Origin of the sequence: Klebsiella oxytoca, assembly GCF_009707385.1 — a bacterium.
In the GTDB taxonomy this organism is placed as follows: Bacteria; Pseudomonadota; Gammaproteobacteria; order Enterobacterales; family Enterobacteriaceae; genus Klebsiella; species Klebsiella oxytoca_C.
In genome coordinates this window covers 748098-805247 of record NZ_CP046115.1, presented here as the reverse complement: position 1 = coordinate 805247, position 57150 = coordinate 748098, and the positions used below count along the sequence as shown (strand labels likewise).

53 protein-coding genes, 3 tRNA genes and 1 pseudogene (2 of these 57 running past the window's edge) are annotated in these 57150 nt (G+C 54.2%); 20 read left to right on the top strand and 37 right to left on the bottom strand.

The features are described 5' to 3' along the window. Positions 1–1798: the 5' portion of a murein transglycosylase gene (gene sltY / locus GJ746_RS03820; RefSeq protein WP_154678999.1), read on the bottom strand. Its footprint begins 140 nt before the window's first position; 1798 of the gene's 1938 nt are visible here — the first part of the coding sequence; it begins with the start codon at positions 1796–1798; its stop codon lies off the left edge, out of view. 274 nt (positions 1799–2072) lie between these two features. Between sltY and ettA the strand changes: the two genes are divergently transcribed. Further along, positions 2073–3740, top strand: coding sequence for an energy-dependent translational throttle protein EttA (gene ettA / locus GJ746_RS03815; protein WP_139539357.1), 1668 nt, complete (start codon positions 2073–2075; stop codon positions 3738–3740). Positions 3741–3912: 172 nt separating this feature from the next. On the opposite strand, the gene nadR is transcribed toward ettA, so the two are convergent. The 3 genes from nadR to serB all read right to left on the bottom strand — a co-directional run bounded on the left by nadR (position 3913) and on the right by serB (position 7673). Next, positions 3913–5160 (bottom strand): multifunctional transcriptional regulator/nicotinamide-nucleotide adenylyltransferase/ribosylnicotinamide kinase NadR, encoded by a 1248-nt coding sequence (gene nadR / locus GJ746_RS03810; RefSeq protein ID WP_154678998.1) that lies wholly within the window; start codon positions 5158–5160, stop codon positions 3913–3915. 149 nt (positions 5161–5309) lie between these two features. Further along, positions 5310–6692 carry a DNA repair protein RadA gene (radA, locus tag GJ746_RS03805; protein ID WP_004110386.1) on the bottom strand — a complete coding sequence of 461 codons (1383 nt, stop codon included), beginning with the start codon at positions 6690–6692 and terminating at the stop codon, positions 5310–5312. Positions 6693–6701: 9 nt separating this feature from the next. Beyond that, positions 6702–7673 carry a phosphoserine phosphatase gene (serB, locus tag GJ746_RS03800; protein WP_154678997.1) on the bottom strand — a complete coding sequence of 324 codons (972 nt, stop codon included), beginning with the start codon at positions 7671–7673 and terminating at the stop codon, positions 6702–6704. Between the two features lie 104 nt (positions 7674–7777). On the opposite strand from serB, the gene GJ746_RS03795 reads away from it, so the two are divergent. Next, entirely contained in the window at positions 7778–8419 is a 642-nt protein-coding gene (locus GJ746_RS03795) for a YtjB family periplasmic protein (protein ID WP_154678996.1), read from the top strand. Between the two features lie 10 nt (positions 8420–8429). Continuing rightward, positions 8430–9446 (top strand): lipoate--protein ligase LplA, encoded by a 1017-nt coding sequence (gene lplA, locus GJ746_RS03790; RefSeq protein ID WP_154682635.1) that lies wholly within the window; start codon positions 8430–8432, stop codon positions 9444–9446. 85 nt (positions 9447–9531) lie between these two features. On the opposite strand, the gene deoD is transcribed toward lplA, so the two are convergent. From deoD to GJ746_RS03725, 13 genes are all read right to left on the bottom strand, one after another. Beyond that, positions 9532–10254, bottom strand: a complete 723-nt coding sequence (deoD, locus tag GJ746_RS03785; protein WP_100777730.1) for a purine-nucleoside phosphorylase — start codon at positions 10252–10254, stop codon at positions 9532–9534. 93 nt (positions 10255–10347) lie between these two features. After that, positions 10348–11571 carry a phosphopentomutase gene (gene deoB, locus GJ746_RS03780; protein ID WP_154678995.1) on the bottom strand — a complete coding sequence of 408 codons (1224 nt, stop codon included), beginning with the start codon at positions 11569–11571 and terminating at the stop codon, positions 10348–10350. 52 nt (positions 11572–11623) lie between these two features. Continuing rightward, complete coding sequence (deoA, locus tag GJ746_RS03775; protein WP_154678994.1) at positions 11624–12946, bottom strand: thymidine phosphorylase; 1323 nt, start codon at positions 12944–12946, stop codon at positions 11624–11626. Positions 12947–13024: 78 nt separating this feature from the next. Next, a complete protein-coding gene (gene deoC, locus GJ746_RS03770) occupies positions 13025–13804 on the bottom strand; it encodes a deoxyribose-phosphate aldolase (protein ID WP_154678993.1) in 780 nt (259 codons plus the stop codon). A gap of 416 nt (positions 13805–14220) precedes the next feature. After that, positions 14221–15498 carry a NupC/NupG family nucleoside CNT transporter gene (locus tag GJ746_RS03765; protein ID WP_154678992.1) on the bottom strand — a complete coding sequence of 426 codons (1278 nt, stop codon included), beginning with the start codon at positions 15496–15498 and terminating at the stop codon, positions 14221–14223. 147 nt (positions 15499–15645) lie between these two features. Beyond that, positions 15646–16425: a metal-dependent hydrolase gene (locus tag GJ746_RS03760; RefSeq protein ID WP_154678991.1), complete on the bottom strand. Its 780-nt coding sequence runs from the start codon at positions 16423–16425 to the stop codon at positions 15646–15648. Beyond that, positions 16422–17495, bottom strand: coding sequence for a patatin family protein (locus tag GJ746_RS03755; RefSeq protein WP_154678990.1), 1074 nt, complete (start codon positions 17493–17495; stop codon positions 16422–16424). Before GJ746_RS03755 ends, GJ746_RS03760 begins: the two co-directional genes overlap by 4 nt. A gap of 120 nt (positions 17496–17615) precedes the next feature. Then, on the bottom strand, positions 17616–17777 hold the full coding sequence (locus GJ746_RS03750; RefSeq protein WP_003856556.1) for a DUF1328 domain-containing protein: 162 nt from the start codon (positions 17775–17777) through the stop codon (positions 17616–17618). A gap of 124 nt (positions 17778–17901) precedes the next feature. Then, positions 17902–18513, bottom strand: coding sequence for a molecular chaperone OsmY (osmY, locus tag GJ746_RS03745; RefSeq protein ID WP_154678989.1), 612 nt, complete (start codon positions 18511–18513; stop codon positions 17902–17904). Positions 18514–18730: 217 nt separating this feature from the next. After that, positions 18731–20320, bottom strand: coding sequence for a peptide chain release factor 3 (gene prfC, locus GJ746_RS03740; RefSeq protein ID WP_154678988.1), 1590 nt, complete (start codon positions 20318–20320; stop codon positions 18731–18733). A gap of 91 nt (positions 20321–20411) precedes the next feature. Further along, a complete protein-coding gene (gene yjjG / locus GJ746_RS03735; RefSeq protein WP_154678987.1) occupies positions 20412–21089 on the bottom strand; it encodes a pyrimidine 5'-nucleotidase in 678 nt (225 codons plus the stop codon). 14 nt (positions 21090–21103) lie between these two features. Further along, positions 21104–21550 carry a ribosomal protein S18-alanine N-acetyltransferase gene (rimI, locus tag GJ746_RS03730; protein ID WP_154678986.1) on the bottom strand — a complete coding sequence of 149 codons (447 nt, stop codon included), beginning with the start codon at positions 21548–21550 and terminating at the stop codon, positions 21104–21106. Then, positions 21519–21932, bottom strand: coding sequence for a DNA polymerase III subunit psi (locus tag GJ746_RS03725; protein WP_154678985.1), 414 nt, complete (start codon positions 21930–21932; stop codon positions 21519–21521). The genes rimI and GJ746_RS03725 overlap by 32 nt, the downstream gene beginning before the upstream one ends. A 153-nt stretch (positions 21933–22085) precedes the next feature. Between GJ746_RS03725 and rsmC the strand changes: the two genes are divergently transcribed. The 4 genes from rsmC (at position 22086) to GJ746_RS03705 (ending at position 23602) form a co-directional block, all read left to right on the top strand. Continuing rightward, positions 22086–23114, top strand: coding sequence for a 16S rRNA (guanine(1207)-N(2))-methyltransferase RsmC (rsmC, locus tag GJ746_RS03720; protein ID WP_154678984.1), 1029 nt, complete (start codon positions 22086–22088; stop codon positions 23112–23114). 168 nt (positions 23115–23282) lie between these two features. After that, positions 23283–23369 (top strand) — tRNA-Leu (locus GJ746_RS03715). A 28-nt stretch (positions 23370–23397) separates the two neighbouring features. Beyond that, positions 23398–23484, top strand: a tRNA-Leu gene (locus GJ746_RS03710). Positions 23485–23515: 31 nt separating this feature from the next. Next, positions 23516–23602 (top strand) — tRNA-Leu (locus GJ746_RS03705). Between the two features lie 19 nt (positions 23603–23621). Here GJ746_RS03705 and GJ746_RS03700 read toward each other — a convergent pair. Continuing rightward, complete coding sequence (locus tag GJ746_RS03700; protein ID WP_154678983.1) at positions 23622–23861, bottom strand: DUF1435 domain-containing protein; 240 nt, start codon at positions 23859–23861, stop codon at positions 23622–23624. 262 nt (positions 23862–24123) lie between these two features. Between GJ746_RS03700 and GJ746_RS03695 the strand changes: the two genes are divergently transcribed. After that, complete coding sequence (locus GJ746_RS03695) at positions 24124–25170, top strand: GGDEF domain-containing protein (RefSeq protein WP_154678982.1); 1047 nt, start codon at positions 24124–24126, stop codon at positions 25168–25170. A gap of 109 nt (positions 25171–25279) precedes the next feature. Continuing rightward, positions 25280–26068 carry a siderophore-iron reductase FhuF gene (gene fhuF / locus GJ746_RS03690; protein WP_154678981.1) on the top strand — a complete coding sequence of 263 codons (789 nt, stop codon included), beginning with the start codon at positions 25280–25282 and terminating at the stop codon, positions 26066–26068. 46 nt (positions 26069–26114) lie between these two features. Here the strand turns inward: fhuF and GJ746_RS03685 are convergent, their stop codons facing one another. After that, positions 26115–27458 (bottom strand): PTS sugar transporter subunit IIC, encoded by a 1344-nt coding sequence (locus GJ746_RS03685; RefSeq protein ID WP_154678980.1) that lies wholly within the window; start codon positions 27456–27458, stop codon positions 26115–26117. A 341-nt stretch (positions 27459–27799) separates the two neighbouring features. Here GJ746_RS03685 and GJ746_RS03680 point away from each other — a divergent pair, with 341 nt between their 5' ends. After that, positions 27800–28258 carry a YbaK/EbsC family protein gene (locus GJ746_RS03680; RefSeq protein ID WP_154678979.1) on the top strand — a complete coding sequence of 153 codons (459 nt, stop codon included), beginning with the start codon at positions 27800–27802 and terminating at the stop codon, positions 28256–28258. 11 nt (positions 28259–28269) lie between these two features. Here GJ746_RS03680 and bglJ read toward each other — a convergent pair whose 3' ends face one another. From bglJ to pobA, 4 genes are all read right to left on the bottom strand, one after another. Next, positions 28270–28950: a DNA-binding transcriptional activator BglJ gene (gene bglJ, locus GJ746_RS03675; protein ID WP_195908793.1), complete on the bottom strand. Its 681-nt coding sequence runs from the start codon at positions 28948–28950 to the stop codon at positions 28270–28272. After that, complete coding sequence (locus GJ746_RS03670) at positions 28911–29633, bottom strand: helix-turn-helix transcriptional regulator (protein ID WP_154678977.1); 723 nt, start codon at positions 29631–29633, stop codon at positions 28911–28913. The genes bglJ and GJ746_RS03670 overlap by 40 nt, the downstream gene beginning before the upstream one ends. A 277-nt stretch (positions 29634–29910) precedes the next feature. Next, positions 29911–30780, bottom strand: a complete 870-nt coding sequence (locus GJ746_RS03665) for a helix-turn-helix domain-containing protein (RefSeq protein ID WP_154678976.1) — start codon at positions 30778–30780, stop codon at positions 29911–29913. Between the two features lie 23 nt (positions 30781–30803). Beyond that, positions 30804–31988: a 4-hydroxybenzoate 3-monooxygenase gene (pobA, locus tag GJ746_RS03660; RefSeq protein WP_154678975.1), complete on the bottom strand. Its 1185-nt coding sequence runs from the start codon at positions 31986–31988 to the stop codon at positions 30804–30806. A gap of 283 nt (positions 31989–32271) precedes the next feature. Here pobA and GJ746_RS03655 point away from each other — a divergent pair, with 283 nt between their 5' ends. The 6 genes from GJ746_RS03655 (at position 32272) to opgB (ending at position 38103) form a co-directional block, all read left to right on the top strand. After that, entirely contained in the window at positions 32272–33048 is a 777-nt protein-coding gene (locus GJ746_RS03655) for a threonine/serine ThrE exporter family protein (RefSeq protein WP_154678974.1), read from the top strand. After that, entirely contained in the window at positions 33039–33512 is a 474-nt protein-coding gene (locus GJ746_RS03650) for a threonine/serine exporter (RefSeq protein WP_154678973.1), read from the top strand. The genes GJ746_RS03655 and GJ746_RS03650 overlap by 10 nt, the downstream gene beginning before the upstream one ends. 201 nt (positions 33513–33713) lie before the next feature. Then, a complete protein-coding gene (gene dnaT, locus GJ746_RS03645; protein ID WP_154678972.1) occupies positions 33714–34253 on the top strand; it encodes a primosomal protein DnaT in 540 nt (179 codons plus the stop codon). A 2-nt stretch (positions 34254–34255) separates the two neighbouring features. Next, positions 34256–34993, top strand: a complete 738-nt coding sequence (gene dnaC, locus GJ746_RS03640) for a DNA replication protein DnaC (protein WP_024273697.1) — start codon at positions 34256–34258, stop codon at positions 34991–34993. Positions 34994–35058: 65 nt separating this feature from the next. After that, a complete protein-coding gene (locus tag GJ746_RS03635; protein ID WP_154678971.1) occupies positions 35059–35553 on the top strand; it encodes a DUF2501 domain-containing protein in 495 nt (164 codons plus the stop codon). A gap of 258 nt (positions 35554–35811) precedes the next feature. Next, positions 35812–38103 (top strand): phosphatidylglycerol--membrane-oligosaccharide glycerophosphotransferase, encoded by a 2292-nt coding sequence (gene opgB, locus GJ746_RS03630; protein ID WP_154678970.1) that lies wholly within the window; start codon positions 35812–35814, stop codon positions 38101–38103. A gap of 54 nt (positions 38104–38157) precedes the next feature. On the opposite strand, the pseudogene GJ746_RS03625 reads toward opgB, so the two are convergent. The 10 genes and pseudogenes from GJ746_RS03625 to GJ746_RS03580 all read right to left on the bottom strand — a co-directional run bounded on the left by GJ746_RS03625 (position 38158) and on the right by GJ746_RS03580 (position 49582). After that, positions 38158–39120: pseudogene (locus GJ746_RS03625) on the bottom strand (Rpn family recombination-promoting nuclease/putative transposase). 138 nt (positions 39121–39258) lie between these two features. After that, a complete protein-coding gene (locus GJ746_RS03620) occupies positions 39259–40269 on the bottom strand; it encodes an SIS domain-containing protein (protein ID WP_195908792.1) in 1011 nt (336 codons plus the stop codon). Between the two features lie 17 nt (positions 40270–40286). Further along, complete coding sequence (locus GJ746_RS03615) at positions 40287–41348, bottom strand: SIS domain-containing protein (RefSeq protein ID WP_154678968.1); 1062 nt, start codon at positions 41346–41348, stop codon at positions 40287–40289. Positions 41349–41360: 12 nt separating this feature from the next. Continuing rightward, positions 41361–42212: a PTS system mannose/fructose/sorbose family transporter subunit IID gene (locus tag GJ746_RS03610; RefSeq protein ID WP_195908791.1), complete on the bottom strand. Its 852-nt coding sequence runs from the start codon at positions 42210–42212 to the stop codon at positions 41361–41363. After that, complete coding sequence (locus GJ746_RS03605) at positions 42190–42969, bottom strand: PTS mannose/fructose/sorbose/N-acetylgalactosamine transporter subunit IIC (RefSeq protein WP_023291868.1); 780 nt, start codon at positions 42967–42969, stop codon at positions 42190–42192. The genes GJ746_RS03610 and GJ746_RS03605 overlap by 23 nt, the downstream gene beginning before the upstream one ends. Before the next feature lie 16 nt (positions 42970–42985). Further along, a complete protein-coding gene (locus GJ746_RS03600; protein WP_154678967.1) occupies positions 42986–43456 on the bottom strand; it encodes a PTS sugar transporter subunit IIB in 471 nt (156 codons plus the stop codon). Between the two features lie 15 nt (positions 43457–43471). Then, positions 43472–43894, bottom strand: coding sequence for a PTS sugar transporter subunit IIA (locus GJ746_RS03595; RefSeq protein WP_154678966.1), 423 nt, complete (start codon positions 43892–43894; stop codon positions 43472–43474). 99 nt (positions 43895–43993) lie between these two features. Further along, positions 43994–46759 (bottom strand): sigma 54-interacting transcriptional regulator, encoded by a 2766-nt coding sequence (locus tag GJ746_RS03590; protein WP_154678965.1) that lies wholly within the window; start codon positions 46757–46759, stop codon positions 43994–43996. 343 nt (positions 46760–47102) lie between these two features. Further along, positions 47103–48548 carry a tagaturonate reductase gene (locus GJ746_RS03585; protein WP_154678964.1) on the bottom strand — a complete coding sequence of 482 codons (1446 nt, stop codon included), beginning with the start codon at positions 48546–48548 and terminating at the stop codon, positions 47103–47105. 11 nt (positions 48549–48559) lie between these two features. Beyond that, positions 48560–49582, bottom strand: coding sequence for a zinc-binding alcohol dehydrogenase family protein (locus GJ746_RS03580; protein ID WP_154678963.1), 1023 nt, complete (start codon positions 49580–49582; stop codon positions 48560–48562). Between the two features lie 140 nt (positions 49583–49722). Here GJ746_RS03580 and GJ746_RS03575 point away from each other — a divergent pair, with 140 nt between their 5' ends. Together GJ746_RS03575 and GJ746_RS03570 are read left to right on the top strand one after the other, a co-directional pair. Beyond that, entirely contained in the window at positions 49723–50637 is a 915-nt protein-coding gene (locus tag GJ746_RS03575; RefSeq protein WP_154678962.1) for a GntR family transcriptional regulator, read from the top strand. A gap of 179 nt (positions 50638–50816) precedes the next feature. Further along, positions 50817–52178: an MFS transporter gene (locus GJ746_RS03570; protein ID WP_154678961.1), complete on the top strand. Its 1362-nt coding sequence runs from the start codon at positions 50817–50819 to the stop codon at positions 52176–52178. 3 nt (positions 52179–52181) lie between these two features. On the opposite strand, the gene GJ746_RS03565 is transcribed toward GJ746_RS03570, so the two are convergent. Next, complete coding sequence (locus tag GJ746_RS03565) at positions 52182–53018, bottom strand: GNAT family N-acetyltransferase (RefSeq protein ID WP_154678960.1); 837 nt, start codon at positions 53016–53018, stop codon at positions 52182–52184. A 32-nt stretch (positions 53019–53050) separates the two neighbouring features. On the opposite strand from GJ746_RS03565, the gene GJ746_RS03560 reads away from it, so the two are divergent. Beyond that, positions 53051–53584: a GNAT family N-acetyltransferase gene (locus GJ746_RS03560; protein ID WP_154682633.1), complete on the top strand. Its 534-nt coding sequence runs from the start codon at positions 53051–53053 to the stop codon at positions 53582–53584. 69 nt (positions 53585–53653) lie between these two features. Next, positions 53654–54517: a MurR/RpiR family transcriptional regulator gene (locus tag GJ746_RS03555; protein ID WP_154678959.1), complete on the top strand. Its 864-nt coding sequence runs from the start codon at positions 53654–53656 to the stop codon at positions 54515–54517. Here the strand turns inward: GJ746_RS03555 and GJ746_RS03550 are convergent. The 3 genes in view from GJ746_RS03550 to GJ746_RS03540 are tightly spaced (each overlapping or abutting the next) and all read right to left on the bottom strand, a layout consistent with a single transcriptional unit that may run on beyond the window. Continuing rightward, positions 54514–55116, bottom strand: coding sequence for a 2-dehydro-3-deoxy-6-phosphogalactonate aldolase (locus tag GJ746_RS03550; RefSeq protein WP_154678958.1), 603 nt, complete (start codon positions 55114–55116; stop codon positions 54514–54516). The two genes, GJ746_RS03555 and GJ746_RS03550, sit on opposite strands and share 4 nt — an antisense overlap. Next, positions 55103–55975: a 2-dehydro-3-deoxygalactonokinase gene (locus GJ746_RS03545; RefSeq protein ID WP_154678957.1), complete on the bottom strand. Its 873-nt coding sequence runs from the start codon at positions 55973–55975 to the stop codon at positions 55103–55105. Before GJ746_RS03545 ends, GJ746_RS03550 begins: the two co-directional genes overlap by 14 nt. Beyond that, a protein-coding gene (locus GJ746_RS03540; protein WP_154678956.1) for a sodium:solute symporter family protein crosses the window boundary here: on the bottom strand, positions 55972–57150 show its 3' portion. 309 nt of this gene lie beyond the right edge of the window; only the last 1179 of its 1488 coding nucleotides appear in the window; its start codon lies beyond the right edge, outside the window — the gene reads right to left on this strand; its stop codon occupies positions 55972–55974. Before GJ746_RS03540 ends, GJ746_RS03545 begins: the two co-directional genes overlap by 4 nt.

The window sequence follows — 57150 nt, the reverse complement described above, 5'->3', positions numbered from 1 at the left end:
CCGCGTCAATACGGCCGCCGCTGTTACCCCGCCAGGTACGCACTCGTCCGGGACCGGCGTTGTAGGCCGCTGAAGCGAAGATACGATTATTGCCGAACTGCTGGTAAACATATTGCAGATAGCTGGTACCAATATTGATGTTCATTTCCGGGTCCAGCAGCTGCGACGGGCCGCTATAGCCGGGGATACTGAACATGCTCACCGTATGCGTGGCGGTACCCGGCATAATTTGCATCAGGCCGCGGGCGCCTACCGGCGAACCGGCTTTCGGGTTCCAGGCGCTCTCTTGGCGTGCAATAGCCATCGCATAGCTTTGCGGAATATCTTTCCCGCTGATGTAGCGGGTAAAGAGGTCGTTATAGGCCAGCGGGAAGCGCTCTTCCAGCTGATCCCACAGCTTCCCGGCGATGGTGGCCTGAACGCTAAGATCCCACCAGTTCTGATTAAACGCGTAACGCGCCAGCTGCGCCTGCTGAGCTTTAGTCTTGCTGGTCACCAGGTTAGCCCACTCGCTGCGGGCGGTATTATCCATATTCCAGTACATCAGTTCGCGGACCCGCGCCATTTCTGGTCCGGAGGTCAGCGCCGGATCGAGATTAGCGGGCGCTTTATCAATGCGGAAAGTGTACTCCTCGCCCAGGCGCTGGGCTGCGACCATCGGGTAGAAACCGCGCTGCTGCATCAGCGAGCGCAGAATATCTTTCGCTTCATCATCACGCCCGCGCTCCAGCAGCAAATCGGCCTGCCAGTAGCGCCATTCATCCTTCTCTTTTGCTTCCATCGGCAAACGCGCCAGCCAGGTATTCAGGCCTCGACGATCTCCAAGCCCAAGCGCCATACGTACCCGACGCTCGACCAGTGGGGTGGATTGCGAACGCATAATGGCATCATCGCGCCAGATAGCCTGCTCTTCGGTAACGTCGCTGCCCATCAGGCGCCAGGCGACGATGTCCCGCAGCTCCTGGGTCTGATCTTCATTTAGCTGCTGCGCCTGCACTAACGAGGGGATCATCAGGCGCGCGTTTTCTACATCCTGGCGCGCAACGCTGGCAAAAGCGACCGCCGCCATCTGGCGAGTGAAATCCGTCGCGCCGGTTGTACGGGCGAAAGACATCACGCTATTGGGATCGTTAGCCAGCGCGATTACCGCCGTGGCAATGGTTTGATAATCAGACGGCATCTGCTGGGCGAGAACCCGCACCAGGCTGGTATTCCCCGCTTTCATCGCCAGACGGATCCGCTCGAGATAGGCCAGAGGATCCTGCTGTCCGGAGGCGCGCCAGGCGCTAAACAGGCGATCGCAGGCGTTTGGCTGGCTTTTGCCACTCAGCCACAGCTCTTTCGCTCCTTCCCAGGCCTCCTGAGTCTGGCCAACATTCCATTTTGCATAGTAGTAATTACACTGCGCTTCCGTACTGGTCGGTTTATCCGGGCTAAACGCCAGCAGACCGCGCCAGTCATCACGACGCGCCAGTTCGTTGACGAACCGTGACTTCAGCGAACGCGCAGGAGGCAGCGTAGGGTTGGCGGCGATAAAATTAGTCACCACCAGCGATGGCTGGTTCATCAGGTCGTCGCTTATCTGCCGGTACTGAAGATAAGGATAGAGCGGATAGGTCGTTAGCGTGGGCATCAGCTGATTGACGACATCCATTTGTCGGCTATCCCAGGCTTGTTTAATTTGAGCATAGCGGCTGCGCTGTTCATCCAGTGAATCCGCATGCGCCAGTTGGCTTAACGTCAGCAGACTCACGCCGGCAGCCAGAAGACGCCACGTCACAGTTTTGGCTTTTTCCACAAGCTCTTCCTCTCTATCAAGTGCATCACGGCAGCATCATGCCGCCCGCAAAAATTTTAGTTATTACGTAGATATGCTAATCAGACAACGCGATTCGCGCCATGTCGCGGACATTTTTTTACTCTTTTGTTAATCCCATCGCCTCGCTGGGATTAAGGCGCGAAAAAGGCTACACTTCGCCTTTGAAAACTATTCACTACCCTACTCAAAATCATTCTGGCTGCATCAAGCTAGCCTGAGGGATAAAGAGTATATAAAAGAGGCGAAGTCCAACGTGGCTCAATTCGTTTATACCATGCATCGTGTCGGCAAAGTGGTCCCGCCGAAACGTCATATTCTGAAAAATATCTCCCTGAGCTTCTTCCCTGGCGCAAAAATCGGTGTTCTCGGTCTGAACGGCGCCGGTAAGTCTACCCTTCTACGCATCATGGCCGGCATCGATACCGATATCGAAGGCGAAGCTCGTCCGCAGCCGGGCCTGAAAATCGGCTATCTGCCGCAGGAACCGCAGCTCAATCCTGAGCAGACCGTACGTGAGTCGGTTGAAGAGGCAGTGGCCGAAGTCGTTAACGCGCTGAAAGGTCTGGATGAAGTGTATGCCAAATACGCTGAGCCGGATGCCGATTTTGACAAGCTCGCCGCTCAGCAGGGCAAGTTTGAAGAAATCATTCAGGCGCACGATGGCCACAACCTGAACGTGCAGCTTGAGCGCGCGGCTGATGCCCTGCGCCTGCCGGACTGGGACGCGAAAATCGCCAATCTCTCCGGTGGTGAACGTCGCCGCGTCGCGCTATGCCGCCTGCTGCTGGAAAAACCAGACATGCTGCTGCTCGACGAACCGACCAACCACCTGGACGCCGAGTCCGTGGCATGGCTGGAACGCTTCCTGCACGACTTCGAAGGCACCGTGGTGGCGATCACCCACGACCGTTACTTCCTTGATAACGTAGCCGGATGGATCCTTGAGCTTGACCGCGGCGAAGGTATTCCGTGGGAAGGCAACTACTCCTCCTGGCTGGAGCAGAAAGATCAGCGTCTGGCGCAGGAAGCTTCTCAGGAAGCGGCTCGTCGTAAGTCGATCGAGAAAGAGCTGGAGTGGGTTCGTCAGGGTGCGAAAGGCCGTCAGTCCAAGGGTAAAGCCCGTCTGGCGCGCTTTGAAGAACTTAACAACGTCGAATACCAGAAACGCAACGAGACTAACGAACTGTTTATTCCGCCGGGAGCGCGTCTGGGGGATAAAGTGGTCGAAGTCAGCAATCTGCGTAAATCCTACGGCGACCGTCTGCTGATTGACGACCTGAGCTTCTCGGTACCGAAAGGCGCTATCGTCGGTATCATTGGTCCTAACGGCGCGGGTAAATCGACCCTGTTCCGCATGATGTCCGGCCAGGAACAGCCTGACGCGGGTTCTATTACCCTGGGCGAAACCGTTAAGCTGGCCTCCGTCGATCAGTTCCGCGACGCGATGGATAACAGCAAAACCGTGTGGGAAGAAGTTTCCGGCGGGCTGGATATCATGAAGATCGGCAATACCGAGATGCCGAGCCGCGCCTACGTTGGCCGCTTTAACTTTAAAGGCGTTGACCAGGGCAAGCGCGTAGGCGAGCTGTCCGGCGGTGAACGCGGTCGTCTGCATCTGGCGAAGCTGCTGCAGGTTGGCGGTAACGTCCTGCTGCTCGATGAACCGACCAACGACCTGGATATCGAAACCCTGCGCGCGCTGGAAAACGCCCTGCTGGAGTTCCCGGGCTGCGCGATGGTTATCTCGCACGACCGCTGGTTCCTTGACCGTATCGCGACCCACATTCTGGATTACCAGGATGAAGGAAAAGTGGAGTTCTTCGAAGGTAACTTTACCGAATACGAAGAGTACAAGAAACGCACTCTCGGCGCTGATGCGCTGGAGCCAAAGCGTATCAAGTACAAGCGCATTTCGAAATAAAAGCACAAGGGCAACGCAAGTTGCCCTTTTTAGTGTCTGCCCCTCTCCCGCCAGGAGAGTTTTGTAGCCTGGCTAAGGCGTTCACGCCGCCAGCCGGGAAACCAACCACATACCGCTTCAGCCGTTTCCCCGGCTCGCCCTGCACTTAGCCGGGCTACGGATTCGTGCGGCATCAGGGCACAGAAGACCCACCCTGCTCGCCCATCATTTCTTTCACCAGCTCAACGCAGCGCAGGAAACGAGCCTCATAATCGGCTTCTTGCACATGCACAAAGTCGATCTCGTTTTCGTTAAGTAGCGAAACCAGCAGCGACTGGAACTCTTTGCGATCCACCGAGCTGCCGAGACTACGCAGACCGTCGGCCACCCATGGAGTATTGTTCTCCAGCAGAATCACCAGGTCGAAGCGATACTCATCGATCAGCGCCTGAACAAAAGGATGTTCCCTCCCTTCATACTTCAGGCAAAAGGCCTGCGTGCTGACAAAATCGGTATCAATAAACGCGACCTTATTGGCGTACTTCACGGCGAAATCAATGTACTGCGCGTGCCCAAGCGCTATCTTGTCGTAGTCAGAATATTGCAGAGCAATTTCATCGCCACCGAGATGCGAAAAAACATAGTCACGGCCATATTCCCAGGCGCTGGTGGTATTAAAGATATTGGATAGTTTATTCACCAGCGTCGACTTACCGCTCGACTCGCCGCCGAGGATTGCCACCGTGCGCACGAAAAACGGCTTTACTTCGGTAGGAATATATTCCCAATAGCGGAACGGATTTTCACGAATCTGCCCGCCGCTGATGTTCATAAAGGTGCGTTTAGGGTCGATAAGTACGGTTTCAATCCCCAGATGCTCGAGATACTGCGGCGCATCGCTCTCTTCTGAGGTGTAGATCCAGTTAGGTTCAATCCCCTTCTCGCTCATAAAGGCGCGGATCCCGCGACTCCAGACGTCCCAGCCGTGAGGATAGGGTTCCATCCCCTCTTCATTGAAGGAGTGGATGCGGATATTCTTCTGATATTTAAAAGTTTGCAGCAGCCAGCGCAGACGGTCGGGAACGGTCGGCTGCTGCGACATAGCGCTCTGTTCAAACAGTTCGCGATCGCGGGGATCGTCATAGCCCATGATGATATGCAGCTCATCGACCTGGCTACAGGCGCGCTGAATCAAGTAAATATGCCCGGTATGCAGCGGGTAAAACTTACCAAAAACCACTCCCACGGTTTTTTGCTGGCGCGGAAACGCCAGCCCCAGGAAGCGGTGCAGAGCTTCCAGCTTCTGCGCGCTGGGGCTTTTAATTTTGGCGTTAAGCAGCTGGCTCAAATAGCCTTTTGTCATCCCGCTGGCGTCAGCTACCTGCTGTAGCGTGCAGCCCTTCTGCTTAATTGCGGTTTTGATATAGTCGAATGATGACACAAGAGCCTCCTGCTTTAGCAATACTGAAAAAATATCCTGCGGATTTCCGGTAGCAGGAGGGCGGCTTCCCGATGGGCTTAGTGAACTAAGTAATTCGGGTCAGCGAACGACACCAGCAGACCTGCCGCCGGAAAGCGACGGATATTTAATTATAAGTCGTCAAAGACGCTTAGTGCGTCCGCAAGCTTCTTCACGCCAAAGATCTGCATTCCTTCCGGCACTTTTTTCGGCACATTAGCCGCCGGAACGATAGCGCGACGAAAGCCATGCTTAGCCGCTTCAGATATACGCTCCTGGCCGCTCGGCACCGGACGGATTTCGCCGGCCAGCCCCACCTCGCCAAAAACCACCAGATCCTGCGGCAGCGGACGGTCGCGCAGGCTGGAAACCATTGCCAGCAGCAGCGCCAGGTCGGCGCTGGTCTCGGTGACCTTCACCCCGCCAACAACGTTAACGAACACGTCCTGGTCAGCCATCTGCAGGCCACCGTGACGGTGTAGCACCGCCAGCAGAATCGCCAGACGGTTTTGCTCCAGCCCTACCGCCACGCGGCGCGGGTTGGACATCATCGAATGATCGACCAGCGCCTGGATCTCCACCAGCAGCGGGCGAGTACCTTCCCAGACCACCATCACCGAGCTGCCGGAAGTGACTTCATCGCCACGGCTGAGGAAGATGGCGGACGGGTTGCTGACTTCGCGCAGACCCTGCTCGGTCATGGCGAATACGCCCAGCTCATTAACGGCGCCGAAGCGGTTTTTATGGCTGCGCAAAGTACGGAAACGCGAATCGGCATCGCCGTCGAGCAGAACGGAGCAGTCGATACAGTGCTCCAGCACCTTTGGCCCGGCCAGCGAGCCGTCTTTGGTGACGTGGCCGACCATGACGATAGCCACGCCTCGGGTCTTGGCAAAGCGCGTTAAATAAGCCGCCGTTTCGCGCACCTGGGCCACGCTGCCAGGCGACGACTGCACGTCGGCCATATGCATGACCTGAATAGAGTCGATAACCATCAGCTGCGGCTTTTCTTCGTCAGCAATCTGGCAAATCTGCTCAATACTGGTTTCTGACAGCATATTGAGGTTGGCCGTCGGCAGCCCTAAACGGTGGGCGCGCATCGCCACCTGCTGAAGCGACTCTTCTCCGGTGACGTACAGCGTCTTCATGCCTTCAGACAGCTTACACAGGGTCTGCAGCAGCAGCGTCGACTTACCGGCTCCGGGGTTACCGCCGATCAGGATCGCGCTCCCCGGCACCACGCCGCCGCCGAGCACGCGGTCAAACTCTTTAAATCCGGTAGAAAAGCGCGGCAGCGCTTCCAGGCTGATATCCGAGAGCTTTTGTACTTTCGATACGCCGGCATTCCCGGCGTAGCCTGACAGACGCTCGTTTCTTGCCACCTGCGGCGAAGCGGCTATGCGCATCTCGGTGATGGTATTCCAGGCATGACAGGCGCTGCACTGCCCCTGCCAGCGCGGATAATCCGCACCGCATTCATTACAGACAAATGCGCGTTTTGGAGCTTTCGCCACGTTAACCTCTTACTTTTGATTCATGCTGCCGGAGAGAATACAGAATACTCCCATCAGGTCAGCATGACGGATTGTTACTTCCGCCAGTTCATTGACTTTCGGCTTAGCATGGTAGGCGATGCCGAGCCCTGCCGCTTTGATCATCGGCAGATCGTTCGCGCCATCGCCAATGGCGACGGTTTGCGCCGGCGGGATTTCATACTTTTCCGCCAGTTTGCGCAGCACATTGGCTTTGTATTTCGCATCGACGATATCGCCGATAACGTTGCCAGTCAGCTTACCGTCCATAATCTCCAGTTCGTTGGCAAACACCGCGTCCAGATGCAGCTTGTCGCGCAGATACTCGGCAAAGAAGGTAAAGCCGCCGGAGGCGATCGCCACTTTCCAGCCAAGCGTTTCCAGCTTCAGCACCAGCTGGGTCAGGCCCGGCATCAGCGGCAGCGTTTCGCGTACCTGCAGCAAAATATTTGCATCGGCATCTTTTAGTGTTGCCACCCGCTGACGCAGGCTGGCGGTGAAATCAAGCTCGCCGCGCATCGCGCGCTCGGTCACTTCCGAGACCAGCTCGCCGGTACCGGCCAGTTTGGCGATTTCATCAATGCACTCAATCTGGATCGCCGTCGAGTCCATATCCATGACCAGCAGGCCCGGCGTACGCAAATGGGGGATTTTACCCAGCGGCGCGACGTCAAACCCGGCCTCATGGGCCAGACGGGTCGCTCGCAGCGTTAAAGAGCCAGCCAGTCGAATCACCTGATAGTCGTCAACAGCCCAGGAGGCAACAATCACCAGAGCTGCGCCCAGTTCGCGCTGCCACTCGGTCAGACGACGCTTGTTAAGACCGCGACCATACAGCAGCCAGCCGCTGCGTCCGGCATGATAATCCAACGGCATGACCTCATCACCGCTCAGGGAAAGCGGCAATCCAGGCCACAGGGAAACATCTTCAGGCAGGTCGCACCAGGTCAAACTGTTTGGCATCACGGCTCCACATCACTTCATTCAGGCGAGGAAAATAACGCATGAGGCTACCTTGTAACCAGCGCTTCTGGCAACATTAAGCTGCAAATTTTCAAAGGTGGAATATGGTACGCGCAAAACTTAAATTCCGGCTGCACCGCGCGGTGATAGTTCTGATCTGTCTCGCGCTCCTCGTCGCCCTGATGCAGGGCGCCTCGTGGTTCAGCCAGAACAGCCAGAAGCAGCGCAATCCGCAGCTGGAAGAACTGGCCCGCACGCTTGCCCAGCAGGTCACGCTCAACCTGGCGCCGCTGCTGCGCAGCGAGACGCCTGATGAAAAGCGGATTAGCCAGCTGCTGGAACAGCTTACCCACAAAAGCCGGATCCTCGACGCTGGCGTGTACGACGAACAGGGCGATCTGGTAGCGCGCTCAGGCGAAAGCGTCGAAGTACGCGATCGGCTGGCGCTGGACGGAAAAAAAGCGGGCGGCTACTTCAATCAGCAAATCGTCGAGCCTATTCAGGGTAAAAACGGCCCGCTCGGCTATCTGCGCCTGACGCTGGATACTCATACCTTAGCTACCGAAGCTAAGCAGGTGGATAATACCACCAACATATTGCGCCTGATGCTGCTGCTATCGCTGGCCATCGGGGTGGTCCTGACGCGCACTCTGCTGCAGGGTAAACGTACCCACTGGCAGCAATCGCCTTTCCTGCTTACCGCCAATAAGCCTGTAAAGGATGAAGATAAAGATGAATCAGAATAAGGAAATCGCTATGTCCACGCTGCGCCTGCTGCTCTCCGACTCTTACGATCCGTGGTTCAACCTGGCGGTTGAGGAGTCTATTTTTCGCCAGATGCCCGCGACGCAGCGGGTACTGTTTCTGTGGCGCAATGCCGATACGGTGGTGATTGGCCGCGCGCAAAATCCCTGGAAAGAGTGTAATACCCGACGTATGGAAGAGGATAACGTTCGTCTGGCGCGGCGCAGCAGCGGCGGCGGCGCGGTATTCCACGATCTGGGCAATACCTGCTTTACCTTTATGGCCGGTAAACCGGAATACGATAAAACCGTCTCCACCAATATCGTCCTGACGGCGCTGAATTCATTAGGCGTCACGGCGGAGGCCTCGGGCCGTAACGATCTGGTGGTAAAAACCGCCGAAGGCGATCGCAAAGTCTCCGGCTCCGCCTATCGCGAAACGATGGATCGCGGCTTTCACCACGGTACGCTGCTGCTGAACGCCGATTTAAGCCGTCTGGCCAACTACCTCAATCCCGATAAGAAAAAGCTGCAGGCAAAAGGGATTACCTCCGTGCGCGGGCGGGTGGCGAATCTGGTCGACCTGCTGCCGGGTATTACCCATCAGCAGGTCTGCGAGGCGATTCAGGAGGCGTTCTTCGCCCATTACGGTGAACGCGTTGCGGCCGAAGTGATCTCTCCGGAGAGAATACCGGACCTGCCGAATTTTGCCGCGACCTTTGCCCGCCAGAGCAGCTGGGAGTGGAACTTTGGCCAGGCTCCCGCGTTTAGCCATCTGCTGGATGAGCGTTTTACCTGGGGCGGCGTAGAGCTCCATTTCGACGTTGAGAAGGGCCATATCACGCGCGCTCAGGTCTTTACCGACAGCCTCAACCCGGCTCCGCTGGAGGCGCTGGCCGCCAGGCTGCAGGGCTGCCTGTACCGCGCTGATATGCTGCAGCAGGAATGCGATGCGTTATTAGTGGATTTCCCGGAGCAAGAAAAAGAGCTGCGGGAGCTGTCGGCGTGGATTGCCGGCGCGGTACGCTAATAAAAAAGCCGGATGGCGGCAACGCCTTATCCGGCCTGGAGTTTTTACGCTGTTTTATCCCCCCGGTAAACCGGGGCTAAAGCGCTTACTCTTTATCGCCCAGCAGAACGGACTCCAGCGCGATTTTGATCATATCGTTGAAGGTCGTCTGACGTTCAGCAGCCGTGGTCTGCTCGTGGGTACGGATATGGTCAGAGACGGTGCAGATGGTCAGCGCTTTCGCACCAAACTCCGCCGCAACGCCGTAGATACCGGCCGCTTCCATTTCCACGCCCAGAATGCCGTATTTTTCCATTACGTCGAACATCTCACCGCCGTCCGGCGCATAGAACAGGTCAGCAGAGAAGATGTTGCCTACGCGAGCGTCAACGCCCAGCGCTTTTGCCGCGTCAACCGCGTTACGCACCATGCCAAAGTCGGCAATCGCCGCAAAGTCGTGGTCTTTGAAACGCATACGGTTAACTTTAGAGTCGGTGCATGCGCCCATACCGATAACCACGTCGCGCAGCTTAACGTCCATACGCACCGCGCCGCAGGAGCCAACGCGAATGATTTTTTTGACGCCGAAGTCGGTGATCAGCTCTTTAGTGTAGATGGAGCAGGACGGGATACCCATGCCGTGGCCCATAACGGAGATTTTGCGGCCCTTATAGGTACCGGTGAAGCCCAGCATACCGCGCACGTTGTTCACTTCACGCACGTCTTCAAGGAAAGTTTCTGCAATGTGCTTCGCGCGCAGCGGATCGCCAGGCATCAGCACAACGTCAGCGAAATCGCCCATTTCTGCATTAATGTGTGGAGTAGCCATCGTTAAATCCTTCTTAATGTTGTTGCCTGATGGCGGCTACGCCTGATCAGGCCTACAAAAAAGGCCCGGTGAGGTGACTCACCGGGCAAATAATCACAGCATGTTTTTGCCGTAGGCCATCGGAGAGGTACCGAAGTACGTTGCCAGGGTCTGACCGATATCGGCGAAGGTTTCGCGGTGACCCAGCGAACCCGGCTTCACTTTCGGACCATAAACCAGTACCGGAATATGCTCACGAGTATGGTCGGTACCGGTCCAGGTCGGGTCGCAGCCGTGGTCAGCGGTGAGGATCAGAATGTCATCTTCCCCTACCAGTTCCATCAGCTCCGGCAGACGGCGGTCAAACAGCTCCAGACCTGCGGCATAGCCTGCGACGTCGCGACGGTGGCCCCATGAAGAGTCGAAGTCCACGAAGTTGGTAAAGACGATGGTCTCATCACCAGCTTCTTTCATCTCTTTAATGGTGGCGTCAAACAGCGCATCCAGACCGGTCGCCTTCACTTTTTTAGTGATCCCGCAGTTGGCGTAGATATCGGCGATTTTACCCACCGAAACGACCTGGCCATTTTTCTCGTCAACCAGCTTCTGCAGCACCGTGGGTGCCGGAGGCTCAACGGCCAGGTCATGACGGTTACCGGTACGCTGGAAGTTACCGGCTTTATCGCCGATAAACGGACGCGCGATAACGCGGCCGATGTTGTAGCCGCCTTCGGTCAGCTCTTCACGCGCGATTTCACACAGCTCGTACAGCTTATCAAGACCAAAAGTCTCTTCGTGGCACGCAATCTGGAACACCGAGTCAGCAGAGGTGTAGAAAATCGGCTTACCGGTTTTCATATGCTCTTCACCGAGCTGGTCGAGGATAACGGTACCGGAAGAGTGGCAGTTGCCGAGGTAGCCCGGCAGATTAGCGCGCTCAACCAGTTTATCCAGCAGCTCCTGCGGGAAGCTGTTTTCATGCTCAGGGAAATAGCCCCAGTCAAACAGAACCGGCACGCCGGCGATTTCCCAGTGTCCCGACGGGGTGTCTTTACCGGAAGAGAGTTCATGCGCCCATGCGTAAGCGCCGATAACTTCCGCGTTACCATCCATCCCGGCGGCAACTTTACCGGTAGAACCTTCATGGGCTTTAACCAGCCCCAGACGGGTCAGATTAGGCAAATTCAGCGGCCCTTTGCGGCCATTGTCAGCCTCGCCTTTAGCACAGGCTTCCGCAATATGGCCCATAGTGTCTGAACCGACGTCGCCAAAGCGGTCAGCGTCTTCAGTCGCACCGATGCCGAATGAGTCCAGCACCATAATAAATGCACGTTTCATATTATTCTCCGTACCTTTTGCGCTGCAAAAAAGCGATCAGATCAGTATATAACTATTCGGTGATACGACGATAGACCGTTGGCGTAATTTCAGGCGCTTTATCGTCAAGTTTAATGGCCGCTTTAACGGCCCTGGCGGCTTCCTGCCAGCTGTTTTCATCTTTAGCATGGATAACCGCCAGCGGCTGCTGTGTATCAATGCGCGCGCCGAGAGGAACCATGTCGGTAAAGCCGACGCTGTAATCAATCAGATCCGATGCCTGGCGGCGTCCGCCGCCCATGGAGACCACCGCCATGCCCAGCGCGCGAGTGTCCATTTCGGCAACAAATCCTTCGCCTTCGGCGTAGACCGCTTTGCTCAGCATCGCGCCCGGCAGGTATTTATCGTAGTTTTCCACGAAATCGCCTGGGCCTTTTTGCGCTGCCACCATACGGCCAAAGACTTCTGCGGCTTTGCCGTTATCCAGCACCGCCTGAAGCTTAGCCCGCGCGTCGGCGTCGTTCTCCGCCAGCCTGCCGGAAATGAGCATCTCGACGCACAGCGCCATCGTCACCTCCAACAGCCGCGGATTGCGGTACTCGCCGGTGAGGAACTGCACGGCTTCCCGCACTTCCACCGCATTACCGGCGCTGGAGGCCAGCACCTGATTCATATCGGTCAGCAGTGCGGTCGTCCGCACGCCTGCGCCGTTAGCGACGCCAACGATCGCTTCCGCCAGCGCGGCGGAAAGCTCATAAGTCGGCATAAAAGCGCCGCTGCCGACTTTGACATCCATCACCAGCGCATCCAGCCCTTCCGCCAGTTTTTTCGCCAGGATCGAGGCGGTGATCAGCGGGATGGAATCCACCGTCGCGGTAATATCGCGGGTCGCATAAAAACGTTTGTCCGCTGGTGCCAGAGAGCTGGTCTGCCCGATAATCGCGACGCCAACATCTTTAATGATTTCACGGAAGCGGCTATCGTCCGGGAAGATATCGAAACCGGGAATCGCTTCCAGCTTGTCGAGCGTACCGCCAGTATGACCGAGGCCGCGCCCGGAGATCATCGGCACATAGCCGCCACAGGCTGCGACCATTGGTCCCAGCATCAGCGAGGTCACATCGCCTACGCCGCCGGTCGAGTGCTTATCGACGATCGGTCCGTTGAGGTTAAGGCTCTTCCAGTCCAGAACGGTACCTGAATCCCGCATCGCCATGGTCAGCGAAACGCGTTCCGGCATAGACATATCGTGGAAAAAAATGGTCATCGCCAGAGCAGCTATCTGCCCTTCTGAAATAGTGTTATCGCGGATACCGTTGATGAAAAAACGAATTTCTTCATCACTCAGCGCATGACCATCGCGTTTTTTACGAATAATTTCTTGTGCGAGAAACAAGATAACCTCCCGGGGAAAGAGTCAAAGACCAACCACAGGCCGGACGACATCCGGCCTTACGGTCAGGCAAATTACGTTTTAGTAGCTGCTGGCGCTCTTACCATCGCCGTGTCCCAGCGCTTTAAGCAGGCTTGCCAGCAGGCTGGAAGCGCCAAAGCGGTAGTGGCGAGAGTCTGCCCATTCGGCACCGAACAGTTCATCGGCAATGGCGAGGAATTTTTGCGCGTCTTCTGCGCTACGCACGCCGCCTGCCGGTTTGAAGCCCACGCTCTGCTGAACGCCCATATCACGAATAACTTCCAGCATGATGCGCGCGCTTTCCGGCGTTGCGTTCACCGGAACTTTGCCGGTAGACGTTTTGATGAAATCGGCACCGGCTTTGATGGAGATTTCAGACGCTTTACGAATCAGCGCCTCTTCTTTCAGCTCTCCGGTTTCGATAATCACTTTTAGCAAAACGTTTGCCGCCGCACAGGCTTCCTTACAGGCTTTCACCAGGTCAAAACCCACCTGTTCGTTACCCGCAATCAGCGCACGGTAAGGGAACACGACGTCAACTTCATCGGCACCGTAAGCAATCGCCGCGCGGGTTTCCGCCAGGGCGATATCAATATCATCGTTGCCGTGCGGGAAGTTGGTCACCGTCGCGATGCGGATATCCGGGGTTCCCTGCTCGTTCAGCGTCTTACGAGCGATCGGGATAAAGCGCGGATAGATACACACTGCGGCAGTGTTACCTACCGGTGTTTTGGCCTGACGACACAGCGCGATCACTTTTTCATTGGTGTCATCATCGTTCAGGGTTGTCAGGTCCATCAGTTTCAACGCGCGCAGGCTGCTTGCAGTTAAATCAGTCATTTCATACTCCGACGGCGTATTGCCGCTTTAAAGTTTGTTCACCTTGCGAGTCTGTTACTATTGTAACATTCCCTCGCCGCTACACTTCGATATACATCACAGTTAATGAAAACTAATCACCAATTTGCATTGCTGTAACGTGATATTAATCACATAAATTATCTTATGGCTGGCGCTCAACGAGTAAAACGCTCGGTAAGCATAATCAGCAATCTCAGCGCCGACCTAATGTTATTATTATAACATAACCACTCGTAACAACTCGACGTCAGTGCGCACATTTTGTGCGAGAAAATGCAAAAAAGCTCGCTAGCCATTGATAAACAGAGCGTTGAAGCATGATGGGATTTTAACACTAAGAAGCGAGTCGCCGGCGGCTGAAGAACCGCCGGGATTTTAGCAGTCAATAACTACGGTTATAGCGCGAGGAAAACGCCTGCAATGGTGGCGCTCATCAGGTTAGAAAGCGTACCCGCCGCCACGGCCCGCATACCCAGTTGCGCAATCTCCTGTCGGCGAGTTGGCGCCATCCCGCCCAATCCACCAATCAAAATAGCAATGGACGACAGGTTGGCAAAACCGCACAGGGCAAAGGAGATAATGGCTTTGGTGTGGGTGGAAATCACCTGTAAACCTGCGGCAGCCACTTCGACGTCGGCTTTCAGATATTCGCCGAAATTCATATAAGCCACAAACTCGTTGATAATCAGCTTCTGGCCGATAAATGAACCCGCAACGGTAGCCTCATTCCACGGAACGCCAATCACCCACGCCAGCGGCGAAAAGACCCAGCCGAGAATCATTTGTAGCGACAGCTCCGGATAGTTAAACCAGCCGCCGACGCCGGAAAGAATACCGTTAACCAGGGCAATCAGCGCGATAAACGCCAGCAGCATCGCCCCGACGTTGAGCGCCAGCTGCATCCCCGAAGCTGCCCCGGATGCGGCAGCATCCAGTACGTTTGCCGGAGCCTCAGGATCGGCGTCATTTTTTTCCAGCGCCGGGCTATCTTGCGGCTGCTCAGTTTCCGGCACGATAATCTTCGCAAACAGCAGACCGCCCGGCGCTGCCATAAACGAAGCGGCAATCAGATATTCCAGCGGTACGCCCATCTGGGCATAGCCGGCGAGAACGGAGCCCGCGACCGAAGCCAGGCCCCCACACATCACCGCAAATAGCTCAGAGCGGGTCATGGTGGCGATGTAAGGACGCACGACCAGCGGCGCTTCGGTCTGACCAACAAAGATATTCGCCGTGGCAGAAAGCGATTCCGTGCGCGAGGTTTTCAGTACCGCCCGCAGCGCTCCGCCAAGAATGCGGATAACAAACTGCATGATGCCGAGATAATAAAGGACGGCGATAAGCGATGAGAAGAAGACAATCACCGGAAGGACGCGCAGAGCAAAAACAAACCCGCCGCCGCCGAAAACTTCAAACATCTTATCGGAAACCAGTCCGCCAAAAATAAAGCCGATCCCTTCATTGCCATAAGCGATAACGTTGGCAACGCCGTTTGACATAGCCAGCAGCGCCGTGCGCCCGGCCGGTACGTAGAGAATTAACGCGCCGATCCCCACCTGGATAATCCAGGCGCCGAGGACGGTACGCATATTGATGGCTTTTTGATTGCTTGAGAGGAGCACAGCGATGGCTAACAACACCACCATGCCGATAAGTCCCATGATAATTTGCATACAGAGTCCCTGTGTATTGATAGTTCAGCCTTAAAACCTCCGCGATTATAACGGTATGAAACCATCAAGCCCGCCGTAGCTCACACATTTTAAGCAAAACAATGAGATAAAAAGGCAGGAATGAGACACAGATCACTCCATAAAATATTATGGAAGAGAAAAAACCTCTTTTGTATTACAAATCATAGCATTAGCAATTTCTTCCGCAGGCTCAGGGCGAAGCTCGCATAAGGCGGAGAACACGCGAGCGACCTGTTCAGGCCTGTTCGGCTGTCCCTGGAAACCGTTCAACGGCATATCCGGCGCGTCGGTCTCCAGCAGCAGCGCCGTCAACGGCAGCTGCGCCATTACATCCCGCGTCTTGCTGGCGCGCGGATAGGTAATCGTACCGCCAACGCCAATTTTGTAGCCCAGCTGCACAAAACGCTCCGCCTGCTGTAGGCTGCCGGCAAAACCGTGTACCACGCCGGTTCTCGGCAGAGCGTGCTTTTTTAGCAGCATAGCCAGCTTATCGTGGGTACGTCTGGAGTGGAGGATCACCGGGAGATCGTAGCGCTTCGCCAGCCTCAGCTGCGCCTCAAATACAGCAACCTGACGATCAAACTGCGGATCCTCACGATAGAGATCGAGACCGATTTCCCCTACGGCGATCAGCTTATCGTGACCCTGAGCCAAACAGGCGTCGAGTCGTTCCAGGCTACCCTCATCATGCCGCTCAATAACGATCGGATGTAAACCTAATGCGGCATAGAGCTCGCTATACTTCTCTGCCAGCGCGAGGATGCGGGCAAAATTATCCGCTTCTGTTGCGGGTACCACAATCTGCGTCACGCCAGCCTGCGCCGCCCGGGCAACGCTGGCGGTTTCGTCGCCGGTGAAAGGAGGAAAGTCAAAGTGGCAGTGGGTATCAATAAATCGCCGCGTCACGCCAGATCCTCATTATCGAAGCTGGCATCATTAGCCTGCAGGGCCGCGATAACCGGGGTCTGAGGGATTTCATTGGCCACGGGTGCTGGCGGGATAACCACCGCTTTCGGCACGGCAATGCGCGGCGAATGGCGCAATAACGGCGGTTTATCGGCCAGCAGTTTACCGACGGTGGCCAGGAAATAACGCCCGCACTGGCGACCGGTCTTGTAGTCTTCCAACAAAGCGGGAAGGCGGCTGCCTAATGCCATACTTTTCAATGGCCTCTGCGGGTATATTTCCAGAATTCGCAGCTTACCCGGCGGTTTTTCAATAAATTCCTGCGTGGTGCGATAGGTGGTTTCATGGTGCTGCACCAGATTCACAAACGGCTGCAGGCTACTTTCGCCGAGCCAGCGCTCCATTCGTTTAAACCACTGCGGAGTGTAATACATCTGCGAAGGCACGGTGCGGATCACCACGATGGTTTGCGCTCCCCGACGGGCGGCCTCCTGCACGGGTATCGCATCGCTGACGCCGCCGTCAAGATAGCTCACTCCTTCCAGCAGCACGCCGCTGCGGTAAAACCCGGGAATGGCGCTGGAGGCGCGAATCAGGTCAAGCCAGGTTTGCCGGGTAGGGGAAAAATAGTTTGGCGTATAATCATCGCCGCGGCAGGCGCACATCCAGAACTCTTTTCCCTGAGCAAAACGATCTTCAGCATAAGCCATTGCCAGCGGCATTTTTTTGGCGGTACTGTCGACCAGCCAGTCGAGGTCGATGAGGTTGCCTCCGCGGACAAAACGCATCGGGTCGAAAAATTCGCGGGCGGTAGTGTAGCGGGTGATTACTTTACGGGCATAGCCCGGCTGGTTGCACAGATAGGCCGATAAATTTTGCGCCCCGGCGGAGGTGCCAAACATCATATCGAACGGGTTAAATCCCGCGCGCATAAATTCGTCCAGTACCCCGGCGGTAAAAATCCCTCGCTGTCCCCCTCCCTCGCACACCAGCGCAAGCCTGCCCGGCTGGAAGGGTTTTACCGATAACGGCGTAATGTTGCCTAACGTAACGGGAATTCGCTGCCCCACCCTGCTTTCCTGTCTTGCTTATAATAGAAACAAAGGTAACGCAATTTTTAACGTCCTGAAACTGAGAAAGCCAGTCACATTGACTGGCTTTATGTAAGACGGTATTTCACTGGTTAACGTCTAGGGACGCCGACGGCCGGTGAACAGGCTGACCAGGAACAGAATAATACCGACAACAAAGACAATTTTAGCAGCCCAGGCAGCGGTACCTGCGAGGCCACCAAAGCCCAGAGCGGCAGCAATTAAGGCGATCACCAGAAAAATAATGCCCCATCTAAACATACGTCTCTCCTTACCATAGTTAATGACGGTCGATTTTCTGCGCACTCAGGCCGCGCATACACAACCCTGTGGTGCTACACATCCTGCGGAAAGGCCGCAGAATAAATTCTTTTAATGAATGGATTTATTTAACGCTAATATCGTTCTTCACGCTTTTAACGCCGGAAACGGCTTTAGCAATGCCTTCGGCACGCTCGGACTGCTTGCTGGATTCGACCGTGCCGGATAGGTGCACGACGCCATCAGTGGTCTCTACCTTCACGTTACGCGACGGAACGATATCGTCAGCCAGCAATTTAGCTTTGATCTCGCTGGTTACCGCCGTGTCGCCTGCATAACCTTTCAGCGAAGCGGATTTTTCATTATGCACGCTCAGCTTGTCATTAACGGAGGCCACACCTTCAACGGCCTTCGCTACGCTAAGGGCTTGCTTATGCTGTTCTGCACTGTCAACCGTACCGCTTAAAGTGACGACTTTATCTTCAGTTTTCACAGAGATATCGGTGCTACGAATGTCTTTATGATCGATCAGCGCCGCCTTCACCCTCGCGGTGATAGTGCTGTCGTCCATAAAATTCCCGACTTTGTTCATCGAATTATCGACGGCTTGCCCGGCATTGCTTGCTGCAGATTTAGCACTGTCAACGGCCGAGTTTTCTGCATACGCTGAAGCGCTGATTATTGCTGAGCCCAGGAAGAGGGCCACGAGTGTCTTGCCGCTCTTAAGTCTTGTCATCGCCGTTCCTCGTTATATCTAAGCAGGTATAGCAAAATAAGTAGTCTATTAAGCCAGATTTCCAAAAATTACTTATTAAATGTAGTAGATACCCGGAAGACTGCGGCATGAACGAGTAAAAAAGCGGACAAAACGGTAAGAATTAAGAACTTTCCAGAAAGGGAAATCGACGGGAAAACCGGCGTGGAGCGCGGCGAAAACCGCGCTCCGGAGAGGATTAATGCTCGCGAGTTTTACGGAACTGCACGTCAGGATAGCGTTCCTGCGTCAGGTTCAGGTTCACCATGGTCGGAGCGATATAAGTGAGGTTATCGCCGCCATCCAGCGCCAGCTGAATTTCGTTTTTGCGCTTAAACTCTTCGAATTTCTTCGCATCGCTACTTTCAACCCAGCGCGCGGTAGCAACGTTGACGGATTCATAAATCGCCTCAACGTTGTACTCGCTCTTCAGACGAGCAACGACCACGTCAAACTGCAGAACCCCTACCGCGCCGACGATAAGGTCGTTATTAGCGATCGGACGGAACACCTGTACCGCGCCCTCTTCAGAGAGCTGAACCAGGCCTTTCAGCAGCTGTTTCTGCTTGAGCGGATCTTTCAGGCGAATACGACGGAACAGCTCCGGCGCGAAGTTCGGGATACCGGTGAACTTCATCATTTCGCCCTGGGTGAAGGTATCGCCAATCTGGATGGTCCCGTGGTTATGCAGACCAAGAATATCGCCAGGATAGGCTTCCTCCACGTGCGAGCGGTCGCCTGCCATAAAGGTCAGCGCATCGGAGATCACCACATCTTTACCGATACGGACCTGGCGCATCTTCATGCCCTTCTCGTACTTACCGGAAACCACGCGCATAAAGGCCACGCGGTCACGGTGTTTCGGATCCATGTTGGCCTGAATTTTAAAGACGAAGCCGGTAAACTTATCTTCCGAGGCTTCTACCGTGCGGGTGTCGGTTTTACGCGGCATCGGCGCAGGCGCCCACTCCACTAAGCCGTCCAGCATATGATCAACGCCAAAGTTACCCAGCGCGGTTCCGAAGAATACCGGCGTAATTTCGCCTGCCAGGAACAGCTCTTTATCGAACTCGTTAGAGGCGCCTTGCACCAGCTCCAGCTCATCGCGCAGCTGCTGCGCCAGGTCTTCACCCACCGCCGCATCAAGCTCCGGGTTGTTTAACCCTTTAACAATTCGCACTTCCTGGATGGTATGGCCTTTACCCGTCTGATACAGGTAGGTTTCATCTTTATAGAGGTGGTAAACGCCTTTGAACAGCTTACCGCAGCCGATAGGCCAGGTAATCGGCGCACAGCCGATTTTCAGCTCGTTTTCCACTTCATCCAGCAGCTCCATCGGGTCGCGGATGTCACGGTCAAGTTTGTTCATAAAAGTCAGGATCGGCGTATCGCGCAGACGGGTGACTTCCATCAGCTTACGGGTACGATCCTCGACGCCTTTGGCGGCATCGATAACCATCAGGCAGCAGTCCACCGCCGTCAGGGTACGGTAGGTATCTTCGGAGAAGTCTTCGTGTCCTGGGGTATCCAGCAGGTTAACCAGGCAGTCGTGATACGGGAACTGCATGACGGAAGTGGTAATAGAAATACCACGCTGCTTTTCCATTTCCATCCAGTCAGATTTCGCATGCTGGCTGGAGCCACGGCCTTTTACCGTTCCGGCAGTCTGGATAGCCTGTCCGAATAGCAGAACCTTTTCAGTAATGGTCGTTTTACCGGCATCCGGGTGAGAAATAATGGCAAAAGTGCGGCGCTTGGCCACCTCCTGCAAATAAGGAGACAACGTCATAATTCAATCTTCTTGAGTAAGCGGCAACGCGCCGCGCATGTTGAATATGGAAAAATTGCGGCTATTTTACCCATCAATGGGGGGGAGGCAATCAGTGTTTACACAGGAGTTGCTCCAGTTCGCTTAAAGAAGCCACCGTCCAGTCAGCACGGAGGTCAGCCGGCAGCTCGCGTTGATGAGGGTTGAACCAGCAGGTCGCCAGACCGGCATTTACCCCGCCGCGAATATCAGACTCGGCCGTATCGCCGACCATCAGCACCCGCGAACGCTCAGGATTGCCCGCCTGCGCCAGCGCATAGTCAAAAATTCGCGCATCCGGCTTAGCGACGCCAACCTCTTCAGAAATGATCAGCAAATCAAAGTGATCGCGTAACCCGGTCCGTTCAAGACGCGTCTGCTGCAGCGAGGTAAAACCGTTAGTGATGATGCCCATTTTCACTTTACCCTGCAGCGCGTTCAGCAGCGATACCGCCCCCGGCAGCGGCGAACAGATCTCCGCCATCGCGTTCATAAACGCGTCATTCAGTACTCCGGGAGGGACGTTCAGACGCTCCGACCAGCCGTCAAAACGCTGATGCTGTAGCTGCAAAGAGGTGATGGCGCCGTTCTGATAATCAACCCATAGCGGCTTATTCACGGCCTGGTAGTCCTGAAAATCCTCGGCGGAAAACGTCACGCTATAGTCGAGAAACATCCGCTGTAGGCCGCTAAATGAATCAAACGTAAATAACGTTTCATCGGCATCAAAGAAAATCCAGTCCCACTTCATCGTATCACCTTGTCTTACATACTGATTGGTAGTGCCATAATTATTGCGTCCTCACGTCCGTCGACCGTGGGGTAATAGTTGCGGCGAATCGTCGCCTCGTTAAAGCCTAAGCTTTCATAGAGCGCGATGGCGGCGACGTTAGATGCGCGCACCTCCAGCCACAGCGTAACGACGCCGCGTTTTTCAACTTCATCAATAACATGTTCCAGCAGTTCTCTGCCCAGCCCACGACGCTGAAAAGCTGGATCGACGGCGATATTGAACAGCGTCGCCTCGTCGACCACAATTTGCGTAATCGCAAAAGCCGCCATCACGCCGTCCACTGACAGTTGAAGATTCAGGTAGCGTTCACCCTGATTACTGGCAAACGTCTGCTCGCTCCAGGGGAAAGCATGGGCGCGGGTTTCAATTTGCCAGGCGTGGGGCAAATCAGCCGCGTTGAGGGTAGAAATCGTGTTCATGTGCGCAGATCTGTTGCCAGAGCGCCATGCGAGCAGGCGTGCTGGTCTGAAGTTCATCGAAAGCGGGCGTGGATAGCTGTGCACCCGCCAGCGGCAGAGGCTCGTCGGTACCCAGCCGCCAGCTATTGCAGCGGCCCTCCTGGGGCAGCATCGCAACGCGCTCAGGCGTTAGCTGCATCACCTGCTCCGGCGTCAGAGCCAGCGCGCGCAGAATATCGCCGATAAGCGGCTCGGTCAGCGACGGCAGCTCTTCCGCTACCATCACCAGACGAATGTGTCCAGGAAGTGAGATAGCGATTTCACCCTGTAACGCCCCAGGACGACGTAGCGACCACTGGGTGATGCCCAGCTGCTGTAATTGCCAGTCTCGTCGGGATGCCATAGCGAAACACTCCTGTTAATTAAGCGCGCAATATAGCAAATCCGTCGTATCCGCGCCAACAAACTACGCGGCCGGAGAAGCGCATCGCCAACAAAGAGGCAGCCTGAAAGATAACGTGTATAATCGGCGCCAGTCTCAATGAAGGAGTGTTTCATGTCCGCTTTTACCCCGGCAAGTGAAGTCTTGCTGCGCCACAGTGATGATTTCGAGTCCGCCCGCGTTCTGTTTGCCGGTGACATGCAGGATGACCTGCCCGCGCGTCTGGATACGGCGGCCAGCCGCGCCCATACCCAGCAGTTTCACCACTGGCAGGTGCTGAGCCGCCAGATGGGTGAAAACGCCCGCTTTAGCCTGGTCGCTGAAGCCAGCGATATTGCCGATTGCGATACGCTGATCTATTACTGGCCTAAAAACAAACCCGAAGCACAGTTTCAGCTGATGAACCTGCTTTCACTGCTGCCGGTCGGTATTGATATTTTTGTGGTTGGCGAAAACCGTAGCGGCGTGCGCAGCGCCGAGCAGATGCTGGCGGAATATGCGCCTCTGAATAAAATCGACAGCGCGCGCCGCTGTGGTTTGTATCACGGTCGCCTGGAAAAACAGCCCGTATTCAATCCAGAACAGTACTGGGGCGAGTATCCGCTGGAAAACCTGACGATTAAAACGCTGCCGGGCGTCTTCAGCCGTGACGGCCTGGATACCGGTAGCCAACTGCTGCTTTCCACGCTAACGCCGCATACCAAAGGTAAAGTGCTCGACGTCGGCTGCGGCGCCGGCGTGCTGGCAACCGTGCTGGCAAGCCACTCGCCTAAAGTTCGCTTAACATTATGCGACGTCAGCGCCCCGGCAGTAGAAGCCAGCCGCGCCACGCTCGCCGCTAACGGCATTGAAGGAGACGTGTTCGCCAGCAACGTGTTCTCCGAAGTGAACGGCCGCTTTGACATGATCATCTCCAACCCGCCTTTCCACGATGGTCTGCAGACTAGCCTGGAGGCCGCGCAAACTCTGATACGCGGCGCCGTGCACCACCTCAACAGCGGCGGAGAGCTGCGCATTGTCGCCAACGCCTTCCTGCCCTATCCGAACGTACTGGATGAGATCTTTGGCTTCCATGAGGTGATCGCCCAAACCGGCCGCTTTAAGGTCTACCGTACGGTGATGACCCGTCAGGCGAAGAAATAACCCCGCGTTTTTTCGGCGACAGCAGTCGTTTGTCGCCGATGCTTCCCTCCTTTACCCGTCCATTTTTGCAACAATCAATGCAACTGATACAATTAACTATTGACGAATATCTGAAAACCACTAGAATGCGCCTCCGTGGTAACGATACTTTCATAGTGTCGATGGTATGCGAAGGTGGCGGAATTGGTAGACGCGCTAGCTTCAGGTGTTAGTGTCCTTACGGACGTGGGGGTTCAAGTCCCCCCCCTCGCACCATAATCCACGTTGATATTGCTCGCACTGGGCGAAGGTGGCGGAATTGGTAGACGCGCTAGCTTCAGGTGTTAGTGTTCTTACGGACGTGGGGGTTCAAGTCCCCCCCCTCGCACCAACGAGGCGATATCAAAAATTAAGAATACTGTGCGAAGGTGGCGGAATTGGTAGACGCGCTAGCTTCAGGTGTTAGTGTCCTTACGGACGTGGGGGTTCAAGTCCCCCCCCTCGCACCAATATTCTTACCCTTCTGCTTCATCCCATCAGCTTCAAATTCATCATTATCAGCATAATTCCACTGACTAACGCGACGCACGACGGTAGTAACACGAAGTGTCTTAGCTGGCGGTGCCAAATCATCATCGCTGACATCAGCATTCCCAAAGCTACCAGTCCGCGCCAGATATCCAGCGACAAATCGGCAAAACCAAGGGCGGCAATCAATACGCCGGGGATCAGTATTCCCCAACCACTCCCTAAAGTTCGCTGCAACATGTTTACGCCTCTCACAACGATAATGATAACCAATATCATATGATAATTTTTATCATTTGTCATGTAAAAGGAATAACAAGACCTTCTTCTTTACGTTTGTGGTAATGACATACATTCATGAAGGTGATAAATTAAGCAAAACGAATTATATATTAAACTTCCTGATTATTTCGTAAAAAACTTATTTTGCGCACTATTTTTTATTATTCACGTCAAGCCAACATCATATTGAATTTTAACGATTAATAATGATAATCCCAACATGACTGCTCAATCCTGGCGTTCGCATTACGAACAAAAATATCAGTATTCCTTACGGCTATTTTTACTGCTTAATTTAGTTTCATCCTTCCTATCCCTTATCAACCCTCTTTTTACCGTTATTGCTTTTACCCTCCCCTGTTTTCTGATAGTTGCCTGCAGCACCGCCCTGCTGTTATGGCACTGGAAATTCTCGCAGCAAAAAATAAGTATTCCGTTTATTTCTCTGATATTTGGCCTGCTTTGGGCGTGGCACGTAGCGCAAAAAGCAATGGTGATGGACCCTCCACATTTTAACTATCTGGTTATCGCCTTATTAAGCGTATTATTTATTGGTGCTATTGCTTTTTCCAGTAATATCATTGCCTTTACTTTGCACTCTTTGCCAACATACATCACCTGCCTGGTACTTGATGGGGGGGAACAATGGTTGCGCATGTCCTGGTGCTTCGTATTGCCTATCGCAGGCATCACCCTTCAAAGCGTCATTCAGAAACGCAGCGATCTATTCACTCAGGGGCTAATGGATAAGCTTCTGAAAGAGCGAAATACCCTGAACGATCTCAGTATGCTGGATCCCCTTACCGGCTTGTATAACCGTCGAGGTCTACAAAATCGTCTGGATACCATACTTTCGCTCGACAGCAGCGGACATTATGTTTTGTTGTTGGATATTGATCATTTCAAAGCCTACAACGACCACTATGGGCATATGATGGGCGACCAGGCATTGATTCAGGTTTCAGCCGCCATTCGTAACGCCGTGCGCTCACGCGATATTGTTGCCCGCTTTGGTGGAGAAGAATTTATGGTGCTGCTGACCAGCAGCAGCGCAGAGAACGCGCTGCTGGCCGCAGAGCGAATTCGCCAACGGGTCTACGATCTGAAAATCCCGCATATGTTTAATGAAAGCGTCGCGACCAATGTCACCATTAGTATCGGTATGACCCCGCTAGTGGATGCTGATATCGATAGCGCATTAAAGCGAGCGGATAATGCGCTCTACGAAGCTAAAAATATGGGTCGAAACATTATTCTCGCTAGTTAGTCATCTACCGCGCAGCAGGGAGTCGCCGCGCGGAAAAATCTCTTGCCAGGCCGGCGTCATGGCATTAGTATCAAAAATCATTATCATTTAGATTTGTATCTGGCGCTCGATGGCTTATCGTTCACTCGCATTTAGCAATGACATCATCTGGCGGGCTCCGCTGCCTTCGGCCGAGCGTGAACTGGCGCATTCTATACGTGACAAAATTACCGCGCTGCGTCCTCATCTGCTGGATTTTATCCGTCTTAATGAAGAAGCGCCTCATCATGCGCTAACCCTGGCGGAGTGGTCGCAACCAATGGCGCTGAGCTCACTGATGGCGACCTGGTCCGATCATATTTATCGTCACCAGCCAGGACAAGCCCGTGAGCGAAAACCGCTCCTCTCCCTTTGGGCACAATGGTATATCGGTTTACTGGTCCCCCCTTTAATGTTGGCCCTGTTAAGCGAAGAACGCACCATTAGCCTGGCGCCGGAACATTTTCACGTCGAGTTTCATGAAACCGGCCGTGCTGCCTGTTTCTGGATTGATGTCCATTCAGCAGATACTTCCGCGAACCAGTCCGCTCAGCTCCGAATGGAAAGGCTAATCACCACGGCTTTACAACCCGTGGTACAGGCCCTGGAAGATACCGGCGATATCAATGGCAAACTCATCTGGAGTAATACGGGTTATCTAATCAACTGGTATCTCGGGGAGATGAAAACGCTGCTTGGGGACGAAGAAGTTGCCGCTCTGCGCCGGCACTGCTTCTTCGAAAAACATCTATCAGACGGCCAGGATAACCCGCTCTGGCGGACGGTGGTTTTACGAGAAGGACAGCTCGTACGCCGCACCTGCTGCCAGCGCTATCGCCTGCCGGACGTTCAGCAGTGCGGTGACTGCACGCTGAAATAATCTATTGATAAGTAAAAGGGCGGCTATTCCAGCCGCCCTTTTGTTTTTATGCCGTCTGCTGGCTCTCTTCCACCATGCGCTGCGCCTCTTCGGCCTCCTGCGCCAGCAGCTGTTTCTCGTACACCTTAAAGAACGGGAAATAGATAATCGCGGAAACGCAGGCAAGGACAAGCACCAGAATCGCCGCCCGGAAATCCCAGCCCAACGCCCATGCGCCGCCAATCGGTGCCGGAGCCGTCCACGGAACAACCGAAATCACCCGACCAATAAGATCAAGCTTCATCGCGGCCCAGGCCAGTACGGCGTTAACCATCGGCGCCAGCAGGAAGGGAATGAAAAATACCGGGTTCATTACGATAGGCGTACCAAAAATAACCGGCTCGTTAATGTTAAAAAGGCTTGGCACCACGCTCAGACGACCAATCGAACGCAAATGTGCAGAGCGGCTGCGCAGATAGCAGAATACCAGCCCCATCGTCGCCCCAGAACCGCCAACCACGATAAAGAATGTCCAGAACGCTTCCATAAAGATATGCGGCAGCGGGGCTCCCTGAGCCAGAGCCTGCTGGTTCATGCCAAGATTAGTTAGCCAGAACATCTGCAGCATACCGGAAACAATAGCCGCGCCGTGAATACCCGCAAACCACAGCAGATGCCCCACCAGAACCGCCAGCAAAATTGCCGGAAGTGAATCTGCCGCGGAAACCAGGGGCTTAAAAATAGCCATGATGGCCTGAGGGATCAGCATATCAAAATGATGCTGGATAAAGAGGCTCAGGGGGTAAAGCGTCAGGACGACAACCAGTACCGGGATCAACAGATCAAACGAGTTTTTGATCATTGGCGGTACCTGATCCGGCAGGCGAATACCAATATTACGCACCTTAAGGAAACGCATCATTTCAACACAGTAGACGGCCACCAGAATCGCGGTAAAAATCCCCGTTCCTCCCAGGCTATCTACCGGCAGGTTACCGTTAGTTTTTGGCGCCGCCACCAGCAGGAAGGCCATAATCGACAGCATGGCGCACATGAAAGGATCGAGCTGATTCGTTTTTTCGTAATGCTTACCGAGGTTATAGGCGATCGCAGCGCAGATATAGATAGACATTATGCCCATAGTCATATCAAACGGCGTCAAAATACGCCCTTCAAACTCTTTTGCCAGATCCAGCCAGGCACGGGCAAATCCCCAGGTGGTATCCGGCGAAAACGGCGGATAGGCAAATACCAGAAGAAAAGAGCCTACAATCATAAACGGCATCGCGGAGATAAAACCATCACGGATAGCCATAACGTGGCGCTGAGACGATATGCGCCCGGCGACAGGGCTGATGTAATTTTCTACAAAGCGAAATATCAGATTAAATGCAGCATGGTTAGCAGACATAGCAGCCCTCCTGACAGGCTAGATGAACAGGCCCAACAACGATTTTTTTGCCGTTATGATGAACACTATTCGGCGAGTGGATTACCTGATCGGATAACCCACTAGCGATACAGCTCAAGAAAGTTCTGTTCATCCTCGGCTCTTTTGTTATAGGTGACGCAGGGAAGTTACCTTGTCAGTATTCATGTCTATATGAATAACCGCAACCGGTTACAGTAACCGGTTGCGGTGAATGTGAAGGAGATCCAGAAATTGGAAAGAATCTTGATTATCTACCAGCTATATTTACACTTTGCGATGCTTGTGACAGATTTTTAACAAGCCTTAATCAGGAGATTCCAATGAGTCTGCAGTCCGTGCGGCAGTTTTTTACTGACCACGCCCCCGATATCGAAATCATCGAACTAAATCAGAGTACGGCCACGGTAGCATTAGCCGCAGCGGCGCATAACGTTGAACCCGGGCAAATAGCAAAGACCCTCTCTTTAAAAATAAAAGACAGAGTTGTGCTCGTTGTCGCAAAAGGCGATGCACGGCTGGACAATAAAAAACTAAAGGAGACATTCGGCGCCAAAGCGCGGATGTTAAGTAGTGACGAAGTTATTACGCTAACCGGCCATCCCATTGGCGGCGTCTGCCCATTTGGCCTGGAAATTCCGCTGGCCGTCTACTGTGATATCTCTCTAAAGCAGTATCCTGAAGTGCTGCCAGCAGCAGGTTCAATCCATAGCGCCGTTCGCATTTCGCCCGAGCGAATGGCGCAGCTGACTGATGCTACCTGGATTGATGTCTGTCTTTAATAGATCGGGCACTACTGAGCAAGGCATATGCTTCTGGCATCATCATTATTCGCCGATAAGCGCATTAATATATCCGCCGCGCTCAGTAGTCCCATATCAGAACTCACGCCAAGTTTGGTCATAGCGTTGAATTTATGGGCACGAATCGTTTTGATATTTCGTTCCAGCTGTGTCGCAATTTCAGGCAATGAGTAACCATAGGACATATAGCGCAGGATCGTATGTTCCGTTGGGCTCAGAATTTGACTATACATGCCCTGTTTCTGGCTTAGGGAACACTCATTAGCCTGATAGCTGTTATCAAGAAGCTGGAGCAGGTGTTCCTGCAACACTAGCCGACAGGCTGATTTATTCAGAATGCCGTGTAAGCGATAAGGCGTAAGATGGTTAACCAAACGCATTTCCGCTTCATCATTTGCTAAGATAATTCTCTGTATTTCAGGGTAATAACGCGCGATGTCATGGAGGAAAAGTAAGCTTTCAAGGCGAGAGCGGCGATTACCTGAAAGAGAGAAAATAACCGCTGAAAAATGGGCGGACTTAAATTCTCGCTTTAATTCCTGAGTATTCTTAAAGAACTGAATACAATAATTCTTACCGCTTTCATTAAGTAACACATGACGGAGAGCCACTTCCGTCATCGCGCATTTCTCTACGATAGCGATGTATCGTGCTGGGTGATTTTTTTCCATTCCGCTTGGTCTCCATAGGCTGAATAAATATTCAGTTCCTTCATTCCTTGTGCACTGTTAATCCAGGCATACATCTCTGCGTTACTGCGCAAAGATAAGCGGCGCATCGCACTATTTTTCTGCGCACTTATGGTTTTATTACTTTTCTTTAATAAAGCGGCTATTTGATTAATGCCCCATCCTTTTGCGATAAGTCTTAATACTTTACGCTCTGAAAGGGTCAAGATAACTATATTTGACTGTTCTTCACCAATGGCAGGCATTGCAGGCGAGAATAATGTCTGGCTGATTCGCTCGGCGGCAAGACCTCCAGCGCGAATCACTTCGATCAGGCGCTTTACCGGTTCACTATCTGAAATTAATGAACTTTCAGGCCGCATTAATAATTCAACCGCTAATGGATAACAGGCGTTTCCTACCATAAAGACCCAATGTATATCCCTGTATTGGGTCATTAAAGAGTAGTAGTGCTCGCAGACCTGTCCTGGCTGCTCAATTTCACCAGATAAATCAGCAATAACCAGCACCGCACGACGCAATTGCAGCAGAGTGAGTTCCTCCTGAGAACGGCAAAAACTCAACTCATAATCAGGAAGATGCTCCCCAACGATTGCCTTCAATCCGGACTGCATAACCGGTATTCTGCTGATAATAATGCCGAACTTACCCTGTCCTGGTAACATAAACCCTCCGCTTCCTGTCGAAGATTCACAACCGGCAAAAAACAATCAGATAAATAATTTAGCAATTATCATATTGTTTTGCCAAAATGAATCTTTATCGTCCCTGGCGAGTACGCTATATCGTACCCTAAAGCCAACTTATATATATGAGGAGTAACATATTATTGTTATCCATGCCAATGATTAACATTAACACAGGTAGTTGTCAGCAATAAATTAGAAATGGTTAATATCATCGTTAGATACGCTAACTTAAGATATATTAAATAAAGATTTTTTATTTTATTTTTTTCCTAAATACTTTAGGTGATTCTCCACTATAACGACGAAAGAAACGAGAAAAATAAGCCGCATCAGTAAATCCTAAATAATCAGAAAGTTGTGCGATAGTCATGCTGGTATATTGCAGGTTGCGACGAGCCTCAAGCATTAATCTTTGATGCAAAACACCTAGCGCACTGCAGCCATAGAATTCATGGCACAAATAATTCAGGTGAGTCGCAGACACGCCAACCAGTCGGGCATACCCGGCGAGAGGCATATGTTCACGATAGTGGCTTTCAATGAGGCGGGAGAAATGACGCATAACGCTACGCCTGCGTTCAGCTTTGTCCTCCGCTATCGGCAGCGGGCGATACTGTCTGTTTAGCCAGACCAATAACGCCCCTAACAGGGAGTGCAGCATCATTTCTCGCGCATCGTAATCCTCACCGTACTCTTCACGCAAAGCGGTAAACAGCGCCCGAATATGACCCCGGGACGCTTTCACCGGTACGCACTGCGGCTGGTTCAGTACGTCCAGCTGGCGGCCAAACTGGTTTTCAAAACGCCTGAGCAGCGGCAGGGCCAGCGATAACACATACCCTTCCGTTCCGGGCGAAAAGTGAAATCCATGAATGCACAACGCCGGAACCACCTGGATACAGGATTCCATCATCACGGTCGTCGTCCCTTCGATTTCAATTTCCGCTCGTCCTTTATGCAGATATAAAAGCTGCACGAGCTCAGCGTGCTGATGCACGCGGATGTGCCATTCATAAAGATGACTACGCTGGAGTATCGACTCGCAGTGCAGAAGATCGGGCGTTGGCCAGCCCTGTTCTTCGCCATACAGTTTGAAAACGGGAATGGTACTAACTGTCTGCATCGCGGCTCCTGAGCTTTTTAGTTTTACACCACGCGCTCCATCGGCAGACCGACATAGTTTTCCGCGATGGTGGTTAATCCGGCGCGTGATTCAAGATAATAACGACGATCCGCCGCCTGCATTTTTCTGTCGAACTCGCTTTGTTGCGGGAAATCATGCAGCAAACGAGTCATAAACCAGCTGAACCGTTCACCTTTCCACACTCGGTCCAGGGCAAAGCGTGAGTAGGTTGCCAGCAGATCGCTACGACCATGGTGATAATATTCCCGCAGGATCCGCCACAGATAGTTCACATCGGACGCCGCGAGGTTCAGTCCCTTAGCTCCGGTAGGCGGTACGATATGCGCCGCATCCCCGACCAGGAATAACCTTCCATACTGCATCGGCTCCACCACATAGCTGCGCAGCGGTGCGATGCTCTTCTCAAGTGAGTGACCAGTCACTAACTTTCCGGACAGCTCATCGGGCAGGCGCTGTTTGAGCTCATCCCAGAAGCGCTCATCGGTCCATGCCTCAACCTTTTCACTGAGCGGTACCTGCAGGTAATAGCGGCTTCGTGTAAGTGAGCGCTGACTACAGAGCACAAACCCACGTTCATGATGCGCATAAATAAGTTCCGGGTTAACCGGTGGCGTATCGGCCAACAACCCAAGCCAGCCAAACGGCCAGACGCTCTCGTACTCTTTGAGGATCCCCGCAGGAATACTCTGCCGGGAAACACCATGAAATCCGTCACAACCGGCGATAAAATCGCACTCTAAACGGCAGTTTTCGCCATTGCTGACAAAAGAGACCCACGGACGGTCACTTTTCGCATCATTAATGACGACATCGCTGACCCCATAAATCGTCGTTGCCCCGCTTTCAGTTCGCGCAGCCATTAAATCTCGCGTCACTTCAGTCTGGCCGTATACCATCACGCTTTTGCCTTCAGTCAGTTCCGTCAGCGCAACCGGTACCCGCTTACCTTCAAACAAAAACTCGACCCCATGATGGACCAGGCCTTCAGCATCCATCCGCCGGGCCGCCCCGGCTTCGCGCAGCAGCTCAACCGTACCGCTTTCCAGAATCCCCGCACGAATCCTCCCCAGCACATACTCTGGCGTCTGTCGTTCAAGGATAACGGTCTGAATCCCGGCTTTGTGTAGTAGCTGCCCCAGCAACAGTCCGGATGGACCCGCTCCGATAATCGCCACCTGTGTTTTCATAGCATCGCCTCACCACGGTTAATTATTTGTTATTTTTTTGTATATCAAAAGTTCGAATTTGCATTTTTGATAAGTCTGATGGGAAAAAGAAGGGAGAAATTGGTGCAAAGATTGTACTTTTCACCAATTTTGCGGAAGTGTGGCAGAGTTCAAATTTCAGGGAGTCAACAGAACGGGTGATTTTTTACACATTGTTTGATCCGGAACGCTCAGATAAAACAAGACTTCAGGTAAAAGTATCGCCAGACACTACGGCACAGGGCATTACGGACAGCAGGTATTTATGCAAGCAGAACGGGCAAGCCAGCGCACAATCACGCGATTGTGCATTCAATGTGGTCTTTTCTTATTACAGCACGGTGCGGAAAGCGCGCTGGTTGAGGAGCTTTCGACCCGTCTGGGTCTGGCATTGGGGATGGATAGCGTTGAAAGTGCAATCTCTTCCAATGCGATTGTGCTCACAACCATCAAAGATGGCGAATGCCTGACTTCAACGCGAAAAAACACCGATCGCGGTATCAATATGCACGTCGTCACAGAAGTACAGCATATTGTGATTATGGCGGAGCATAAGCTACTGGATTATAAAGATGTCGAAAAACGTTTCGCGCAAATTAAACCTCTGCGCTATCCGCGCTGGCTGCTGGTTTTAATGGTTGGCCTTTCCTGCGCCTGCTTTTGCAAGCTCAACAACGGCGGCTGGGACGGCGCGCTGGTCACGTTGTGCGCCAGTACGGTAGCCATGTATATTCGCCAGGTATTGACTCATCGCTCCATGCATCCACAAATCAACTTCTGCATCACCGCCTTTGTCGCAACCACTATCTCAGGGTTGATGCTGCGGCTTCCGGCTTTTGCCAGTACGCCGACGATAGCGATGGCCGCCAGCGTTCTGCTGCTGGTACCCGGTTTTCCGCTGATCAACTCCGTTGCTGACATGTTTAAAGGACATATCAATACCGGCCTGGCGCGCTGGGCAATTGCCAGTCTGCTAACGCTCGCCACCTGTATTGGCGTCGTGATGGCGATGACGATGTGGGGGCTGCGCGGATGGGTATAATTATGTTTCTCTACGACCTGGCGCAGGATATGGTGCTGGCCGCTATCCCCGCAGTTGGCTTTGCCATGGTATTCAACGTCCCACAGCGTGCGCTGCGCTGGTGCGCGCTGCTGGGGGCTATCGGCCACGGTTCGCGCATGGTCATGATGACCGCAGGTTTTAATATTGAATGGGCGACGTTTATGGCTGCCCTGCTGGTTAGCTGCATCGGTATCCAATGGTCCCGATGGTATCTGGCACATCCTAAGATTTTCACCGTTGCGGCGGTGATCCCGATGTTCCCAGGAATCTCCGCCTATACTGCGATGATTTCTGCGGTCAAAATCAGCCACTTCGGCTACTCGGAAGAGATGATGATTATGCTGTTGAGCAATTTCCTTAAGGCGTCTTCCATTGTTGGGGCATTATCTATCGGTCTTTCCATTCCTGGCCTTTGGCTCTACCGTAAACGTCCGCGCGTATAGCAGGCCGCGCCGCGGGTCATCTGCGGCGCTCCTTCCTGAGCGACCTCTATGCTACTATACCCGTCATACTTCAAGTTGCATGTGCGTTGGCCGCATTCGTTCACCCCAGTCAGTTGCCGCCTTCCTGCAACTCGAATTATTTAGGGTAAATGTGTGCAATTGCCCCCCTTTCTTTTAGTTGTTCAGAGTTGAGATTGATTTATGTCTTCACGAATATTAACTACCGATTTTAGCGGTCTGGATGACTTCATGCAGGATCACGCGGCGGTACTGGCAAAATCGACCAGCGGCACAGTCGCCGTATTTGCCAACAACGCCCCCGCATTCTATGCGCTGACGCCGGAGCGTCTTGCTCAGCTGCTGGAACTGGAAGCGAAACTCTCGCGTCCCAATAGCGATATCGCGCTGGACGCGCAGTTTTTTGACGAGCCTGCGGCAGCCCCTGTTGCGGTGCCGATGGGTAAATTCCCGATGTATGCGGACTGGCAGCCGGACGCAGATTTTCAGCGCCTGGCCGCGCTTTGGGGCATTGCCCTGAGCCAGCCCGTTACGCCAGAAGAGCTGGCCGCCTTTGTCGCTTACTGGCAGGCGGAAGGCAAAGTCTTTCATCATGTCCAGTGGCAGCAGAAGCTGGCGCGTAGCGTACAGATAGGTCGGGCAAGCAACGGCGGCCAGCCCCGCCGCGATGTTAACGCGATTAGCGAACCTGAAAATCATATTCCACGAGGATTCCGAGGATGAGCATGAAAAATGTCGGCGACCTGATGAAGCGCCTGCAAAAGATGATGCCAGCCCATGTCGAACCCGCGTTTAAGACAGGTGAAGAGCTGCTGGCATGGCAAAAAGAACAGGGCAAACTACGTTCTGAAGCCCTGGAACGCGAAAATCGCGCCATGAAAATGCAGCGCACATTTAATCGCTCCGGCATCCGTCCCCTGCATCAAAACTGCTCGCTGGACAACTATCGGGTTGAGTGCGAAGGCCAGATGATTGCGTTATCCAGGGCGCGGCAGTACGTCGAGGAGTTCGACGGCAATATCGCCAGCTTTATCTTCTCCGGTAAACCGGGTACCGGGAAAAATCATCTCGCCGCTGCCATCTGTAATGAGCTGCTGCTGCGGGGTAAGTCGGTGTTGATTATTACCGTCGCCGATATCATGTCAGCGATGAAAGATACTTTTGGCAACCGGGAAACCAGCGAAGAGCAGCTTCTTACCGACCTGAGTAAGGTCGATCTACTAGTGATTGACGAAATCGGCATGCAGACGGAATCGCGCTACGAGAAGGTTATCATTAACCAGATCGTCGATCGCCGCTCCTCATCGAAGCGCCCTACCGGTATGCTGACTAACAGCACGATGGACGAAATGAACAAGCTGCTTGGCGAGCGCGTCATGGACCGCATGCGTCTTGGCAATAGTCTGTGGGTTAATTTCAATTGGGAAAGCTACCGCGATCGCGTGACCGGAAAAGAGTATTAAGATTATTCTGAACACGGCCAGCGTTATACTTATAAGATTATTCAGTCACGGCGAAGAGTACGTCTATGAAATCTGCAAAAACGATGTTCCGCACGGCAATAGTAGTCAGTGCTTTATTGACCTTCGGCGCCCACGCCACCAGCTGGCAGGATTCCCTGTCCAGCGCTGCTAATCAGCTCAGCAACCAAAGCAGCAGCCAGCAAAGCGGCGGAATGTCGCTCTCTTCGCTGACAGGATTGCTTAACGGCGGGAGCCAGTCGTTAACCTCCAGCAGCATGAATAATGCCGCCGGAATTATGTCTTACTGCGCGAAACAGAAACTGGCTTCGGTAACCAATACCGAAAACATCAAAAATCAGGTTCTGGATAAGCTCGGCCTCAGCACGCCGGAAAAACAAAAAGAGGACACCAGCTACCTCAATGGTCTACAGGGGCTGCTGAGTAGCAAAGATGGTCAGCAGCTTAATCTGAATAACCTTGGCAGCAGTCCGCTGGCGGAGAAAGTGAAAACCAAAGCCTGCGACCTGGTACTGAAACAGGGCGTTAGCTTCCTCTCCTGATCCTACACGCTTAATGCCGCGTTTGGCGCTTTAGTCCCGCCAGCGCGGCCGCAACGCCGATTTCTTCACATCGTTCCCCTTTCAGCCCCAGACAGGCAAGATGTGAGCCCGTTCAAAAACGGCGATTTATAAACCAATTCTGAACCACAGCACAATTTCATGACGATACAATTGCGGCAATATTACGCTGCAATTACAGTGTAGAGTGGAAAAGGATCTATCTGGCCAGCCGACAGCTGGCGTGAATGAGGATGAGCTGTGTCAGAGTTGTTATCCATCGCCCTGTTTCTTGCTTCGGTGATGATTTACGCATTAAAAGCCGGTCGTAATACCTGGTGGTTCGCCGCCACGCTCACGGTGCTGGGCCTGTTTGTTATTTTGAATATTACCCTCTACGCCAGCGACTACTTCACCGGCGACGGTATCAATGACGCGGTGCTCTATACGTTAACCAACAGCCTGACGGGCGCGGGCGTGAGCAAATATATTCTGCCTGGCCTCGGGCTGGTTGTGGCGCTAGTCGCGGTATTTGGCGCGCTCGGCTGGGTGCTCCGCCGCCGCCGTCATCATCCTCATCATTTTGGCTACAGCCTGGTCGCGCTGGTCCTGGCGCTGGCGTCAGTGGATGCCAGCCCGGCCTTCCGTCAGATTAGCGAGCTGGTCAAATCCCAGTCCCGCGACGGCGATCCAGATTTTGTGGCCTACTATAAAGAGCCTTCAAAGAGCATCGCTAACCCAAAGCTGAACCTGGTGTATATCTATGGTGAAAGCCTTGAGCGCACCTACTTTGATAACGAGGTGTTCCCGGAGCTTACTCCTGAGCTCGGAAAGCTAAAAAGCGAGGGGCTGGACTTCAGCAATACCACCCAGCTGCCGGGCACTGACTACACGATTGCCGGGATGGTCGCCTCCCAGTGCGGAATCCCACTCTTTGCGCCGTTCGAAGGCAACGCTTCGGCCTCGGTTTCCAGCTTTTTCCCGCAGAATGTCTGTCTGGGAGACATCCTGAAAAACTCTGGTTACGAGAATTACTTCGTTCAGGGAGCGAACCTGCGCTTCGCCGGAAAAGATGTTTTCCTGAAATCACACGGTTTCGATCATCTGTATGGCGCCGAGGAGCTAAAAACCACGGTCGCCGACCCGGCCTACCGTAACGATTGGGGCTTCTACGACGACACGGTTCTTGATGAGACCTGGAAAAAATTCGAAGAACTTTCGCAATCCGGAAAACGTTTTTCGCTGTTCGCTTTGACGGTCGATACCCATCATCCGGATGGTTTTATTTCCCGAACCTGCCAGCGTAAAAGCTACGATATGGACGGTAAAAAGAACCTCTCCTTCAGCGCCGTCTCCTGTAGCCAGGAGCATATCGCGGCGTTAATTGAGAAGATTAAAGCTTCGCCGTGGTTTAAAAACACGGTCATCGTGGTGTCATCGGATCACCTGGCGATGAAAAACAGCGCCTGGGATTATCTGAACAAACAGGATCGCAGTAATCTGTTTTTTATTCTGCGCGGCGATGAACCGCAGCAGGATGTCCTCGCTATCAAACGTAACACCATGGATAACGGTGCCACCGTGCTGGATATTCTCGGCGGCGATAATTTTATTGGCCTTGGTCGCAGCAGCCTTTCCGGAGAATCGCTTTCAACCGTTTTCCTCAATATGAAAGAGAAGGTGCTGGCGTGGAAGCCGGATATTATCCGCCTGTGGAATTTCCCTAAAGAGATGAAGAACTTCACCGTTGATTCGCAGAAAAACATGATCTCCTTCTCCGGCAGTCATTTCCGCCTGCCGCTGCTGCTGCGCATCTCCGATAAACGCGTTGAGCCGCTGCCGGAAAGCGAATACTCCGCGCCGCTGCGCTTCCAGCTGGCCAGTTTCGCGCCGCGCGATAACTTCGTCTGGGTAGACCGTTGCTATAAAATGGGCCAGCTCTGGTCGTCGGAGCTGGCGCTCTCTACCGACTGGTGCGTGTCGCAAGGCCAGTTGGGCGGTGAACAGCAGGTCCAGCGCGTCGACAAAGCCCAGTGGCAGGGTAAAACCGCGTTCAAAGATACGCTTATTGATATGGAGCGCTATAAGAACAACGTTGATACCCTGAAAATCGTTGATAACGATATTCGTTATAAAGCCGACAGTTTCGTCTTTAACGTGGCCGGCGCACCGGAGGAAGTAAAGCAATTCAGCGGTATTTCACGTCCGGAATTATGGGGACGCTGGTCCAATGCGCAGCTCGGAAATGAAGTAAAAATTGAATATAAAGAGCCGCTGCCGGAAAAATTCGATCTGGTGATTACGGCTAAGGCCTACGGGCCGAACGCCAATAAACCGATTCCGGTGCGCGTGGGCGACAGTGAACAAACGCTCACTTTGCTTAACGATGTGACCACCACTACCCTGCACTTCGATAACCCGTCGCACAGCAGTACGTTAACTATTGCGCCGCCGGACCCGCAGTCGACTAATGAGGGTAATATTCTCGGCCATGCCCCAAGACAACTGGGCATCGGCATGGTTGAAATCAAAGTGGTCAAACGCGAAGGCTAAAGCAATTCTGCCCGGTAGATTTTTGCGCCGGGCAGCAGTTTCCAGGGCCGGGTGTTAACAATAAAGCGGCTTTAATTCATCTGCCGAAAGCCCGGTAATCCTTTGTACCGTCTCTTTGTCCAGACCGTTCTGCAGCATACTGCTGGCAATGCGCAGCGCCTCGCGTCGGCTTCCTTCCTGTAAGCCTTCCAGGTGCCCTTCTTGCCGGCCTTCTAGTCGGCCTTCTTGCCGACCTTCCCGTCTCCCCTCCAGACGACCTTCCTGCTTGAGCTTTTGAGCGATAGACATCAACCTCTCCTCATATTGTGGCAGACGGCGGGCCAACCGGCGGAGAAACACGCTCGGTTCGGCGGTATTGCCGTACTGCAGCATATAATGAAACAGCACTCTCAACTGCCTGCGGTTAGTGTATCCCAGCATCACAAGGGTCGCCAACGACTCCGTAATCCCGCTGAGATCGCGCTGGCGAATATGCTTTTGCATCAGCTCCAGCAGAGCGACCCGCCGGTGCTGAACGATTTCATCGTCCGGCATCACCGTAACGTCGATCAACGGAAACGGACAACCATACAGCTTCTTCGCCATCTGCGGATCGGTAAATTCATCCAGCCAGTTCAGGGAAAAGGGATAAGGGCTGGTCGCACCGTGATAAAAAAGCATCGGCACCACCAGCGGCAGCGTTTTGTGCCCGGCGTCGAGGTGCCGCTGCATCGCGGCGATCGCATAGCGCATCAGGCGAAAAGCCATATGGTTATCCGGCGAGCTCTGATGTTCAATCACCACGTAAACATACCCCTGGCCGGAGGTGGTTTGCACCGATCACAGCACGTCCGAATACCAGGCGCGCAGATCCTCATCGATAAAGCTCGCCGATTGCAGCTTCAGCGTGGAAAAATCGCACCGCTGGCGAACTTCCTCGGGAAGGTAGAGCATGAGAAAATCATTCGCCGTCTCCGGATGGCGAAGAAATCGTTTAAAGACCGCATCATGCGGCGTTGAGGTCATCCGTTTTTTCATGGCCGTCCGCTTGCCTGAAAGAGAAGGAAAGCCGGACTCTACCACCGGTTTTTACCCGGCTGGATTTGACGATGATTTTCTGGGAAGCGCCTCGGAGAATAGCGCGGCGGCCAGCCTTGCTGACCGCCACAGGAGGGTTTAGTAATCAAACTGCCGATAATAACGGCGTATATTAAGGTCGTGCCCGGTATGGTGTTCAAAGTGGGCCGCCAGCCGGTCCACCAGCAGGGTGGAAACCACGCACGGCGCCATAATCCAGCGGAAAGCGTCATCAATACCGTTCAACGGATAGTCGCGCGGGTCGATAACCACCAGGTGGTCGGTGATCTTCTCAGCGAAGCGTTCAACACGCTCATCCAGCGCCCGGCATTTACCCTCACCTTTCACCAGGAACAGGGGGACCTCTTTTTCCAGCAGCTCCAGGGTGCCGTGAAAAAACTCAGCCGAGCTCACCGACTTGGTTCGCTTCCACTGCATCTCTTCGAGAATACACATCGAGAACAGGTAGACTTCCCCCCACATTTCCGCCCCGCCAATCCACATCATGTAGTCGCTATTATGGTATTGCCCGGCAATTTTATCCGCCTGCGGATCGAACTGGCGCTTGGCCTCTAGCAGATTTTCCGGCAGCAATTCCAGCTGGCTGGCAAAACGCTCATATTCAGCAAACTCGCCGTGACGATAAATCACGCGGAAGAATAACCAGTACAGCAGCATATACTCATATTCCACACCGTTCTTGTGGCACATCGGAATATGCCAGCTCGCCGCCTCGGCTAATGGCGAATCGGCGTTACGGGTAATGGCCACCACGCGAATCCCTTGGGCTTTACACCATTCGGCAATGGCCACCGACTCTTTAGTATCACCGGATTTGGATAACGTAACGACTACCGCATCTTTATTTAATTTTTTATGCCCGCGATGGATTAATTCCGCCGCCTGCTCAAGATAAACCGGCACGCTGGTTAATTCTTTGGCAAACTCATTAATTGCCATCATTGGGGCTAAAGAACCGCCTACCGATGCAAAAAATAAGGCGCTACATCCGCTGTGATAAATAGCGTCGGCAACGTTTTCAGCCTGTTTGCGCGCAGCAATGATCTCGCGAGCACTGGTCAGGTACTCGTCCTGATTAAAACCCAACATAGTTTTCTCCTGAATAATCAGATTTTACTTTTTAATACGCGGTCAAAATCGTCGAAAATACGTATGGCCAGATCGATACCTTTCAGTCCGGCGGTATGCCAGGCGAGCATCTGGACAGGGACAATCAGCAGCAGCGGCGCCAGGTGATGCTCGCACGGGCAGTTTAGCGCCAGCGTTTCTTCACCCTCTTCGTTGCCCAGCTTCAGGGTAAAGGCCCGGGCCACGGACGGCGCCATATAGTCGCGCAGCGCCCGGGTTCGCTCGTCCGGCGTATCTTCAATAAACAGCATCACATGGCGGGCATTGGCCTCCAGATAGGGGCCGTGCATATACGCTTCCAGCTCAAAGCCGCTGGAAGGCACGCGTACCGTCTCGGTAAATTTGGTTTCGAACTCCTTCGCCACGCCAACCAGCGCGCCGTAGCCGGTAGCGACAAAGCGCTCGCCGCCCCGCAGCGTTTCGCCATGCCTGTCGATAAACCGCGAGGTGCGGGCAATGACATCCGGGATCGCCGCCGCCAGCCTCTGTAATTCAGCAAGATAGTGCTGCTCCTCGACCTCTCTGGCTTTTCCCTGGCTACGGGCAATCATCAGCGCCATCAGCAACAGATTCAGCACCGTGGCGCTAAACCCGCGGGTGACAAACCCCACGCTCTCAATCCCGGTGTTAATATCCAGTATCCCGTCGCAGGCGCGGGCTATCGGGCTTTGCGGGTCAGAGGTCAGGGCAAAAACCGGCAGGTTCAATGCCTGCACCTTACGCATCGCCTCCAGCGTCGACGCGCTTTTTCCGCTTTGTGAAATCGCCACTACCAGATCGGTATGCGGGTCGATAGCTTCGTAATGGGTAAAGTTGTACGGCTCTTTAATTTCAACCAGCAGGCCAAAGCGTTGTTCAAAGAAATAACGTGCACAAAGAGCGGCGTTCAGCGACGATCCGGTCGCCAGCAGCAAAATTCGGCGTACCGGATGCTGGCTGGCAAAGGTCTCAATCGCCGCCAGCTTTTGCCGGTAGTCACGCAGGATCTGCGTCAGACAGGCCGGCTCTTCGCTGATATAAGTCATCATCGTTGGTATCATTTTCGACTCCTGTTAAAACAAGCCAATCCACGAACCCAGAATGCCCACCAGCGCCATTCCGCCGATAATAGAGAGCGGTTTAACTTTGCGCCCCAGCAGCCAGTAAACGATGCCGAAACTCACCAGCGGCAGCATGCAGGGCAGAATGTCGTTGATGATGTCCTGCACCTGGGTTTTTGCCTCCCCGGCGCCAAATGAAACAGGGATAGTGATATCGATCATTGAGGCTGTCATCGCCCCCACCACCATTAACCCGATAATCGACGCCCCGTAGGTCAGGCTCTCCATCATTCCGCTCTTCTGGATCCGCTGCAGTACCCCGGTGCCCAGAACGTAGCCCCAGCGGGTAAAGAACCAGCGCACCAGGATGTGCGGCACGTTAAACACCAGCAGAAACAGGATCGGCCCGAGAATATTGCCCTTTAACGCCAGGCTGGTGCCGATACCAGTGGCGATCAGGCGCAGCGTGCCCCAGAAGAAGGAATCTCCCAGCCCGGCCAGCGGCCCCATTAGCGATGCTTTGACGTTATCAATCGCGTTGGCATCCATGTTTTTCTGCTGGCTATTTTTCTCCTCCATCGCGGCAGTGATCCCCAGCAGCAGGGTGACGATATGCGGCGTGGTATTGAAGAACACCAGATGACGTTTCAACGCTCCGGCCAGCTCCTCTTTGCGCGGATAGAGCTTTTTCAGCACCGGAATCAGCGCGTAGACAAAGGCGAGATTCATCTGCCGCTCATAGTTCCACGAGAACTCCATCTGGAAAGAACGCCAGAAGACCCGGCGTAAATCGCGCGGCGTAATGCCCGTTTCTTCCTGCTCCTGCGGCTGCAGGGTCTCCTCAGAAATCATCTTCGTCGTCATCACTGACTCCTTGTTCTGTCGTCGTACGAGGTGCGCTCAGCGCGGTGACGTTAACCATCACCACCGCCACGATAGCGCCGAGAATGGCGATACCGGTCACCGGGATTTTCAAATAGGCCATCAGCACGAAGCCGAGGAAAAAGTACGGCGCAACTTTCTTGTTAATCAGTAATCTGGCAAGCATCGCGAAGCCAAGAGCCGGGATAATTCCGGTGGCGACGCTCAGGCCATGTTTGATAAATTCCGGGATCGTATCGAGCAGGGATTTCACCGCATTGCTGCCAACCAGGAATGAAACGGTGACCACCGTGGCCAGCATCAGCGACAGCCCGAATCCGGCAATCAGGTGCATCCGTTCAATGCCGCGCGTATCCGCCCGTTCCGCGTAGCCGTCCGCCTTCTGGCTGAGCAGCGGAATGAACATCCCCAGATAGACGTTTTTCAGGATCAGCGTCAGGGTGGCGATAGGCAGGCCAAGCAGCAGCGCCGTTTCCGTGCCTGCGCCGGAAGTAATGGCGAACGCCACGCCGAGAATACCGCCGGTTACCACGTCGGGTGGGATCGATGCGCCGACGGAGAAAGAGCCGATAAACGCCAGCTCAAGCGTCGCGCCCATAATGACGCCGGTCTGGACATCCCCCAGCACCAGTCCGGTCAGCAGTCCGGTGACGATGGGACGTGAGATCAGCGACGTCCCTAAGGCATATTCTGATTGCGCGATAAACGCCACCAGACCCAGTAAGAGAGCCTCTACCATAATCTGTCCTCCGGCATTAAACGCATTCCGCAAAAAGCTGTTTGCGATCGTTAGGGACCTGGCGAATCTCCACCTCGACGCCTTTCCCCACCAGTTGTTGCAGCTGTTCTATTTCTTCCGGCAGTAAATTAATCGCCTTAGAGATATTTTTACTGCCCTCTTTGGCCTTAATTCCACCGAGATTAATACTTTTTATGTCCTCAACGGCGCTGGCAATACGCCAGGCGTCATTTACCGATTCCACGACAATAAATAAATTATACTTATCGGTAACCCCGCTTTTTATCGCTTCAACAGAGTCGTTTATATTTTTAATTACCAGTTTAACCGCGGGCGGTTTAGCAAGCTTAATCGTGGTTTTCCGCAGTTCATCCTCGGGAACACTATCGTTGGCGATTAAAATGCAATCGGCGCCGACGTATTGGGTCCAGGAAAAGGCAACCTGGCCGTGAAGTAATCGATGGTCTACCCTTAATAGCGTAATCATAATTGCTTCCTCATTTCAGAAGTCTTTATCAATAGTCATCGCACTGGCAATCGTCTGATTGCAGTACTGAATGCTCTCTTTAGCGCTTATTAATGCTTCAGAAATTAATTTCTCGGTATTCTCTTCCCCTGCGGAAATAAGCAGGTCAATAATTAACGGCAGATTTAAACCAGATAATAAATGGAAGCGCGGGCGCGATAAAAAACGCACAAACTCATTATTAACGCTACCAGCGAAAATATCCGTAATGACAATTAACTCATCCTCGGCGGGAAAACGCGTCAGCAGCGTCTCCACCTGCTGCGTCAGATCGGCCTCCTCTTCCGTATAGGCGCACAGAGTATGAATATTCGGCTGTTTACCGAGGATCAGCTCCACGGAGTTCAGCAATCCGTTAGCAAAGGTGCCATGGCTGGCAAAAATATAGTGTCGTTTCATCCTTACCTCGAAAGCGCATTCCACTGCTTTCTTGATTGCAACCGGCGTGCCAGAAACAGTGGCGCGTCGGTTAGCGCAAGGACAAAAAGATGAGAAACGTTAAAACTCTTGATCTTCCTGAATAAATTCCGTTTCCCGCGTCAGGATATCGTGAATGTAATAGAGCTCTACTGCGGGAATTTTGACACTATATCCGCTCTCGATGACACTAAAGGCCTCACGTAGCGTAGCCAGCTCGCTCTCCGGACACTGCTTTCCCGAGTAATGAGTGGGTGAAGCGTTGCGAATTAAACGCTCTATCAGACAGCTAATATGCACATACAGCGCCACCTTACGATCGTTGGGCACATCGCACCCGGCCAAATGCTCATAGCGCAGCAAAAACTGCTCGACCTGGTTGATGACCTTACCGGTATCAAGGATCGTCACCGACTCGATCACCCGACGTAGCGAGAAGTTTTTCAGGAGCAGGTTATTGATCTCGCCGATCTGTTCAGAGGAGGCCAGTTCGCCGAAGATACGCATCAACGGGCGGCTCCCTTCGCCAGAAATCAGCGAATCCAGCGAGATCCACGGCAGATCGGCAAGATGCGGATCGAGAGTACCGACGATCGCCAGCACCTCGTAGCGGCTTAGCATCGGCTCCCGCCGCGACGGATCGGCGAGGGTTTCCACATCGCATGCCACAATATCAATGCCGAGCGCTTCAGGAATGCTGGCCTTTAACAGCGCCGACAGGTTCGCCGCCGCCCCCAGACCGGTGGCGCAGGTGGTAAGAATCGCCCGCGGTTTGTCGTTTTGCGGGTAATAGAGCTGGTGCTCAACCGCCAGATCGTCGCCAATCTCACGGACAATATCTTCCAGCATATCGCCCTGTAAAATCCGTTCGCCGACGTACATCGCCATTCCGGTAGAGACGTTATTCACAATCGCCACCGGCGTGTGCAGGCGACGATTAAAATGGCTGTGAATGGCGTTCAGCGACCCCATATCGACCAGAATGATCAGCCCTGACGCCAGCGCGTGGCTCTCAATATAGGCCATCACCTGATTAGCGATAGCCTCCGGCGTTACATCCAGCGGCATATCGAATGACTCAAACAGCTGATTTTTCAGCAACCGGTTCGCGACGTTGGCGATGCTGCTGGCGGTGGCGTAACCGTGGGCGAGGATAATTGCCCGGGTCATCTGCTGCTGGCTGATGGCACCGTTTTTCTGTAACCACAGTACCAGCAGCAGCAGGTCAATACGCCGGGGTTCAATGTCCAACTTCAGCGCCAGCGCGCTAAGGATCTCCTGACAAAAGCGATACATCAGCGGGTATTTCTGCGCCAGGAAATCCTCCAGCTGGCGGCTTTTCTCGTTGCTCATCGTCGACTGCGCCTGGCGAGAACGATGAATCAGATAGTGGCTTAAAGCGTAAATACAGTTGCCGTTAAACTGGATATTGAAGCGCTTTTCAAGGCGATAAAACTCCTCCCGCACCTGATGAGCGATCAGCAGCAGCATATGTGAGCTATGGGTATCGTGATTATCAAATATCAGCCGATCGAAGAGGGTTTCAATCTCCTCGCCCATGCTTTTTTGCGCCTCTTCCCAGAGCGCTTTTTTACTCAGCACCGCCTCATACAGCGCGAGAACCCGGCACTGAGTATCGTAAATCAGCCCCTGAACCGGGTCGCGCGCGCGCAGCAGCCAGAGCAGGCTGGTCTGCGGTTCAATAAGCAGCGGCTCCTGCTGGCCCAGCGGTTCACCGAGCGCCGGCGTCGCGGCCACGATATTTTCCGGCAGATCGTGCAGCGTGACGTTAAGCCTTTCGCTGCCCGGAGACCTGGCCCAGGCCGACGCAACGGCGTACTTAATCACGTTTTTTAGCTCACCGACGTTGCCGCGATAAACATAGTGCGTCAGCACCTGCAAAAGCCGCGGCGTCAGCTGCAGCCGGGCGGCCAACGTGCGCGCCTCCTGCCAGAAAAACTGCAGCGTTAACGCCTCTTTCTCTTCCCGGCTGCGATTTTGTAAATCAGGTAAGCTGACAAGAATCGGAATACGGCGAATAAAGGTGGTCAGAAAAGTGCTGTGAATATCTTCGGTGGTGGCAAACACCAGCCGCAGCGAAATCGGCATCCCCTGCGCCGTTTCTCCCACCCGATAGATCTCTTTACGGTCCAGCCAGGTGAAGAGCTTCTCCTGCCCCTGCGCATCCAGGCGGTGGACTTCATCGAGAAACAGCACACCGCCGTTTGCCGCCTCAAACGCCCCGGCTTTATCGCTCTGCGCGCCGGTAAATGCACCTTTGACGTAACCAAACAGGTTGGCGGCCAGCAGCTCCGGGTTACTGGCATACTGGGCGCAGTTGAAGCTGACAAAGGGCGCCTCGGGAGACAGCAGTCCCTGGGCGATGGCAAACTCATGCATCAGCTCCGCCATATAGCTTTTGCCGGTACCGCTGTCGCCAGTGATAAGCAGCGGTAGCCCGCCGTTGGGATAAAACAGCGCGGTTTTCATCTGCTCAATCGGTTTACGCAGGCTGCCGTCATGGCCGGTCAGCAACGAAAAATGATCCGCCTGCTGCGGCTGGCGGTCGCTCTCCGCCAGCAGCTCCGCCATGCTGGCGTACTCGCTGCGGGAAAGGGGGAAGAACTGCTGGCAAAAGGCTTTTTTATGCAGAAAATAGACCGGTCGGGTGTTGATCTTCACCAGCACGTTCTCGGCGACCAGCTGATTGAGATAGTGGCTGGCGGTGTTTCTTTGCATGGCAAAACGCTGGGCCAGATAGCTGGCGGTAAAGACCTCGCTCAGGTTATCCGGATCAAAAAAATCCGTCTGATTGTGCAGAAAAGCCAACAGTTCCGTTTTACGCATCGCATCCCCCATCATTGCCATCGCAGGCGCTTAGAGCCTATCCCATCAGGCGTTATTGGCGCAGCCAGTTTGAACACGACCAGCGCGGAAGAACCGGAGCGTACACGTAGTACGTGAGGATAATTCGCTACGCTCCCCCTTCGGGCCGCCCTGAAGGGCGTTCAAAACTCTGTGAGTTTTGTCTGAGCACTGCCCAGGTTCAAAAAGGCAAGCAAAATAGCCTAATGGGAAAGGTTCTTATGATGAGGGAAATCTACCAACCGTTGGCGCTTAATTTATTTTTTGCGGTTCAGAGCACAAAAAAAACGGCGCCCAAATCCGCGGACGCCGCACAACAAACCTGTTACAGCCGCGTCAGGGCCTCCCGCATCCCCGCGCTCAAAATCATTTCCAGATACCGCGTGACCTGGTCGGCAAGCCCCGGAACGGTCGTCAGATCTTCACCCCAGTGTGTTGCATCCTGCAGGACTTCCGTGACCAGTTCATGCAGCGGGCGGCCGCGCGCCACCTGCGCCCATCCATCGGCAAAACGGGTTAACCAGACGTCATCATCCTGCAGCGGATACATCTGCCCATCACGCTGACCGCGGTAGAAGGCGATGAGCGCCGCCAGGGCAAACGTTAGCCGCGGCGGGATCGCGCCGTGCTGGCGGATATTGGTCAGCAGCTGCGGCAGGATCCGGGTGCGGAACTTGGTCATCCCGTTCAGGGCGATGGAGAGCAGCTGATGGCGAATAAAGGGATTGAGAAAACGCCCGGTGACCGCATCGGCAAACTGCCGTAGCTCATCGGCAGGTAAGTCCAGCGCCGGAATAATCTCCTCGTCGATAGTTTGCTGCACATAATGGCGAATGGCCAGGTCCTGCATCGCTTCGCCAACGGTATCGACGCCGCACAGCCACGCAACGGGGACCAGCGCGGTGTGCGCACCATTGAGAATGGCGACTTTGCGCTCTTTATAGGGCCGAATATCCTCTACGATATGAATATTGAGCGGGCAGCGGTCAAGCCGCAGTTGCCCCGCCAGCGCCTGCGGCCCCTGAATAACGAACAGCCAGAAGTGTTCGGCGGTGTCCAGGAAAGCATCGTGGTAGCCCAGCTCAGCCTCCAGCTTTTGCGCTTCATCGCGCGGATAGCCGGTCACGATGCGGTCAACCAGCGTTGAACAAAAGGTGTTGGCCGTTTCAATCCAGTCGCTAAATGCCGCAGGCAGCTGCCACTCTTTGGCATAGCGCAGCACCAGCGCCTTCAGCGCCTCGCCGTTATAGTCAATCAGCTCGCAGGGGATAATCGTCCACCCCTTATCCTCTGCGCCGTTGAAATGGCGGAATCGTTCGAGCAGCAGCTGGGCCAGCTTTGCCGGGAAGCTTACCGGCGGCATGTCGTCAGGCCGGTCCCCGGCATGATAGCTGATGCCCGCTTCGGTGGTGTTTGAAAATACGAGTGCAATATCCGGGTTACGGGCCAGCGCCAGATAGCCGGCAAAATCCTGCCAGGGGTTAATCTCATTGTTTACGGAGCGAATAATCCGCGCTTCGCTCACCGCCTCGCCGCGTTCGTCCAGACCGCGGATCACCGTGGTGTAAAGCCCGTCCTGGGTATTTAACGACGGCGGAAACTCGGTGTTGATTGGGCGAACAATGGTAACTCCCGCCGCCAGATCGGTTTTCTCATTCAACAGATCCAGCTGCCAGTCAATAAACGCTCGCAGGAAGTTGCCTTCGCCGAACTGGATCGCACGGGTCGGATACTGCGCTCCCGGGAAATCTTTTCTGTTTAACGTTTTCATGGTCTTCCCTGCTAAAAATGAATGACGCCTTTGATCAGCTGGCGATTGTTAATCACTTCACTTTCATAGACTTCAGCCAAAGATTTGAAATCGTAGCGATGGGTCAGCATCATCCTGGCGGCCACTTTCCCTTCGGTCATCAGTCTCCCGACTTTGGCAAAATCCTCTTCCGTCGCATTACGGCTGCCCATCATGGTTGTCTCTTTCTTATGAAACTCCGGGTCCGAAAACTGCAGTTCGCCCTTAAACAGGCCGACGAAAATAATGCTGCCGCCGTGGCGGATTAAATTAACCGTGTTGTTCATCGCATGCTGATTCCCCGTCGCGTCGATCACTTTCTGCGCCAGAGAGCCACCAAACGTGGCGCACAGCTGTTCGGTAAACAGCGGGTCGGAAGGGTCGAGCGTTGTCAGGCCAAGGTGCTGCGCCACATGATCGCGCCGCGCCGGGCTGGTATCCGCCACCACCACCTGGGCCCCGTCCGCTTTGGCAATAGCCGCTGCCCCGAGGCCAATGGGACCCGCACCGACTACCAGCACCTGTTCTCCCGGCTGGATAGCGGCGCGACGCACCGCGTGGGCGCTAATGGCGAATGGCTCAATCAGCGCTACGGCCTCAGGGTCAACATCATCCACCACCAGCAGATTTTTTACCGGGACGCTGAGGTATTCGCTAAATCCGCCGTCGCGATGCACGCCGATCACCGAAATCTTCTCGCAGCAGTTTGTCCGCCCGCTCAGACACGCCGGACACTGGCGGCAGGCAACGTAAGGAATAACCGCAACCTGTTGGCCGCTCTTCAAATTAAGAATATTTTTACCCAGGCCAATTATCTCACCACATATTTCATGACCAAGAACGCGCGGATAGCTAAAAAATGGCTGATTCCCCCCCCATGCATGAATATCTGTACCGCAAATTCCCACGGCTTTTATTTTAATAAGGACTTCATCATCGCCGGGGATGGGAATCTGGCGTTTTTCCCAAATAAATTTTTTGGCTTCCTGACACACTAAAGTATTCATCGACGTCATAATTATTGCCTCCGTATTCGTTGGCTTAGATATCGATGAAAAACAGAGACGGGAATAAAGTCATTGCGAAATTTGTGAAATCTCGCGCACAAAACTGTTTTAAATCCGGTTTTAATGGCTAAAAAACAGGAAACCCATATATGAGCCGTTCCCAAAACCTTCGTCACAATGCCATTAACCAGGTCATTAATGATATGGCGCGCGGCTTTCTCCCCTCCCCGCTGCCCTCACAAAGCGCGCTGGCAGAGATGTACAACATCAGCCGTACCACCGTGCGCCACATCCTTAGCCACTTATGCGAGCGCGGCGTGCTGTGCCAGGTCAATCACGATTACAAAATTCTCCGCCATCCGGAGCTTCACGACGGCTTCGATAGCTCCAGCGCCTCGCTGGCCGAACAGAACCGTATCTTCGAACAGGCGTTTTTTACCATGATTAACCAAAGACAGCTGCGCGCCGGAGAGATGTTTTCCGAACTACAGCTGGCGCGGGCGGCGGGCGTCAGCCCGGTGGTGGTCAGAGAGTTTTTGTTAAAATTCAGCCGCTACAACCTGATTGAAAGCGAAAAACGCGGCCAGTGGAACATGAAAAAGTTCGAGCTCTCCTGGGCGGAGCAGCTCTTTGAACTGCGGGAAATGCTGGAAACCCACGCGCTCCAGCACTTCCTCAATCTGCCGGACAACGACGCCCGCTGGCTGCAGGCGAAAACCCTCCTCGAACGCCATCGCGCCCTGCGCGATAGCATCGGCGACAGCTTTCGGATGTTTTCTCAGCTCGATCGTGACTTTCATACGCTACTGCTGTCAGCTGCTGAAAATATATTTTTTAATCAATCACTTGAGATTATTTCCGTTATCTTTCACTTTCACTATCAATGGGATGAGAGCGATCTTAAACAGCGCAATATCATCGCCATTGATGAACATATGACTATCCTGAGCGCACTCATCTGTCGTAGCGATCTCGACGCCAACCTGGCGCTGCGCAACCACCTGAACTCAGCGAAACAATCGATGATTAACTCTCTCAGGCAGAGTGAATCCCTCGCTCATTAAGTACCGATTAAAAACAGAAAATGATTATCGGCAGCACAAATCTCAAAACATAACTCAATGCGGGTAAAAAGGTTATTTATGCTGAAAACAAGTCGACTTAATTTACTGTGAAACAGGTGGGTGGGATTTAAACCATTCAATGTCACTTGTCGTTCAAAACGAATAGTCAGGAGTCAGGCGTGGAGCAACGAAATATAACTATCGACCCGCAGACAACCTTTAATAAGGGTAAAGAAGAGCCGATTTCGGTTCCGTTAGATAATTCCTTAAAGCGTAGCGCTCGGATTAAAAAAATTCAGACAACGGCTATGATCCTGTTATTTCTGGCGGCGGTGATTAACTACCTCGACAGAAGTTCATTATCCGTCGCTAACTTAACTATCCGCGAAGAGTTAGGGCTCAGCGCCACCGAAATCGGCGTACTGCTATCCGTTTTCTCGCTAGCCTATGGCATCGCACAGCTCCCCTGCGGGCCGCTGCTGGACCGCAAAGGCCCACGCATCATGCTGGGGCTGGGCATGTTTTTCTGGTCGCTGTTTCAGGCGGTATCCGGAATGGTACACAGCTTTACCCAGTTCGTGCTGGTGCGTATCGGCATGGGGATCGGCGAAGCGCCGATGAATCCCTGCGGCGTCAAGGTGATCAACGACTGGTTTAATATCAAAGAGCGCGGTCGGCCAATGGGCTTCTTTAATGCCGCCTCGACCATTGGCGTCGCGATTAGCCCGCCAATCCTTGCCGCCATGATGCTAATGATGGGCTGGCGCTGGATGTTTATCACCATCGGCGTTCTGGGGATCTTCGTCGCCATCGGCTGGTATATGCTCTATCGCAACCGGGAGGATATTAACCTCACCGCCGACGAGCAGACCTACCTTAACGCCGGAAGCGTCAACGTGCGCCGCGACCCGCTGAGCTTTGCCGAATGGCGCAGCCTGTTTAAAAACAAAACCATGTGGGGCATGATGCTCGGCTTCAGCGGCATCAACTATACCGCGTGGCTGTATCTGGCCTGGCTGCCGGGCTATCTGCAAACGGCGTATAACCTCGACCTGAAAAGCACCGGTTTTATGGCCGCTATTCCTTTCTTGTTCGGCGCCGCCGGTATGCTCATCAACGGCTACGTGACCGACTGGCTGGTTAAAAGCGGTATGGCGCCGATTAAAAGCCGCAAAATTTGCATTATTGCCGGGATGTTCTGCTCCGCCGCGTTTACGCTCATCGTTCCGCATGCCACCACCTCCATCGCCGCGGTGCTGTTAATCGGTATGGCCTTGTTCTGCATCCACTTTGCCGGTACCTCCTGCTGGGGATTGATTCACGTCGCGGTGGCGTCAAGAATGACCGCTTCCGTCGGCAGTATCCAGAACTTCGCCAGCTTTATCTGCGCCTCCTTCGCGCCGGTAGTCACCGGATTTATCGTCGATACCACCCACTCATTTCAGCTGGCGCTGGTTATCTGCGGCTGCGTGACCGCCCTCGGCGCGCTGGCCTATATTTTCCTGGTTCGTCAGCCGATTAGCGACCCGCGTAACGGCTGATCCTTAACGCTCTGCTGACGGCAGGGTGCTCAACGTTGCGCTCATCTCATACTGTTTTAATGCCAATGGCGTATAGCCGGCGGCATTAAACAGCGGCGTAAAGCTCTCCGGGATAGTCACTGAAGTGCCGAGTCCCGGAAACCGTTGGGCCAACGCCATCAGCATTTCCCGCCCCAGCCCGCGGCCGCGAGCGGCGGGTTCAACCCATAAAAACTGCAGCTGCGGCCTGCCGGTTAGTGTCGCCAGCACGGCAAAGGCCTGCCGATCGAGGCTCAACGCCTGACACGGTAGAGTACTGAAGGTTAGCGGGTCCATCAGCCACGGCAGCTGGCCGTTAACCTCTGCGCCGGCCCTGCGAATCAGCGCCAGCACCTCATCATCCTGCAATCCAGATACCCCGCCGTTCCCGGTCTGTGTACTGACATAACCGCACAGCCCGTGCCGCACCTCAAAGCCCAGCGATCGATATAGCGCCACCGCGGCCTGGTTATCACGAATGACCTCCAGCCACATCCGCCGTACGCCCTGACCGCGCAGAGCAGCAAGCAACGAGGTCATTAACTGACGTCCTACGCCCTTACCGCGATAGGCGGGCCGTAGCGCAAACGCCGCCAGCCGGGCTTCATCACCGCGCCGGGCGACGACGGCCACGGCAGCGGGCGTATCACCTTCCAGCCAGATGCAGGAATCCAGCAGGCTCAGCCCTTCGGCGCTGAAACGTTGAACGAACACCTCCACCGACAGCGTGACGGGAACCAGGTAATCTTCGAAACAGTCGCAGAGGATAGCAGTCAGCTGCGCGACGCTAAACTGAGTGGCAGAAACGGCGGTGAGCGCCATACATTTCTCCTTGAGGCTGCTATGCTGAGATGATGAAAACTAACACTATAACCCCCACCGTGACATTACGCCTGACCCAGGAGAGCGATATTCCCCTCCTGCCCGCTATTGAGCGCTCAGCGGCCCGGGCGTTTCGCCAAATCCCGGCGCTGGCCTGGCTTGCAGACAGCGAAGTAATAAGCCCCGAACGTCACCGGCTGTTCCTTGAGGCGGACCACAGCCTGCTGGCCGTGGCCGACGCCCAACCGATAGGTTTTCTGCTAACCGAACCGCTTGATGATGCGCTGTTTATCGTTGAGATCGCCGTCCATCAGTCATGGCAGGGTCGCGGGGTTGGCCGCAGGATGCTGGAGCAGGTGATAGAGGAAGCCCGCCTGGCGAAGTATCCGGCAGTCACGCTCACAACCTTCCGCGAAGTACCGTGGAACGCGCCGTTTTACACGCGCCTCGGATTTTCGATGCTGAACGAACTCACGCTACCAGCAGGGCTGGCGGCGAAAAGAGAGCTGGAAACGGAACACGGCCTGGCGCCGGAAACGCGCTGTACTATGCGGTTAGCGCTATAGCCGACAGCGCTGATTTTATCAGCGATATATGGTACAAAGTATCATTCAAAACTTACCGTTGATACCCGTATGTCCTGGTCAATCGATATCATTTCCTGCATTACCGATCGCTTTGTTGAACTGACGGCGACCGAAAAGCGTATCGCGCAGTTTATTCTCGATGATGTCGCGGCGGCAGCGGAGCTACCCATCGCAGAGATGGCGCGTCTGACCAACACCAGCCAGGCTTCGGTTACCCGCTTTGCCCGCGCGCTGGGCTGCAAAGATGTCCGCGAGCTGAAGATGAAGCTCGCGCAATCCCTGGCGGTCGGGCAGCGATTTATCCTCGATGTGCCGGACCTTGAAGGCGTGCAGGGGATCTATGAGTCAATCATCAACGTACTGGAGACTAACCGCCGGGCGCTGGATATTGAAGCGCTGAAGCGCGCGGTCAGCTGGCTGAGCGACGCGCGGCAGATTCTGGCCCTCGGCATGGGCGGCGGTTCTACCATCTGCGCGCAGGAGATTCAGTATCGCCTGTTTCGCCTCGGCCTGCCGGTCGTCAGCCAGAGCGATGGCCTGCTGGTGCGAATGATGAGCTCGGCGGTAACGCCGAAGGATGTGGTTATCGTGCTATCTCTGGGCGGATATACCCAGGAAATCATCGAAAGCGCGGCCATTGCCATGCAGTACGGCGCGAAGGTGATTGCGATTACTCCTCCCGGGACGCCGCTGGCGGAGCAGGCGGACCTGGTCCTGCCGCTGCTGGTGCGGGAAAACGACTATATCTTTAAGCCAAGCACTTCACGCTATGCGATGCTGGCGATGGTTGACGTGTTGGCCACCGAGCTGGCGATGGCCAACAAAACCGAGGCAAAAGGCAAACTACGCCGTATTAAGCTGGCGCTCGACAGCCACCGCGGCGGCGTCGATCGGCAGCCGCTGGGAGATTAACCCCGACGGGCGGCAGCGATAAACCGCTCTGCCTGCTGGCGGGTACGCTCCACCGGCTGCCCGGCACGATAAAGATCGCTACCCAGACCGGCTCCGGCACACCCCGCCTGCACCCAGCTCACCAGATTATCCGGCGTCACGCCGCCAACCGCCAGTACCGGCACCTCCGGCGGCAGTACCGCTTTCAGCGCCCGAATGTAGTCAGGGCCGAAAGCGGAAGACGGAAAAATCTTCAGCCACTGCGCCCCGGCATCCAGCGCGCTAAACGCCTCAGTGGCCGTGGCGCATCCGGCACAGACCCGCATGCCGCGCGCCACAGCCCGGCTAATGACCGCTGGCTGAGTATTCGGCGTCACGATAAGCTGCGCTCCGGCATCGGCGAGAAAATCGACCTGTTCCACCTTAAGTACCGTTCCCGCGCCAATTGCCGCCCGCTTGCCAAAGCGGGCGACCATCTGCGGAATACTCTGCTGCCAGTCCGGCGAATTGAGCGGAATTTCAATATAACGAAATCCCGCGCTAATCAGCGTTTCAATATGCTCCGCCGCCTCAGCGGGGCGAATGCCGCGTAAGATCGCTACCAGTTTAATGTTGTCCATACATAATCCTCGCCATGCCGCTCAGTAACGCTTCATCGCCGCTGCAGCTGTTAACCGTCATGCCATGCGCCATCATGGCCCGGCGATAGCGGGCGTTCAGCGCCCGGTCGCCAACCAGCGTGACCGCCGATGTGCGGTACCGCTGGCCCATAGCCGCCACCTCCGCGCCAATCAGCAGCCCGGAGAGATAGTCGCTGACCGAGGTCGCCGCCAGCGCCCCCAGCACTCGGGCGGCCCTGGCGACAAACAACTCACTCGTTAACGACGGATGCGCCAGCCCTTTTTCCAGCCCCAGCGCAAAAGCCGCGTCGTCCGGCTGCTGGGCCGGCAGGCCCTTGCCAAGCAGCGATTGCGTCATCAGCAAATTGTGCAGTTCACCGGTCATTGTCGTAGCAAAATGACGTACCGTACCGTCCTCGATCCGCACCCATTTGCAGTGGGTGCCCGGCAGCACGTAACACTCCGTCGGCGCCAGCTGCCAGGCCCCCAGCAGCTGCGTCTCTTCGCCGCGCATCACGTTGAAATCTCCGCCCTGCTCAACCTTGAGGCCGGGAATGATCCACACGCCTTCAGCCACGGCGCATAGCTGCTGCCCCGGCGCGTCAATCGCCGCCGGACAGGCAAGATAAGGCACCGATTGCCAGCCCGCATCGCTGCCGATCATGCCGGCCATCAGCACCGGCAGCTTCTCCTCGCCGCGCCAGGGTGCCAGATGTTCCTGAAATACGTCGGCGGGCGCACGTCCGTTCAGGCGAGTGATACCCAGCGGCAGCTGCTTCGTTTCGACGCAATGACCGTTGCGAATCAGCCAGCCGCGCAGCTGGCTAGAGCCCCAGTCGACGGCGATATAGTCCTTCATTGTGCCTCCCCTGAAGTCTGCACCGCCGCCGTTTTGACCGGACTCTCCTGCCCTTCCCGCTCCTGGGTAATCATTTCCAGCGCCTGCTGACGGCTGATTTTACTGGCTGGCGTCATCACGGTGACAAAAACAGCGGAAACGAAGCTACCCACTACCGACGGAATACACGGGTTCCCCCAATAAGCCAGCCAGTCGGCCTTAACCAGAACCACAATAGACACCAGCATGCCGCTCAGCAGGGCGGTTAACGCGCCCTGCCAGTTAAAGCGCAGCCAGAAGCGGCCCAGAATCGAACAGACGAACAGGCCGGACATCAGCATGGAGATCATTTTGGTGATATAGCTGATGATATCGTTCGAGGTCAGGGCGAAGATCATCGCCAGACCGATAACGAACGCCAGCATCCAGCGGGAGAGCGTTATCGCCTTATGCGCCGGCGGCATTTTTCCGGTAACAAGGGTGTAGACATCCCGCATCATAATAGCCACGGCGGCGATCGCATCGGAGCTGGCGGAAGACATGGTGGCGGAAAGTCCGGCAATCAGCACCACCAGCCCCAGTATCGCCGGCAGGAAACTGGTCGCGAACAGGAAGGCGTAGTTACTGTTCTCCAGATTAGGGTTCATGGTCCATGCCGCCATACCGATAATCGCCGGTAGCACCGAGAAAAACAGATACAGCACGCCGGTATAAACAAACGAGCGACGTACCGAAGAGACATCTTTCCCCGAGTAAATACGCTGGCGATAGGAAGGAGTCGCCAGCACGCCGACGCCGATGACCATTGCCAGCGATAGCGCCGGTATTACCCCTAGCTTGTCGACGGCGAACAGGCTCATCGCTTTAGGATCCATCGCCTGTACGATGGCATCCCATCCCCCCACGTGAATCACCGCCAGTATGGCCATCAGAATAAAACCGAAAAACAGAATTAATGCCTGAATGGTATCCGTCCACACCACCGCGGCGTAACCGCCGATAATCACGTAAATAGCGAACGCCAGAGCGATAATTATCTTTGCCAGCGTCAAATTGATCCCCGTGGCCCAGGATAAATACATACTACCGCCAAGAATATGCGCGCCCAGCCAGCCAATAGAGGCAATAAATATCATTATTCCGACGATATTTTTAATTAAATGACTACCGCCAGTATAATAAGAAAGCTCTTCGCT

What these genes read in the sequence shown, in the direction of transcription:
- serB (WP_154678997.1), bottom strand. Translation starts at nt 7,673, where the DNA reads ATGCCAAACAGTTTGACCTGGTGCGACCTGCCTGAAGATGTTTCCCTG.
- GJ746_RS03795 (WP_154678996.1), top strand. Translation starts at nt 7,778, where the DNA reads ATGGTACGCGCAAAACTTAAATTCCGGCTGCACCGCGCGGTGATAGTT.
- lplA (WP_154682635.1), top strand. Translation starts at nt 8,430, where the DNA reads ATGTCCACGCTGCGCCTGCTGCTCTCCGACTCTTACGATCCGTGGTTC.
- deoD (WP_100777730.1), bottom strand. Translation starts at nt 10,254, where the DNA reads ATGGCTACTCCACACATTAATGCAGAAATGGGCGATTTCGCTGACGTT.
- deoB (WP_154678995.1), bottom strand. Translation starts at nt 11,571, where the DNA reads ATGAAACGTGCATTTATTATGGTGCTGGACTCATTCGGCATCGGTGCG.
- deoC (WP_154678993.1), bottom strand. Translation starts at nt 13,804, where the DNA reads ATGACTGATTTAACTGCAAGCAGCCTGCGCGCGTTGAAACTGATGGAC.
- GJ746_RS03765 (WP_154678992.1), bottom strand. Translation starts at nt 15,498, where the DNA reads ATGCAAATTATCATGGGACTTATCGGCATGGTGGTGTTGTTAGCCATC.
- GJ746_RS03750 (WP_003856556.1), bottom strand. Translation starts at nt 17,777, where the DNA reads ATGTTTAGATGGGGCATTATTTTTCTGGTGATCGCCTTAATTGCTGCC.
- osmY (WP_154678989.1), bottom strand. Translation starts at nt 18,513, where the DNA reads ATGACAAGACTTAAGAGCGGCAAGACACTCGTGGCCCTCTTCCTGGGC.
- prfC (WP_154678988.1), bottom strand. Translation starts at nt 20,320, where the DNA reads ATGACGTTGTCTCCTTATTTGCAGGAGGTGGCCAAGCGCCGCACTTTT.
- yjjG (WP_154678987.1), bottom strand. Translation starts at nt 21,089, where the DNA reads ATGAAGTGGGACTGGATTTTCTTTGATGCCGATGAAACGTTATTTACG.
- rimI (WP_154678986.1), bottom strand. Translation starts at nt 21,550, where the DNA reads ATGAACACGATTTCTACCCTCAACGCGGCTGATTTGCCCCACGCCTGG.
- GJ746_RS03725 (WP_154678985.1), bottom strand. Translation starts at nt 21,932, where the DNA reads ATGGCATCCCGACGAGACTGGCAATTACAGCAGCTGGGCATCACCCAG.
- rsmC (WP_154678984.1), top strand. Translation starts at nt 22,086, where the DNA reads ATGTCCGCTTTTACCCCGGCAAGTGAAGTCTTGCTGCGCCACAGTGAT.
- GJ746_RS03700 (WP_154678983.1), bottom strand. Translation starts at nt 23,861, where the DNA reads ATGTTGCAGCGAACTTTAGGGAGTGGTTGGGGAATACTGATCCCCGGC.
- GJ746_RS03695 (WP_154678982.1), top strand. Translation starts at nt 24,124, where the DNA reads ATGACTGCTCAATCCTGGCGTTCGCATTACGAACAAAAATATCAGTAT.
- fhuF (WP_154678981.1), top strand. Translation starts at nt 25,280, where the DNA reads ATGGCTTATCGTTCACTCGCATTTAGCAATGACATCATCTGGCGGGCT.
- GJ746_RS03685 (WP_154678980.1), bottom strand. Translation starts at nt 27,458, where the DNA reads ATGTCTGCTAACCATGCTGCATTTAATCTGATATTTCGCTTTGTAGAA.
- GJ746_RS03680 (WP_154678979.1), top strand. Translation starts at nt 27,800, where the DNA reads ATGAGTCTGCAGTCCGTGCGGCAGTTTTTTACTGACCACGCCCCCGAT.
- bglJ (WP_195908793.1), bottom strand. Translation starts at nt 28,950, where the DNA reads ATGGAAAAAAATCACCCAGCACGATACATCGCTATCGTAGAGAAATGC.
- GJ746_RS03670 (WP_154678977.1), bottom strand. Translation starts at nt 29,633, where the DNA reads ATGTTACCAGGACAGGGTAAGTTCGGCATTATTATCAGCAGAATACCG.
- GJ746_RS03665 (WP_154678976.1), bottom strand. Translation starts at nt 30,780, where the DNA reads ATGCAGACAGTTAGTACCATTCCCGTTTTCAAACTGTATGGCGAAGAA.
- pobA (WP_154678975.1), bottom strand. Translation starts at nt 31,988, where the DNA reads ATGAAAACACAGGTGGCGATTATCGGAGCGGGTCCATCCGGACTGTTG.
- GJ746_RS03655 (WP_154678974.1), top strand. Translation starts at nt 32,272, where the DNA reads ATGCAAGCAGAACGGGCAAGCCAGCGCACAATCACGCGATTGTGCATT.
- GJ746_RS03650 (WP_154678973.1), top strand. Translation starts at nt 33,039, where the DNA reads ATGGGTATAATTATGTTTCTCTACGACCTGGCGCAGGATATGGTGCTG.
- dnaT (WP_154678972.1), top strand. Translation starts at nt 33,714, where the DNA reads ATGTCTTCACGAATATTAACTACCGATTTTAGCGGTCTGGATGACTTC.
- dnaC (WP_024273697.1), top strand. Translation starts at nt 34,256, where the DNA reads ATGAAAAATGTCGGCGACCTGATGAAGCGCCTGCAAAAGATGATGCCA.
- GJ746_RS03635 (WP_154678971.1), top strand. Translation starts at nt 35,059, where the DNA reads ATGAAATCTGCAAAAACGATGTTCCGCACGGCAATAGTAGTCAGTGCT.
- GJ746_RS03620 (WP_195908792.1), bottom strand. Translation starts at nt 40,269, where the DNA reads ATGTTGGGTTTTAATCAGGACGAGTACCTGACCAGTGCTCGCGAGATC.
- GJ746_RS03615 (WP_154678968.1), bottom strand. Translation starts at nt 41,348, where the DNA reads ATGATACCAACGATGATGACTTATATCAGCGAAGAGCCGGCCTGTCTG.
- GJ746_RS03610 (WP_195908791.1), bottom strand. Translation starts at nt 42,212, where the DNA reads ATGACGACGAAGATGATTTCTGAGGAGACCCTGCAGCCGCAGGAGCAG.
- GJ746_RS03605 (WP_023291868.1), bottom strand. Translation starts at nt 42,969, where the DNA reads ATGGTAGAGGCTCTCTTACTGGGTCTGGTGGCGTTTATCGCGCAATCA.
- GJ746_RS03600 (WP_154678967.1), bottom strand. Translation starts at nt 43,456, where the DNA reads ATGATTACGCTATTAAGGGTAGACCATCGATTACTTCACGGCCAGGTT.
- GJ746_RS03595 (WP_154678966.1), bottom strand. Translation starts at nt 43,894, where the DNA reads ATGAAACGACACTATATTTTTGCCAGCCATGGCACCTTTGCTAACGGA.
- GJ746_RS03590 (WP_154678965.1), bottom strand. Translation starts at nt 46,759, where the DNA reads ATGCGTAAAACGGAACTGTTGGCTTTTCTGCACAATCAGACGGATTTT.
- GJ746_RS03585 (WP_154678964.1), bottom strand. Translation starts at nt 48,548, where the DNA reads ATGAAAACGTTAAACAGAAAAGATTTCCCGGGAGCGCAGTATCCGACC.
- GJ746_RS03580 (WP_154678963.1), bottom strand. Translation starts at nt 49,582, where the DNA reads ATGACGTCGATGAATACTTTAGTGTGTCAGGAAGCCAAAAAATTTATT.
- GJ746_RS03575 (WP_154678962.1), top strand. Translation starts at nt 49,723, where the DNA reads ATGAGCCGTTCCCAAAACCTTCGTCACAATGCCATTAACCAGGTCATT.
- GJ746_RS03565 (WP_154678960.1), bottom strand. Translation starts at nt 53,018, where the DNA reads ATGGCGCTCACCGCCGTTTCTGCCACTCAGTTTAGCGTCGCGCAGCTG.
- GJ746_RS03560 (WP_154682633.1), top strand. Translation starts at nt 53,051, where the DNA reads ATGAAAACTAACACTATAACCCCCACCGTGACATTACGCCTGACCCAG.
- GJ746_RS03555 (WP_154678959.1), top strand. Translation starts at nt 53,654, where the DNA reads ATGTCCTGGTCAATCGATATCATTTCCTGCATTACCGATCGCTTTGTT.
- GJ746_RS03550 (WP_154678958.1), bottom strand. Translation starts at nt 55,116, where the DNA reads ATGGACAACATTAAACTGGTAGCGATCTTACGCGGCATTCGCCCCGCT.
- GJ746_RS03545 (WP_154678957.1), bottom strand. Translation starts at nt 55,975, where the DNA reads ATGAAGGACTATATCGCCGTCGACTGGGGCTCTAGCCAGCTGCGCGGC.